Origin of the sequence: Azospirillum sp. B21 (assembly GCF_008364825.1) — a bacterium.
Lineage (GTDB): Bacteria > Pseudomonadota > Alphaproteobacteria > Azospirillales > Azospirillaceae > Azospirillum.
Window position 1 is genome coordinate 1 of sequence record NZ_VTTO01000009.1, and the last position, 56,606, is coordinate 56,606.

A 56,606-nucleotide genomic window follows, 5' to 3' on the forward strand; every position below is an offset into this window, starting at 1 on the left:
CCTCTCCCCCGCCCACGCGATGGATATCAAGCGCGTGGTCAGCCCCGGTGGTATCGAGGCGTGGCTGGTCGAGGACCACAAGGTTCCGGTGCTGGCGATCGAATGGGCCTTCGAAGGGGCCGGCGGCACCGACCCCAAGGGCAAGGAGGGCTTGGCGAATCTCGCCTCCACCATGCTCGACGAAGGGGCCGGTCCTTACGATTCGCAGGCATTCCAGGCGCGGCTGCAGGACAAGGCCATCGCGCTGGGCTTCGATGCCGGGCGCGACGGGTTCAGCGGCTCGCTGCGCACCCTGACCGAACACCGCGACGAGGCGCTGGACCTGACCCGGCTTGCCCTGACCGAGCCGCACTTCGCGCCCGAGGCGCTGGACCGCATGCGGGCCTCGATCATGGCCAGCCTGAAGCGGGACCTCGCCGACCCCAACTACGTCGCGCGCCGCCAGTTCTACGCCACCGCCTTCCCCGATCATCCCTATGGCGGCGAGGTGCGCGGCACGTTGGAGACTCTGCCCACCGTCACGCCCGACGACCTGCGCGCCTTCGTGAAGGGCCAGTTCGGCCGCGACCGGCTGGTGGTGGCCGCCGCCGGCGACATCTCGCCGGAAGACCTCGGCAAGGCGCTGGACCGGGTGTTCGGCACCCTGCCGGCCAAGACCGAGGCGCCGGCGATCGCCGACGTGACGATGTCCGGGCTGGGCCAGACCATCCTGCTGCCGCGCCCGACCGCGCAGACCGTCATGCTGATGGGCCAGCCGGGGGTGAAGCGCGACGATCCCGACTGGTACGCCGCCACGGTGATGAACTATGTGCTGGGCGGCGGCGGCTTCGGCTCCCGCCTGATGGAGGAGGTCCGGGAAAAGCGCGGACTGAGCTATGGCGTCTACAGCTACCTGATCCCGATGGACCATGCCGCCGTGGTGATGGCCGGCGGCTCCACCGTCAATGCCAAGGCCGGACAGGCGCTGGACATCATCCGCCAGGAATGGGCGCGGATGGCGAAGGATGGCCTGACCGACCAGGAAATGGCCGACGCCAAGACCTATCTGACCGGCTCCTTCCCACTGCAGCTGGGCTCGACCCAGGCCATCGCCCGCGTCCTGCTGCAGGTGAAGCGCGACAAGCTGGGCATCGATTACCTGAACCAGCGCGACCGCTACATCAACGGCGTGACCCAGGCCGACATCAAGCGCGTCGCCCAGCGCCTGCTCGACCCGGCCAAGCTGCTGACCGTGCTGGTCGGCAAGCCGGAAGGCGTGACGCCGACGCGGACGGTCGACGGGGGGAGTTGAGGGGGCTTCGACTTCGGATGCCCCCTCCCCATCCCTCCCCCGCCTTCGGCGGTGGAGGGGGTAGGGCGTTTGCCGGGCTTCCACAACGGAGCGGCGGCAGTTCCCTCTCCCGCGTTAGCGGGCGAGGGTTAGGGAGGGGGCAAACCCGCTCCGAAGCCCCTCCCCTCACGCCAAATCCGGCTGACTCCCCGGAAAGCGCGGATCGCTTGGATCGACCGGGCTCCCCGGCACCTTCCCCGGAATGATCCCGACCTGATCCGGCCGCGCGGCATCGTCGCGGTCGCGTTGCTCTTCGCGCTCCTCAATCGGCGGGGTAACGGGCTTATCCGACATGGCGTCCTCCTGTTGCAAAGCCTCTGATCCACAACACCCCGCTCCCCCACCCGGTTGCACCACTGGCCGCCCCGCATAGGCCGTTAAGCCGCGCCGACTGCCGCGTTTTGGCCCGTGGCCGTTGCCGGTTGTCGGTGTTAGGCTCCCCACGCCCCGCAGATGGGCCGCGTCAAAGGACCGCTGACGTCAAGGAGTCCAAAGCATCATGACCGCGCTGACCCGTTCCCCCGCCTGGGCCGCTCTCGCCCAACACCGCCAGGACATGGCCAACACGCACATGCGTGACCTGTTCGCCGCCGATCCCGGCCGGTTCAAGGCCTTCTCGATGGAGGCCGCGGGGCTGTTCCTCGATTATTCGAAGAACCGCATCACGCGGGATACGGTCGGCCTGCTGCTCGACCTCGCCCGCCAGCAGGATGTCGAGGGTGTGCGCGCCCGCATGTTCGGCGGCGAACCGATCAACCTGACGGAAAAGCGCGCCGTGCTGCACACCGCGCTGCGCAATCGCTCCGACCGCCCGGTGACGGTGGACGGCCGCGACGTGATGCCGGCCGTCCGCGCCGTGCTGGAGCGGATGGACGCCTTCGCAAATTCGGTGCGCGACGGCGAATGGCGCGGCTACAGCGGCCAGCCGATCACCGACGTGGTGAACATCGGCATCGGCGGCTCCGACCTCGGGCCTGTCATGGCGACGGAGGCGCTGAAGCCCTTCGCCCATGCCCATGTCGCCCTGCATTTCGTCTCCAACGTCGACGGCACCCATCTGGCCGAACAGCTGAAGTGGCTGGACCCGGAGACGACGCTGTTCGTCATCGCATCCAAGACCTTCACGACGCAGGAGACGCTGACCAACGCCCATTCTGCCCGCCGCTGGTTCCTGGAGACCGCGCAGGACGAGGCGCATGTCGCCAAGCATTTCGTCGCCGTCTCCACCAACGAGGCGGAGGTGCGGAAGTTCGGCATCGACCCGGCCAACATGTTCGGTTTCTGGGATTGGGTCGGCGGCCGCTATTCGCTGTGGTCGGCCATCGGCCTGCCGATCATGATCGCCATCGGGCCGGAGCGCTTCGCCGAACTGCTGGCCGGCGCCCATGCGATGGACGAGCATTTCCGCACCGCGCCGCTGGAGCGCAATATGCCGGTGCTGATGGGCCTGCTGGGCGTCTGGTACCGCAATTTCTGGGACGCGTCGTCCTACGCGGTGCTGCCCTACGACCAGTATCTGCACCGCTTCCCCGCTTATCTCCAACAGCTGGACATGGAGAGCAACGGTAAGTCGGTAACCCGCGGTGGCGAGCCGGTGGACTATCAGACCGGCCCGGTGCTGTTCGGCGAACCCGGCACCAACGGCCAGCATGCCTTCTACCAGCTGATCCACCAGGGCACCTCGCTGATCCCCTGCGACTTCGTGGCGGCAGCGACCACCCACAACCCGATCGGGGCGGAGGCCGGCGCCCATCACCGCATCCTGCTGTCCAACGTCTTCGCCCAGGCCGAAGCACTGATGCGCGGCAAGACCGCCGACGAGGTGCGGGCGGAGATGACCAAGGCCGGCAAGCCGGCGGATGAGGTGGAGGCGCTGGTCCCCCACCGCGTCTTCCCCGGCAACCGCCCATCCAACACCATCATGATCCAGAGCCTGACCCCGGCGACGCTGGGCGCCCTGATCGCGCTGTACGAGCACAAGGTCTTCGTCCAGGGCATCGTCTGGGACATCAACAGCTTCGACCAGTGGGGCGTGGAGTTGGGCAAGCAGTTGGCCAACACCATCCTGCCGGAGATGGAAACCGGTCCGGCCGAGGGGGCGCATGACAGCTCCACCACCGGACTGATGGCGTGGTGGCGGGCGCACCGGTAAGCAACGGCCCGGCTTACGCCAAGTAATTGTATGTATACGAACGCTATCGGGCGGATTGGTCCCCTCCCGATGGCGTTCGGAACATTGCGGGAGCGTGGGGGTTGAAGAGGGAAGCGGTCTTTGCACCAATCCACTTCAGCGGAGCAGCACCATGTCCACCCGTTTACGCCTCGCCATCCTGATCTACGGCATGATCCAGGGTGTGGTCTTCGGCATCGGCACCGTCCTTGTCCTTGCGGTCCCCAGCTTTTCCGAGCAGGCGATGACGCTGATGCCGACCGTGGTGATCCTCAGCATCGTGCTGGCGGCTCCCATCGCCTGGTTCGTGGCGCCGCGGATGCGTCTGCGCTTCTGGCAGCGGCGTGAAGAGCGGCAACAGGCGCCGCGCCGCGTCACCCTGTCCTGACCGCTCGGTCCGTGCCGTCTTCCGCGACCATGGCGAACAGCCAGTCGCGGAAGGCGCGCATGGTCGGCGTCTCCGGCCGCGACTTCAGCGATGTCAGCCAGTAGGCGCCCTTGCACACGGTGACAGCGAAGGGCTGCTCGATCAGGCCGAGCGCCAGCGGCCGGCGGAACATTGCCACCGGGGCCAGCGCCACCCCGGCGCCCTGGATCGCCGCCTCCACCATCAGGGTGGAGGAGTCGAAGACCGGTCCCTTGACTGGCGGCATGGCCGAGGGCTCCACCCCGGCGGCGGCGAACCAGCCCGGCCATTCGTCGGCCCGGTAGGAGCGCAACAGGGTTTCGCGGCCGACATCGGCGGGGTCGCGCAGGCGGCGGGCGATCTCCGGCGCGCAGAGCACCGACAGCGGCGCGTCGAACAGGCGGACGGCATCGGTGCCGTGCCAGGCGCCGTCGCCGAAGCGGATGGCGTAGTCCAGCCCCTCCGCCGCGATGTCGACGCGGTTGTTGTTGGTGGACAGGCGCAAATCGACGAAGGGGTGCGCCTCACGGAAGCGGGACAGCCGCGGCAGCAGCCAGCCGACGGCGAAGGTGCCGACGGCGCCGACCGTCAGCACCTCGCGGAACCGCCCGCCCTCGAACTGGTCGAGTAGGCCGCCGATGCGGTCGAACGCTTCCTCCAGAGTCGGCAGCAGCGCCCGCCCCTCGTCGGTCAGGGCGAGGCCGCGCGGCAGGCGGTGGAACAGGTTGGCGCCCAACCGCTCCTCCAGCAGCTTGACCTGATGGCTGACGGCGGCCTGGGTCACGCACAGCTCGATGGCGGCGCGGGTGAAGCTGAGATGCCGCGCCGACGCCTCGAAGGCACGCAGGGCGTTCAGCGGCAGATAGGGGCGGACCACGGGTTCCCCGGACGATGCTGGATGTCGGGGGGTGCTAGCACCGAATGGGGGGTGGGCTCCAGGGGGATGTGGGGGTGGCTACGTTAGACCCCCACCTAACCTCCCCCGCTGGGCGGGGGAGGGACTGCCGCCGAACGTCGACAAGCATCCTGCCCCCTCCCCCGCCCAGCGGGGGAGGGTTGGGGTGGGGGCATCGTCAGCCGACACCTCCCCACAAACCCCTCACCGTCCCGTCAGCACCTTGCGCGTGTGAAGCGCGATCATCCGCTCCTCATCGGTCGGGATGACGTAGACCGGCAGGCGGCTTCCCGGAGTGGAAATCTTCGCCGCATTGGCCTCGTTGGCCGCCGCGTCGATCTCCACGCCCAACCACGCCAGCTTGTCGCCGACCCGCGCCCGCACCGGGGCGGAGCGTTCGCCGATGCCGGCGGTGAACACCACGGCGTCCACTCCGCCCATCGACGCGGCCAGCGCGCCGGTCTCCTTGGCGATACGGAAGCAGAACAACTCCACCGCCTCCTGGGCATGCGGGTCGCTGCTCTCCAGCAGGGCGCGCATGTCGTTGGAGATGCCCGACACGCCGAGCAGGCCGGACTTGTTGTACAGCATCTTCTCGATGGCACCGGCGTCCATGCCCTTGCGCATCAGGTAGATCAGCACGCCGGGGTCGATGGTGCCGCAGCGGGTGCCCATCGGCAGGCCGTCGAGTGCGGTGAAGCCCATGGTGCTGTCGACGCTGCGCCCGCCATGGATGGCGCACATGCTGGCACCGCTGCCGAGATGGGCGACCACAACCCGCGAGTCGCCCAGCTCCGGCGCGATTTCCGGCAGGCGGCGGGCGATGTACTCGTAGGACAGGCCGTGGAAGCCGTAACGGCGGACGCCCTCCTCCGTCAGCTCCCGCGGGATGGCGAAGGTCTGCGCCTGCCAGGGCTGGTTGCGGTGGAAGGCGGTGTCGAAACAGGCGACCTGCGGCAGCTCTGGATGCGCCTCGGCCAGCGCGCGGATGGCGGCCATGTTGTGCGGCTGGTGCAGCGGGGCGAGCGGCACCAGACCGTCCAACTCGTCCATCAGGGCGGAGGTCAGCAGCACCGGGGCCGCGTGGCGGACGCCGCCATGCACCACCCGGTGGCCGGCGGCGATCAGCGTCGCCCCTTCCAGCCGTTCCTCGATCCAGTCGAGCAGGTAGGACAGCAGCGCCGTGCGGTCGCTGGCCTCCCCCGCTCCCCAGCTCTTGTCGGCGAGCGGCCGGCGCTGGGCGTCCTTGGCCTCGAACACCGGCTGGGTGCCGATGCCCGAGATCTGGCCGTTGATGGTGACCACCGGATCCCCGCCGCCATGATCCCGGAACACCGAGAATTTCAGGCTGGAGGAGCCGGCATTGATGACGAGGATCGCGTTGGACATGGAACCTGCCCTCCTCACTCGGCCGCGGCGGCGGCACCGCGGCGGCGGGCGGCGGCCGACAGGACGGCCACGGCACAGGACGCCAGACGGGTGCGGACATTGTCGGCGCGGCTGGTCAGGATGATCGGCACGCGGGCGCCCAGAACGATGCCGGCGGCATCGGCATGGGCCAGGAAGGACAGCTGCTTGGCCAGCATGTTGCCGGCCTCCAGGTCGGGGACCAGCAGGATGTCGGCCTGACCGGCCACCTCGGACTTGATGCCCTTGGTGATGGCGGCCTCGCGGCTGATGGCGTTGTCGAAGGCCAGCGGACCGTCCAGGATGCCGCCGGTGATCTGCCCGCGGTCGGCCATCTTGCACAGCGCGGCGGCTTCCAGCGTCGAGGCGATCTTGGTGTTGATGGTCTCGACCGCCGACAGGATGGCGACGCGCGGAACCTCGGTGCCCAGAACCTTGGCGAGGTCGATCGCGTTCTGGACGATGCTGACCTTGTCCTCCAGCGTCGGGTAGATGTTGATCGCCGCATCGGTGATCAGCAGCGGACGCGGGTAGGTCGGGACGTTCATCACGAAGACGTGGCTCAGGCGCCGGCCGGTGCGCAGTCCGGTCTCCTTCCTCACCACCTCGCCCATCAACTCGTCGGTGTGCAGGCTGCCCTTCATCACCGCCTCGCACTCGCCGGTGCGGGCCAGCCGCACGCCGGTCTCAGCGGAGGCATGGCTGTGGGCGACGTCGACGATCCGGTAGCGGGAGATGTCCAGCCCGTACGTGTCGGCGACCGAGCGGATCTTGGCTTCCGGCCCGACCAGCACCGGGTCGATCAGGTTGGCCTCGGCCGCCTCGACGGCGCCGCGCAGCGAGCTTTCGTCGCAGGGATGGACGACGGCGGTCGGCACCGGCGGCAGCGACTCGCACTTCTTCAGCATCAACTCGTGGCCGTCATGGCGGATCACCTGCACCTGCGGCAGTTCCGCTGCGGCGCGGCAGAACTTTTCCGTCGGGGCGATCACCTCGGCGACGCCGGTGGCGACGGTCTTGCCGTCCTGGTTCGCGGCGAGGCAGTCGAAAACGACCGTCTTGCGTTGCGGATCCTTGGACTTGGCGGTGACCGTCACGGTGACGATGTCGCCCAGCAGGACCGGGCGTTCGAAACGCAAATCCTGGCCGACATAGACGGTGCCGGGGCCGGGCAGCAGCGTGCCGAGAACCGCGGAGATCAGCGAGCCGGACCACATGCCGTGCCCGACCACCTTGTGGTCGGCGGTGTAGTTCTCGTCCACATGGGACGGGTTGAGGTCACCGGACACCGTGGCGAACAGCTCGATGTCGGACATGGTCAGCCGGCGCGACAGGCTGGCCTGCTGGCCGATGCGGATTTCCTCGAACGTGACGTTTTCGATCATGGGGCTGCCGTTCTTGCCGGTCGGAACGATGCCGCTGCGGCCCGCCGGAGCGGCGGAGAGGGCGGCGGTGACGGTGTCCATCTCAAAGCTCCTCAAAAGGATCGCGGCGCCCGACCAACGGACCGCCGGACGGACGGAAGCCCGTCCGCAGGCCAACCCGTATGCCGGAGACCGGGACGGATGCCCCCTGGAATGGGGCACCCGTCGCCGCGGCAGGCCGTATCCTCCCGATCCCGGTTCCCGTGCCGCGGCGCCCGCTGTGGCAAGCCGATGGCATCGGGCCGGAACCCGTCTTGTTGGGTCCCGCCGAAGCGGAACCTTCACTCTCCAAGGATTTTCCAAGGAGTGTGCTTGTGCGAAAGAAATAGCCCCCATGGCCAGGGGACCCAATGACCTACATCAATAAAGTTGCCAAGCTATTGTTGCAGCTGGGTTACTGAGTTCGTTTCGGAGCGGTGAGCGGCCGCAGCATAACCGAAACTTGCGCGTCCACGGACGAGAAAAGCGGACCGGCGGGAAAAACTGCCACCATTGCGCGCTGCGGCATGGCCTGGGTGGCGGCAGGGACCGGTCTGCAGGCGCCTGTCCGTCCGTTCACTCCGCGGCAGCCGCGCAGGAGCAATGCTGCACGAGACGCGGTACGCTGACGGTGAAAACGGTGCCGTGCCCCACCCGCGACCGCACGGTGACGGGATGGTCCAGCATCTGGGCCATGCGGCGGACGATCGACAGCCCCAGACCCAGGCCGCGCCCGCTGTCGCGCTGGTCGGTGCCGCAGCGGTAGAAATCCTCGAAGATCGCCGTCATCTCGGCTTCGGCGATGCCGGGACCGGTGTCCCATACTTCGATGGACAGGCGGTCGCCGCCCTCGCTATCGCAGCGGCGGCGGCAGCCCAGCAGGATCCGCCCTTCGGTGGTGTAGCGCAGGGCATTGACCAGCAGGTTGCGCACCATCCGCTCCAACAGGATCGGGTCGCTGCGCACGCGGGCCGAACAGGGCACCATCCGCAACTCCAGCCCGCGGTCGGCAGCCTGATCGCCGATCTCGATGGACAGGCGTCCAAGGATGTCCTGCACGTCGAAATCGACGACCCGCGGCTTCACGTTGCCGACCTCCAGCGCAGAGGTGTCGAGCAGGGTGGACAGCAGCGTATTGCCGGCGCTCAGCGCCTCGCCCAGCTTGTTCGCCACCTCCACCTGCTGGGGATCGTCCAGCTTGCTCAACAGGATGTGATGGAACAGGCTCATCGCCTGGAAGGGCTGGCGCAGGTCGTGGCTGGCGGCGGCCAGGAAACGGCTCTTGGCCTGGTTGGCGCGCTCCGCCTCGGCATGGGCGCGGGCAATAGCCTCGCGGATTTCGACCGACTCCGTCATGTCGACCGCGGCACAGATGATGCCGCAGACCGCCCCGGTGTCGTCGCGCATCGGCTCCACCGACAGGTCCAGCGCGCGGCGGATGCCGTTATGGGACATCTCCACTTCGCAGCGGGCGCCGATCCCGCGCTCCATCACCGACCGCTTGATGGGAATCAGCCGGTCGGCGTCCTGCGGGAACAGTTCGGCATCGGTACGGCCGATCATGCGTTCCGGACGGAAGTCCGGCTGCGGACAATAGACCCACAGATGCCGCAGGTCGAGGTCCTGGGTGAACAGCGTCACCTTGGAATGGCGCAAGGCCATCCGGAACCGCTCCTCGCTTTCACGTAAAGCGCGAGCCATGGCGGCGCGGGCACGCGCCTCGGTGCGCAGCAGGCGCTTCGTCCGCGCCTCGCGCAGCACATAGGCGGCGGCACCGGCGGTCAGAAGGAACCCGCCGATCAGCATGGTCCAGGCCAGCCGGTCGTCGGCACTGAACAGCCGCACCGGCCCCGGCACCACGTACAGCCGCCACACCCGCCCGCCATAGGCGATATCGCGGACGATGGCGCGCGACGCCGCCTCCCCGGTCAGCTGCTCCAGCGTCAGCGGCCGGATCGGAGAATGCGGAAGCTCGCCGGGACGGCTGAGCGCCCCTTCGGCGGCAAGCAGCCGCGGCGCTCCCGCCTTCGGGTCCAGCAGATAGGCGTCACCAACGGTCAGCCCCACCCGCAGAACCGCATCACGCAGCAACTGACCGACATCGAAGCTGGTCCACAGGAAGCCGGTCAGGACATCACAGACCGTACGGGCGGCTAACCACCCCTCCCCGACATCGACGTCGCGCGAGTAGACCGGCAGGTAGATCAGGGCGGAATCCGGACCGAACTCCGCCCGCAGCGGCTCGCCCTCGGCCGCAACCACGCGATTGGCGGCACAGGATCGGACCAGCACATCGCGCTGACCGGGCAGGCTGGCCATATCCAGGCCGATCAGGCCGACCGCCGATTTGGGCTCGGCAAGCACATTCACGAACCGGTCGGCGCCGGGTTCCAGGGCTGCGTCCTCGACGGCATAGCGGACGGCGAAGGAGGTATGGCCGGCCGACCGCATCGCCCGCTCCAGCAGCGGCAGGTCGCGTTCGGCCATCCGCCGTGCCCAGACGACGGCGCGGAGGTTGGGATAGAGCGGAAGCAGGGGTTCGGCCGCCGAGGAAAAGCTCGCCTCCGTCACCGGCTCCGGTCCGGCCATGGGACCGCTCAGCGCGCGCAGAAGGACGCTCTGATGGTCGAAGCCGCTCTTGAGTTCATCGTGGAGTTGGATGGCCTGACGATCGGCCAGGGCATGTTCGGCATCGCCGGTCGCGGCACGGATCAGAAGGAAGGCGCTGAGGGATAGGAACAGGCCGGCAAAGACGATGGCTGGAACTGCCGTGCCCGCCCGTCCGTCTCCCCGATATCGCCGGTTCATCCGATTGCCCTCCGTCGCGCCCATACCAGATCATAGCGACGGAAAGACATAAATGGGTATGTGAAAGATCCACATTAAACGAAAGAGGGAGGTATCTCTAACCATCGGTGGATAAGAAAACGTTACCAGAAGGGATCATCGCAAGAACTCTGTCGCATTTTGTCGCACTCTTGCGACCTCTGTTTCAGAAAAGTCATTGCGCTGCAGCAACGATTAACACGCCCCCTCCATTACCCTTTTCCGCACTGCCGACTCCGCCACCTATTTAGAGTCAATATTATCAGAGCGGATCGTGCCCAAGCAGGTGGATGACCGCCGTACGCAAGGCGAGCGGTGCTACCGGCTTGTGGAGCAACGGATAACCGGACAGGCGCGCCTCGCGCAGACGCTTCGGATCGGTATCGCCGGTCAGGATCATGCCGGGCACCGGACGGTCGAACAGCTTGGCGATCTGCCGGATGGCGACGATGCCATTCGCCGCTCCCTTCAGCCGCAGGTCGGAAATGATGAGGTCGAATCGGTCAGGCGTCGGGCCGATCCGTTCGACGGCGGCATCATAGGATTCCGTACCCACCACGCTGCACCCCCATTGGCTCAGCAGCGCCTCCAGTGCCGCCAGCACCATCGGATCGTCCTCGATCACCAGGATGCGGGTCCGGCTGATGTCGGCCCCACCGCCCTCCGGCGCAGCCGAGGCAAGCGGTTCCTCTTTGCCGGCGCCTTCTGCCGCCTCGACGGAGCGCGAAACGATCACCGCGAAGACGGTGCCCCGCCCCTCCGCCGAACACACCTCCAGCCCGAAGCCGAGTTTGCGTGCCAAGCCGCGGACCAGCGTCAGGTCCAGCCCCAGCGTGCCGGAGCCCTCCCCGGCCGGACGCGCCAGTTCCGTCCTCAGCGCCTCCAACCGCTGCGGGGACAGACCGCGGCCACTGTCCCACACCTCGATCCGCAGGCGGTCGCCGCGGGTGCGGCAGCCGACCAGAACCCGGCCATGCGCCGTGACGCGCAGGGCATTGGCGACCAGCCCGTGCAGCAGGCGCTCCAGCAGCGCGGAGTCGGTCCGCACCACCGCCGAACAGGGCATCACGCTGAAGCGCACCCCGCGGTCGGCGAAGCGCGGCGCCACGTCCAGCGCCAGCCGCATCAGGACCCCGTTGACGGCGTGGGTGCGGATGTCCGGCTCGACCAGACCGCTTTCCAGGCGGACCAGATCGAAATGACCATCCACCATGCTGCGCATGGACTCCACCGCCTGGGCCATCGAGTGCAGCAGGTCGCGCCCCGACCGCTCCGCCGCGCCGGTGCGGCCCTCCTTCAACCGGCCGTCCAGCGTGCCGATCAGCAGGGACAGTGCCGCCAGAGGCTGGCGAAGGTCATGACTCGCCGCCGCGAACAGGCGTCCCGCCGGGTCGTGCATCGGCTGTACGGCCGGAACCGTGGCGGGACTGTCCGCGGATGCGGAAGTCGGGACGGGGTGGGTGGTGGAGGATGTGAGGTTGGCGAGCCGCCACACCGCCCCGCCACTGGCCAGCGGGACAACCATGGCGCCCGGCCCGGCCTGCTCCTCCAGGTCGGCGGACGACATCCCGGCCGCAAGGCGGCCGGCCAGACCCGGCAAGGCTTCGGCCGCCGGAGACCAGTCTGCCAGCCGTCCGTCTACGCCGAACACCAGAATCGGAGGCGCCGGGCAGTCGGCATCGTCTTGGCTGCCGTTCATGGCCACACCTGCATCCAAACCATAACGCCCCGGCAACGATCACGCTGTGGAGCTACCAGAGTATGGAAGCCATCGCGCGCTGCAAAGCCCGCCATTGGGCAGAGCGTACGCGAAGATCGTAACATCCGGCGCAATCAAACCTTTTGTTGCATTTTCGGTAAATCCGATAGAAGCCATCCGCAAAGGAGGCTTTCTGTTACAATTCGACAAATAATCGTGGCCATTCCGGGCTTGGCCTTCAGCGTTTTTTAGGAATGGGCCGCAATGATGGATGGATGGAATGCGACGCGCAGACTTGTGACGATGGGGAAAGCGGCCGGGCAACCGCTGGGAAAGTCCTACCCGATGATCTTTTCCTGTCGGCAACGATGCGGCTGCCGGTTGCGGTCGCCATTCTCAAGGCCCACCGCGACTGCACCGGGGCACTGACGGACCTGGAATGGCAGTCGGCCAACGCGGCGGCGGAACGGCTGCTGGGCGCCGCCCCTCTGGCCGGCCGCCGGCTGCGCGGCGGTGCGACCGACGCCGCCTGCCCGGGACTGTTCGCGGTGCTGGCAGACGCCCTGCATGAACCGGTGGAGCGGACGGTCGCGGCGCGGCGCGGCAGCATTCCCGTGCGCTGGCGGGTGGTGGCGGCCCCGGCGCCCGGCGGCCTCAGCGCGATCCTGACCGACCTGGGCCCGGAGGCGCCCTCCGTGGCCGAAGCGCTGGCCGAAAGCCTGACCGCGGCGCTGGAGCACAGCGCCGAGAGCTTCGCCCTGTTCGACCATGACGACCGCCTTGTCCACGCCAACAGCCGGTTGAAAAGCGACCTGCCCGCGCTGGCCGACCGGCTGGTGCCCGGCGTGCCCTTCGAGGAGCTGGCCCGCAGCTTCGCACTGTCCGACCCCCGCCTGACCACGGAGGAGGAGCGTGCGAGCTGGATGAGGGTGCGGCTGGAGCGGCATCGCCGGCTGGAGCCGCCGGTGGTCGTGCCGCTGCCCGACGGGCGTTGGCTGCTCAGCCGCGAACATGCGGTGCCCGGCGGCGTGCTGGTCCACTACACCGACGTCACCACGCTGAAGCTGAACGAGGAACGGATGCGCGTCCGCGAAGCGGAGGCGCGCGCCGCCCGCAGCGAGGCGGAAAGCGCCAGCCGCGCCAAGAGCGCCTTCCTGGCGCAGATGAGCCATGAGTTGCGGACGCCACTGAACGCCGTTCTGGGCTTTTCCGAGATGCTGCTGTCAGAGCCGTTCGGGCCGCTGGGCAACCCGCGCTACCGCAGCTATGCCGGCGACATCCGCGATGCCGGGAGCCATCTGCTGGCCCTGATCGACGACATCCTGGAGTTGTCGCGCCTGGACGGCACCATGCCGATGGCCGAAGAGGGGGTGGATCTGGACGCCCTGTCGCTCAAGGTCGCCGCAGCCCTGCAGGAGGTCGCGGCCGAGGGCGAGGTCCGCCTGCGCCGCGACGTGCCGGCCGACCTGCCGCTTCTGCAGGGCGACGCCCAGGCGCTGACCCAGATGCTGACCAATCTGCTGTCAAACGCCGTCACCCACACCCGGCCGGGCGGCGAAGTGGTGCTGACGGCGCAGCTGATGCCGGACGGCGGGATCGGGCTGATGGTGGCCGACACCGGCGTCGGCATCCCGACCGCCGAGCTTCCCCACATCCTCCACCCCTTCGAGCTGCAGGATTCCACCATCGCCCGCAATTCCCGCGGGACCGGGCTGGGTCTGCCGATCGTCAAGCGGCTGGCTGAAATGCATGGCGGCCGGCTGGAGCTGACCAGCGAGCCGGGAGTCGGCACCGCCGCCGTTCTGGTGTTCCCCGCCGACCGCAGCCTGCCGCGCGACCGTTGCAGGCCGGCTCCCCTGCCCCCGGTCATCATTCCGGGCTGAGTCCGGTTCCGGACCGGCCGCAACCCGCCATACTCTTTTTGCCCCTTGGCGCCGCGGGGCCGACGCGGCATTGTGTCCACATCGTTCCCGAACCGTTCTATTTTCCAGTGGTGGCACAGCGCCAATGAGCGACGACCTTGCCGTTCCGGCTTCCGATGGTGAAACCTCCCTGTCCGCCGGCGGAGCGGTGCCGATCTTCCGCGGCGTGCGGCGGGCGCTGGCGACGCGCGGCTATGCCACCCTGACCGAGTTCCGGCTGGCGAGCGGACGGCGGGCCGACGTGCTGGCCATCGACGAGTCCGGCTGCATCCTGATCGTCGAGGTGAAGAGCGGCGTTCCCGATTTCCGGTCCGACCAGAAATGGCAGGAGTATCGCGAATGGTGCGATGCCTTCTATTTCGCCGTCGATGACGGTTTCCCGACAGAGCTGATTCCGGAAGATTGCGGGCTGATGGTCGCCGATGCCTATGGCGCCGAGATCCTGCGCGAGGCGCCGGTCAGCAAGCTGGCTGCCGCCCGCCGCAAGACCCTGCTGCTGCGCGCGGCGATGACCGGCGCCGGGCGCCTGCACCGGATCGAGGATCCGATGTTCACCCAGGCCTCTCCCACCGTGTGACGTCGCCCCCATCCGACACTGTCTCATGGTGTGGATGCGCGCCGGCCAGGAACCGTCTAGACTGCGGTCCTCTGATCAACCGGGAAGAGCGGACCGGCATGCCCCCCTTGCACATCCTGCTGGCGGAAGACGAGACGGTCACCCGCCTTGCCGCCCGTGCCCTGCTGGAGCGTGCCGGCCATCGGGTGGTGGCGGTGGAGGATGGCCCGGCCGCCGTCGCGGCCGCCGCGCAGATCGCCTTCGACCTGATCCTGATGGATCTGGGACTGCCGGGCCTACCCGGCGACGAGGCCGTCCGCGCCATCCGCGGCCGACCGGGCGGCGGCACCCCGCGGATCCTGATGCTGACGGCCAGCATCACCGCGGATGGCCGTAACCGCTGCGCCGGCTGCGGTGCCGACGGTATCCTGGCGAAACCTCTGAAACTGGACGCGCTGGCCGCCGCGCTGGCCGGCTCGCCGCAAGCCTCACCGCCGGTGGTCGAGCCTGATTTCGACGAAGGCGCCATCGCGACGATGTGGGACATGCTGCCACCCGACCGCACCGCCGAGTTGATCGGCAAGACGGCGGCCGTGCTGCGCCAGCACGATCGGACGCTCGGCGAAGCCTTGCGGAACGGGGACCGGATGACTGCCGGGGCGATGGCGCACAAGATCGCCGGCGTGTCCGGCCAGTATGGCTGCCTCGCCCTGCGCCGCGCCGCCCGCGCACTGGAGGCGGCGTTGGAGGACGGCAGCAGTGCCGACCTGCCGCGGCGGATCGCCGATCTGACCGGCGCAATGGCGCCGGCGCTGGCGTTTCTGGATCGTTGCGCCGCGGCGACGCGGGGGTGATCCCCCGCCCCGTTCCGCGATGGGCGCCTGTCAGCCGCGCTCGCCGGGCGATACGGCGACGCAATGGTGCCCGTGCTTCGTCAGCACCGCACAGGCCTTGCGCGCGTCCTTCTCGTCAAGACCGGTCAGACGGGCGCGATAGACGGTGTCCTTGCCGGCCTTCGCCTCCACCACGCTGGCCTTGGCCGCGCGCAGGATGAAGGGAGCCTGCTTGACCGCCTGGCTGACCGCCTTGTTGCCGGCCGCGCGGCTGGAGAAGGCGCCGACCTGGACACCCCAATGCGAACCGGCATCGCGCGCGGCCTTGCTCTCCCGCGCCGGAGCGGCGGGAACCGCGGCCATCTGCACGGCGGCGCGCACCGGCTTGGCCTTCACCACCGGTTCGTCGTCGTCATCCCCCTCGGCATCGACAGCGTCGGAGCGGGTGGTGTCGAGGCTGGCCATCACCGGCCCGTCGTCGCGGCCATGGCTGGCCCGGCCGAAGGCCTGGTCGAGCAGCGCCTCCATCTTGTTGTCGCGCGACCCGGCGGACTTGCCGCCCATAACTACGCCGACCAGACGGCGCCCGTCCCGCACCGCCGATGCGGCGAGGTTGAAGCCCGACGCGACGGTGTAGCCGGTCTTGATGCCGTCCATGCCCTCGTAGCGGGACATCAGACGGTTGTGGTTGGCCAGCGTGCGGCCGCCATAGACGAAATTGCGGCGGCTGAAATAGGGATAGTATTTGGCATGGTCGCGCATCAGGGCGCGGGACAGCGCGGCATAGTCGCGGGCGGTCGTCACCTGCTCCATGTTCGGCAGGCCCGACGCGTTGCGGTAGACGGTGCGGCGCATTCCCAGCTCGCGCGCTTTGCGCGTCATCATCTCGGCAAAGCGGGACTCGGTGCCGCCCAGCGCCTCCGCCAGGACGACGGCGGCGTCGTTGGCCGATTTGGTGACGAGACCGAGGATCGCGGTTTCGACCTTCAGCGTCTGGCCGGCGCGCAGGCCGAGCTTGGTCGGCGACATGCTCTCCGCAAAGGAGGAAACCGGCAACTGCTGGTCGAGGGACAGGCGACCGTCCTCCAGCGCGTCGAAGGCGAGGTACAGCGTCATCATCTTGGTCAGCGACGCCGGATGGACGATGGCGTCGGCATCCTGGTCGATCAGCACCTGCCCGGTACGGGCATCGACCACGATGGCCGCGGCCTTCGCCGCCAGCGCTTCGGCCGCCGAGAGGCCGGACCCTACGGCCACCATGCCCAGCAGCGCGGCCGCCGCGAGGAAATGGCGTCCCACACCCGCCGAACTCCGCCCGCCGGCCGTATCCGTTCCGCGAAAGGCGAACGGAAACAATCCGTTACGAACGGTGTTGCGCGTTACACTCATGATGGCCCCGCCAACCGCTAGATTTTGGTGCTTGGTTCAATGGTAAATTCGTGCGAAATCAGTGTCTAGCAGGAATTCGTTAATTTCTTGCTTTGGCTTTTGGCAGTGTCTGTGACCAAAATGGCAGGTCCTGGCTGACGGAGGATGACGGGGAAGACCGCGGAGGACGGCACGCAAGCGGAGGGGTTACGGCATGGGGGCAGACGGATTACCGGCACCCTCCGATCGGCCGGGGCCCGGCGATCGGGCTTGCCGCCGCGACCTGCGCCCTCCACCTACCAGGGGCCGCTGACGCGAGGCAAGCGACAATGAGCCGTGGTCATCAAAGAAGCGTCCCGGACACAAGCGCACCGGGAACAACCGTTCCGGCCGACGCCTTTTCCCCCGGGGGGCTTCGCCGCGGCATCTCCCGCCGTGCAACCGCGGCCCGTGTGGCGGCATCCGTGGCGGCATCCCTGCTGGCGCTCGCCGGCTGCAGTTCCACCGGGCCGACCGACAATCCGGTGGCGCGCAAGCTGACCTGGTTCAGCTATCTCAACGGCGACGACCTGAGGTCACGCTGCGGCAAGGACGGGACCGACCGCTTCCGCCTGGTTTTCAACGCCGATTACAATCGTCATGTGCGGACATACGACGTTGTCGGCGACCCCGAGCGCGGCGGTGCCGCGGTGGAGGCGCATGTGATCGAGGCGACCGACCTCGCCCGCATCACGCCGGCCGATCCCTTCTCCGCCGCCCGCGGCCGCAAGGCGTCGCTGCAACTGAGCGCCGCACAGTACGACAGCTTCATCGGCCGCCTGCGCGAGGACGGGGCGTTCGACCCGCCGCCGCACGGGCTGCGGCTTCCGTCCAACGGCTTCTATTGGCTGATCAACGGCTGCCGCGCCGGGCAGTGGTTCTTCACCGCCTTTCCCTACCCGTCCAGCCGCTTCACCGATGCCCGGTTCCCGGAGCTTCTGCGCAGCATCGACCCGACCGGCGTCGCCTTCCCCGGCCTGCCGGAGCCGGAGGACGCGCCGCGCACCCTGCCCTCCTCCGGCCAGTTGGCGGACGGCGGCGTGTTCTTCGAGGTCCAAGTCGGACGCTATGGTCTGGTCGGCCCGACCGCACCCTTCGGGGCGCTGATGCTCGGCGCCCTTCCGGAGGATTGAACCGCTCAGGCCGGCTCTTCGGCCGGCTCTTCGGCCGGCTCTTCGGCGATCAGGCGCGGGCGCAGGCTGTCGGGCACCAGCGTCTCGACCCACGGGCCGTCCGGCATGCGGCGGGCCAGTTCCGTCAGATTGCGGTTCCACCACTGGCGCTGTTCGCTGAGGTCGTCGTAGTCGTAGTTCGACTGGCGCCAGCTGCGCGAGTCTGCATGGTAGGACACCATGTCGATGGGAAAGCCGACGTCGTTGCTGGAAAAGCGGGTGCTGTCGAAGGACAGATAGGCCAGCTTCAGCGCCGTCTGCATGTCGGTGCCGTAGGTCAGGGCCCGGTCAAGGATCGGCTTGCCGTAGGCGGTGGCGCCGATCGACAGGTAGGGCGTGCGCTCGTCCACCTCGATCCAGTTGCCTTCCGGATAGACCAGGAACATGTAGGGTTCCCGGTCCTCGGCCAGCTGGCCGCCGATGATGGCGTGCAGGTTGAAGTGCAGCTTCGACGCCTCCAGCGACTCCTTGTCCTCCGCGGCGACTTGCCGCAGGCAGGCGGTGAAGGCCGATATTGCGTCCAGCATGGTCGGGTAGGCTTCGCCCCGGCGCTTCTGCATGTCGCGGCGCAGATAGGCGAGCGTCTTGTCGCGCACGCTGCGCAGGCCGGAATTCATGATGAAGAAGCGGTCGCCGCCGCTGCCCATCATCGTCACCTTGCGGGCCGAGGAAAGCTGCGAGCCGCTGGTGATGCGGCCGTCCGACAGACCGATCAGGCCGTCGCGTGTCTTGATGCCAAGGCAATAGGTCATGATCGAAGGGGTCCCAAAGATGCGGCCTGGAGAGCGGACGGCCGGGAGCGCCGCGTCCAAGCGCCGCACCTGACCATTGGCCGAGGCGATTCACGCCCACGGCCACGCTACACTTGTCCCACCGCCGGTAAATCCTTCGTTAAGGAGTTGCTTCCTTAAGGAGTTGCCACCGGCTTCGCGACCACCGCACCCGTCGGCAACGTCCGCAACGCCGTGCTCATCGGAATTTCGCGCAATCGGGGTATGGTGCAGTGCAAAAGTACAGGCCGGGTACTTGCCGAACGGACTGTTGACAGCGCCCCAAGCTTAGCCCATAAAATCCTCATATTGCAGTGCAGCATTCCTGAGGCCGAATTGCGGTTTCGGGGACCGGCCGGACCGGATGCACAACGTATAAACGCAACGCAAACCGCTGCCGGCAGGCATCGCGCCCCGCTCCGCGGCGGCCGGGCCCATCTTCCAAACGTCGGCATCAGCCAGGAAGGAACGCGCGTCATGAACCAGTTCACGCCGAAGTCGCTCGAGAACGTCGCCGCCCAGGCCAAGGAGCAGTATGAGGGTCTGGTGAAGGCCGGTCAGGAGCAGACGGTCAAGCAGTTCGAGCAGACCGCGACCGCCGCCAAGGAGCAGTTCGAGAAGACCGCCGCCCAGCTGCTGAAGAGCTATGAGGACCTGCAGGCCACCGGCAAGGCGAATGTCGAGGCACTGATCGCCAGCAGCACCATCGCCGCCAAGGGCGCCGAGGATCTGGGCCGCGAGGTCGTCGCCTACGGCCAGTCGGCGCTGGACAAGTCGATCACCACCGGCAAGGCCCTGCTGTCCGCCAAGACCCTGCAGGAAGTCGTCGAGCTGCAGAACGACTTCCTGAAGTCGAGCTTCGACGCGATGCTGGCCGAGACCAGCCGCCTGCAGGAGCTGACCACCAAGGTCACCAACGAGGCGCTGGCCCCGCTGAACGCCCGCGTCACCGCGACGGTGGAGACCTTCTCCAAGCCGATCGCCGCCTGACCGGCCCGATCCGATGGAGTGTGACGGCCGGGGTTCAGCGATGGGCCCCGGCCGTCACAAACGGCCCGGCAACCACCACGCGGTTGCCGGGCCGTTTGCGTTTGAATAAGACACGGCTTGCACTTCTGGATTTTTGTGCAGTGCACAATTCCGCCATTGACTCAGGCCCCCGCTTTCCTTAAATTCTGCTTATGTTGCAGTGCAGCATATCTCGGGCGCCCGCCCTGCCGGGGTCCGAGGGTTTCAACCCACTCCGCACCCGGTCGCCGCATCGGCGGGGCCGCGCGGTTGACCCCTGAGAGAGCGCGAGGAGCATAGCCATGTCCGACCAGATCACCGCCGTCACCAAATCCGTCGAAGACGCCATCGCCACCGCCAAGCAGAACCTGGAAGGCCTCGTGAAGGCCCAGCAGGAGCAGATCGAAAAGGCCTCCGCCCAGGTGCTGAAGGGCTATGACGAGCTGACCGTGCTGACCAAGCAGAATGTCGACGCCTTCGTGAAGTCCGGCACCGTCGTCGCCAAGGGCGCCGAAGAGGCCGGCAAGCAGGTCGCCGCCTTCACCCAGTCCTCGCTGGAGAAGAGCGTGTCGAACGCCAAGGCCCTGCTGGCGGTGAAGACGATCCAGGAACTGATCGAGCTGCAGAACGCCTACACCAAGGCCAGCATCGACGCGCTGGTGTCGGAAAGCACCAAGATGCAGGAACTGACCGTCAAGATCGCCAACGAGGCGCTGGCTCCGCTGAGCGCCCGCGTCAACGCCACGGTCGAGGTCCTGTCGAAGAAGGCCGCTTGATCGGCGGAACCGGCCGGGGCCTGACCGGCCTGCCGACCGTTCCCAGGTGATGGCCCGCATTGCGGTGGCCCGGCATCCCTGACAGGGGTGCCGGGCCGCTTTGTGTTTACATTCGACTGAATCCCCGCGATGCCACGGAAAGGGGCTAGGGTTTTCCGCCGATTGCGGCCCGACCGAAAGCGATGTCTCCTATTACGGGGTAGCGGGAGGGCCGGCGGACCAAAGGAGGGTCTGCCAAATGGAGGGTGACTGAAAACGGCCCCTTCCCACCGCGACCGAAATGCCCATATCATTCACATAGACAGTGCATCGCGATGACATTCGACTGGGACCATGGCCGACTCTGACAAGCAGGGCAACGACGGCACAAACAGCGGCGTGGTCGTCAAGGCCAAGCCGAAGACCAAAAAGCCGTCGATGTACAAAGTGTTGATGCTGAACGACGATTACACTCCGATGGAGTTCGTCGTTCTCGTTCTCGAACGCTTCTTCAGCAAATCGCGGGAGGAAGCGACACAGATCATGCTGCATGTGCACCGGCGGGGTGTGGGGTTGTGCGGCGTGTTCACCTACGAGGTGGCGGAGACGAAAGTCACGCAGGTGATGGACTTTGCGCGCCAGAACCAGCACCCGCTGCAATGCACGTTAGAAAAGGATTAGACCCACACATGCTGTCGCGTAACCTGGAACAGACGCTGCACCGAGCCCTGGCCCACGCGAACGAGCGCAGGCATGAATACGCGACGCTCGAACATCTGCTTCTCGCGTTGACCGAAGACTCCGATGCTACCGCCGTCTTGCGCGCTTGCGGGATCGACCTCGACCGACTGCGCGCGGAACTGTCGGATTACCTCGACAACGAACTTGCGAACCTTATCACGAACAGGCCCGATGACGCCAAGCCGACGGCTGGTTTCCAACGGGTTCTGCAGCGTGCGGCCATCCACGTCCAGTCGTCGGGACGTGAGGAGGTGACGGGAGCAAATGTGCTCGTCGCCTTGTTCTCTGAACGCGAGAGCCACGCGGTTTATTTCCTGCAGGAGCAGGAGATGACCCGGTTCGACGCGGTCAACTACATCTCTCACGGAATCGCGAAGGCTCCGGGCCGCTCGGAAACAAAGCGTGTCTCGGGCGCTGACGACGAGGCGGCGGCGGAGAAGGTCGTGAAAAAAGGCAGCGAAGCGCTCGAGGCTTACTGTGTCAACCTGAACAAGAAGGCGTCCGGCGGGAAGATCGATCCGCTGATCGGCCGGGAGCAGGAGGTCGAACGGACCATCCAGATCCTGTGCCGGCGGTCGAAGAACAATCCGCTGTATGTCGGCGACCCCGGTGTCGGCAAGACCGCCATCGCCGAGGGCCTGGCCCGTCGCATCGTCCAGCAGGAAGTGCCGGAGGTGCTGCGCAACGCCACCATCTTCGCGCTCGACATGGGCTCGCTGCTGGCCGGCACGCGCTACCGCGGCGATTTCGAGGAGCGGCTGAAGGCCGTCGTGTCGGAACTCGAGGCGACGGAGGGGGCCATCCTCTTCATCGACGAGATCCACACGGTGATCGGCGCCGGTGCCACCTCGGGCGGTGCGATGGATGCTTCGAACCTGCTGAAGCCGGCGCTGGCCTCCGGTTCGCTGCGCTGCATCGGGTCGACCACCTACAAGGAATACCGCAGCTACTTCGAGAAGGACCGGGCGCTGGTCCGCCGCTTCCAGAAGATCGACGTCAACGAGCCGTCGGTCGAGGATGCGATCAAGATCCTGCAGGGCTTGAAGCCGTACTACGAGAAGCACCACAAGGTCACCTACACCAACGACGCCATCCGCGTCGCGGTGGAACTGTCGGCGAAGTACATCGGCGACCGCAAGCTGCCCGACAAAGCCATCGACATCATCGACGAGGTCGGTGCGGCGCAGATGCTGCTGCCGGAGAACAAGCGCCGCAAGAAGATCGGCGTGAAGGACGTCGAGGCGGTGGTCGCCAAGATCGCCCGCATCCCGCCGAAGTCGGTCAGCCGCGACGACAAGGAAACGCTGCTGAACCTTGAGCGTGACCTGAAGACCATGGTCTTCGGCCAGAACAAGGCGATCGACGCGCTGGTCTCCGCGATCAAGCTGGCCCGCGCCGGCCTGCGCGAGCCGGAGAAGCCCATCGGCAACTACCTGTTCACCGGCCCGACCGGTGTCGGCAAGACCGAGGTGGCCCGCCAGCTCGCCATGACTCTCGGCATCGAGCTGACCCGCTTCGACATGTCGGAGTATATGGAGCGGCATACGGTGTCGCGCCTGATCGGCGCCCCGCCGGGATATGTCGGCTTCGACCAGGGCGGCATGCTGACCGACGCCATCGACCAGCACCCGCACTGCGTCCTGCTGCTGGACGAGATCGAGAAGGCCCACCCGGATCTGTTCAACATCCTGTTGCAGATCATGGACCACGGCAAGCTGACCGACCACAACGGCAAGATCGTCGATTTCCGCAACGTCATCCTGATCATGACCTCGAACGCCGGGGCCGCCGACATGGCCAAGCCCGCCATCGGCTTCGAGCGTGACCGCCGGGTCGGCGAGGACATCGAAGCGGTCGAGAAGATGTTCACGCCGGAGTTCCGCAACCGTCTCGACGCGATCATCCCGTTCGCGCCGCTGACGCAGGAGGTCATCAACCGCGTCGTCGACAAGTTCATCATGCAGATGGAAGCGCAGTTGGAAGACCGCGGCGTGTCCATCGAGTTGAACGAGGAGGCGCGCGAGTGGCTGGGCAAGAAGGGCTACGACCCGCTCTACGGCGCCCGTCCGCTTGGCCGCGTGATCCAGGAGTACATCAAGAAGCCGCTGGCGGAAGAGCTGCTGTTCGGCAAGCTCAGCAAGGGCGGCCTCGTCAAGGTCACCGTCAAGGACGACAAGCCGGCCTTCGACTATGCCGAGGGCAACCGGCCGAAGCGCACCTCCGGCGACGACGACGAGGAAATGGTGTCGGAGATGGTCGAGTAACCCGGCTACTCCGTTTCATATCGTGAAAAATGGGGGCCGTCCGCGGCCCCCTTTTTGTTGTCCCGCCGGCGAATGCGCTCTTTTGCATCGTCTCGTCACCGCGCGATACTTTTGCGCGAAGGCCGGACTGCGCTATGGTCGGCACCATGACCGATCCCGCCGCCATGCAGCCCGCAGCTCAGCAGTCCACAGATGCGCAGGCCCCCTTGCTGCCCGCGCCCGACGCGCTGCGCATCGCCTTCGCCTGCGCCGACACGGACGAGGCGCGCGCAGCCCGCACCCGGCTGGTCCACCGCTACGGCAACGCCATGCCGGACGAGGCCGACGTGATCGTGGCGCTGGGTGGCGATGGCTTCTTGCTGGAAACGCTGCATCGGGCGCTCACCCGTGATCGCGAACGGCCGACACCGGTCTATGGCATGAACCGCGGGTCGGTCGGCTTCCTGCTGAACGCCTACCGCGAGGAGGATTTGGCGGAGCGCATCGTGGCATCGCAGCATGTCCGCCTGCACCCGCTGCGCATGATCGCCACCAGGGTGAATGGCGAGCGCGTGGAAGCGCTGGGCATCAACGAAGTGTCGCTCCTGCGCGAAACCCGCCAAGCTGCCAAGCTGCGCATCACCATCGACGGGGTGGTCCGGTTGCCGGAGCTGATCTGCGACGGCGCCCTGGTCGCGACGCCGGCCGGCAGCACCGCCTACAACCTGTCGGCCCATGGCCCCATCGTGCCGCTGAACGCCGGGGTTCTGGCCCTGACGCCGATCAGCGCGTTCCGTCCGCGGCGCTGGCGTGGCGCCCTGCTGCCCCACGCCGCCCGGATCACCTTCGACGTTCTGGAGGAGGTGAAGCGCCCGGTCAGCGCCGTCGCCGACTTCACCGAGGTGCGCGAGGTTCTGCAGGTGGAGGTTCAGGAATGCCGCGAGGTCGGCCTGACCCTGCTGTTCGACCCGGAACTGAATTTCGAGGAACGCATCCTCAAGGAGCAGTTCGCGCCTTGACTCCTCACGCTCTTCTGGCGACCCACACCGCGGTCAGGTCGTCGCGCAGGGGCAGGCGGGTGCGGGCGTAGAAGCTGTCCATCATCGGGCCGAGCGGGTGGACGCGGTCCTTGGCCAGCGCGTCGCGGACGAAGTCCGGCACGGCATCCTGCCCCAACGGGCCGAGTTCATCGCCGCCGCATTCGATCAGCGCATCGCTGTAGAGGAACAGGAAGCCGCCGCGCGGCAGGCGGAAGCTGCGGTCGACATACTGCGCCCGCCGCGAGGCGCCCAGCACCAGCCCGGCCGAATCGAGCAGCCGGATGTCCGGCCCATCGCCCTTCACGCCGGCCGGCGTGCCCAGCACAGGATTGGGCGACCCCGCTGCGGCGAAGGTCAGCGTGTCGATGGCAAGGTCGAGGATGCCGAAGAAGGCAGTGGCGAACTGTCCCGTCGGCAGCACGTCCTTCAACGCGGCATTCAGCTGCGCCAGCCATTGCGACGGCGCCACATGGTGCATGGGAAAGCGGTCGATCAGCGTGTGCAGACGGAAGGTGTTGATCGCCGCGGTGATGCCGTGCCCGGCGAAATCGACCATCAGCAGCCCCAGCCGCCGGTCGCCCAGCGGGTAGAGTCCCCAGAAATCGCCACCCAACTCCGACGATGTCTCAAAATGGGCGTCCAGCGTCAGGCCGTAGCGGTCGGCCACCTCCGCCAACCGCCGCTTTTCCGGCAGAAGCGAGGTCTGCATGGCGCGGGCGTGCGACAGCTCCCGCTGCACCCTCTCCCGAAAGGCGGCGAGATCGCTGAACAGCTTGCGCTTTTCCAATTGATGGCGGACGCGGGCGACGCATTCGCCGGGCTTGATCGGCTTGGAAATGAAATCGCTGCCGCCGGCCTCGAAACAGCGCACCTGCTCCTCGTCGCTGTCCAGCGCGGTCTGGAACAGGACCGGCAGTTCCTCATGCGTCGCGTTGCGGCGCAACGCCTCGCACATCTCCCAGCCGTTCATCACCGGCATGTCGACGTCGAGAAGGACGAGATCGGGACGGAAGCGGTCGACCGCCGCCAGCCCTTCCCGGCCGTTCTCGGCGAAGGCGATGTCGGTGATGCCGGCGCGGCGGATCACCAGGGCCAGCGATTTGCGGTTGAACTCGTTGTCGTCGACGATCAGGACGCGGCAGTCCGACAGCGACAAGGCAGGCACGGGCATGCTGGCTCCGTCAGCGGTCGAACTGCAGGACGGTGCAGCGCCCGCCGTCGGTCACGGTCACACGGGAGGCCAGCGTGCGCATGAAGACGAAGCCGCGGCCCGACCGCGCCTTGTTGCCGGTGATCGCCGGCGCCAGCTCTGTGTCGAAGCCGCCGCCCTGGTCGACCACGGCGATGGCGATGCTGTGATCGGTCCAGCGGCAGAAGATGTCCAGCCGCCGCCGCACCACGGCAGGGTCGCCCAGCCGGTCGCGCATCATCTCGCCGAAGCGGCGATAGCCGCCGGGCTCGCCCTTGACCGCGCTCGACAGGCCGAGGTTGCCGTGGACGATGGCGTTGGCGACCGCCTCGTGCAGGCAAAGCTCCACGTTGGACCGGCGCTGCGGGTCCAGTGCCCCGCGCCGCACCAGTTCGTCGCAGACCAGGACCGGACATTGCAGGCCATAGGCGCTGCCGGTGGTCAGCGACAGGTAGAATCCGGGCAGTCGCGGATGCTCCGCCGCCGGCGCGCCCGACCAGTCGTCCAGGAGCGCCGCGCATTCATCGGTTCCCTCCCCCAACTCGACCGTCAGGAAAGGGCTGCGGTCGAAGGCGGCGCGCAGCCGGTCGCGGTCCGCCCGCTCCAGCAGCTGGGCCTCCACCGCCGGACAGACGCCCTCCGCAGCGTCCGGCAGGCAGGCCGTCCCGACCCCGGTGCCGTCGAAGCGGGAGAAGATCCGGGCGGCCATGTCCGCCGGGACACGGTCGCGCAGCACGCTGAAGGCACGGAGCGCCGGTTCGGCCGGGCTGTCGGGAAGGGCGGCGTCCATGGCGGCAATCTCCCCAGCGAAAGGGACCGGCGCTGCCGGCGGCAGAAGGCCGGCTACCGGATGTTCAATGTTCGGCCGGATGTCAATGTTCGGCCGGATGTCAATGTTCGAAGGTGATGATCTCGGACAGACGGGCAAGCTCGATCGATCGCCTCACGTCGCCGGCCGCCCCGCGGACGATCAGCTTCGTGTTCCGGGTCTCCGCCTCTTCCTGCAGGATCAGCAGCATGCCGAGGCCGGCGGAGTCGATGAACTCAAGCCCCGCCAGGTCGAGCACGACCCGGCTGCCCGGCATTTCATGCAGCTCGGTCACGATTTCGACCAGACGGTCGTGGTCGGTGAACTCCATCCGTCCGGACAGCCGGATCTCGGGAACCGCATCGGTTCTGATCGTCTTGAATTCCATACTTCCCTCACCCGTCCATCGCCGGCCGGCCATGCGCGTGCAGTCCGGACGGCTCTCATGCAAATGCGGGTAAAACACCTAGCATCCGCTTATGCACAGTAGTGCAAGCCCGGCCTTGTCCTCAAGCCCGGATGCCATGCAGGCCTTGCCTATCACCCTGGCGCGACACTTTTCCCATGTGCGGCACCCCGGGTTCACCCCCATGGACGCGCCATCGGCAACGGGGTAGAACGTCTTGACGGGTGCACGCGCGCTGCGTGCCGCACCAACGAACGTCCGGAACGGCAGTGCATGACCAGGATCGCTGAGGCGTGGCGGCGCGTGCCGGCGGTATCGGCAAAATTCCTGCTGATCCTGGTCCCAAGCCTGGTGGTCACCGTCTCGCTGTCTTCCGCCCTGTTCTTCTACGACCGCTACCAGGATCTGCAGGCGGCCCTGCGGGACAAGGTGGCGACCATCGCCGACATCAATGCGGCGGCGCTGTCCAACAACCTGTGGACCTTCGACGTCCAGGCGATCCGCAACGTGATCCAGGCCATCGGCGCCAACCGCGAATTGGTCTGCGTCGAGGTGACGGACGATCTGGCCGACGGGCTGTTCGCCTGGCCGGGGCCGAGCTGCCCCTTGAGCGGCGACGCCAACATCGAACGGCGCCCCATCCGGGTGCAGAACCTCCAGGTCGGCACCATCACCCTGCACTACGACCACAAGGTCGTGCGCGAACAGTTGCGGCAGGAGGTGGTGAATACCGCCGTCCTCCTTCTGCTGATGCTGGCCGGCACCATCGCGGCGGCTCTGGCGGCGCTTCGGCTGACGGTGGGACGGCCGCTGCGGCGGCTGATCGCCTCCATCCTGGAATCGGAACGCGGCGGCGGGCTTCAGCCGGTGGATTGGCGCGCCTCCGACGAGCTCGGCCGGGTGATCCAGGCCCACAACGCCATGCTCGCGCGGCTGGGGCAGGAGGAAGCCGCCCTGCGCAAGAGCGAGCAGCGGCTGGCGCTGGCCATCACCGCCACCCGCTCCTCCGTTTGGGATTACGACCTGCGGACCGGGCAGTATTGGTGGTCGAAGGAGTTCCCCGCGCTGCTCGGCTACGGACCGAACGATCTGACCATGACGACGGAAACCTGGGCCTCGCTGCTGCATCCGGACGAAGCGGAACGGGTGATGGCCGAGTCGCGGCGGCGGCTGCGCGACCGGGCCATGGCCTACACCGCGGTCTACCGCATGCGCAGGCGCGATGGCCGCTGGGCCTGGATCGAGGATCGCGCCACCGCGCAACGCGATCCCGACGGCCGCGCCCGGCGGCTGACCGGCACGATGTCCGACGTCACCGAACGGGTGCGGGCGGAACTTGATTTGGCGCACGAGCGCAACGTGCTGCAGGTCACGCTGGACAACACCGACCAGGGTATCATCAAGGTAGACGGCGGCGGCCGTGTGGTCATGGCCAACAGCCGCGCGGCGGAACTGTTGAACATCCCGCCGGACATGCTGACCGGCAGCCCGCGCTTCGCCGACGTGGTCGCCCTTCAGCGCCGCCAGGGCGAGTTCGGCGAGATGGGCGACGATCCCGACCTGTATCTGAGTTATGGGATCGGCGGGCTGGGCGGGGGGCTGGACGGGTTGGCCGGCACCATCGACCAGCCCTTCACCTTCAAGCGCCGCCGCCCCGATGGCCGCATCGTGGAGGTGCGCACCAACCCGCTGCCGGAGGGCGGCTTCGTCCGCACCCTGACCGACGTGACGGTGGAGGCGCGGTCGGCCGAGGAAATCTTCAACGCGATGCAGGAGCTGGAGCGGGCCTATGCCGACCTGAAGGAGACCCAGGCCAATCTGGTCCAGGCGGAGAAGATGGCCTCGCTCGCCCTGCTGGTCGCCGGCGTGGCGCACGAGATCAACACGCCCATCGGCATCGCCTTCGGCTGCGCCACCCATCTGTCGGGACGAACCGGCACGCTGGCCGAGGCGTTCGAGCGCGGGACGATGAAGAAGTCCGACCTTGCCGCCTATGTCGCCACAGCCGGCGAGTCCTCCCGCCTGATCGAACAGAACCTGACCCGCGCCGCCGAGCTGATCCAGAGCTTCAAGCGGGTCGCCGTCGACCAGACCAGCGAGGAGCGGCGCCGCTTCGACCTGCTGGCCTATCTGGAAGAGGTGGTGACCTCGCTCGGCCCCACCCTGCGCAAGAGCCGCCACCGCGTCGCCATCGCCTGTTCGCCCGGCATCCTGATGGACAGCTTCCCCGGCGCCTTGAGCCAGGTGGTGACCAATCTGGTGATGAACGCGCTGACCCACGCCTTCCCGTCCGACTGCAAGGGGCACATGGTGATCGACGTGGACGAGATGCCGGATGACGAGGTGGAGATCCGCTTCGCCGACGACGGCGTCGGCATCCCGGCGGAAAATCTGCCCAAGGTGTTCGAACCTTTCTTCACAACCCGGCGCGGGTCGGGCGGCAGCGGGCTGGGGCTGCACATCGTCTTCAACCTGGTCACCCAGTCGCTGGGCGGGCGGATCTCGGTTGACAGCGTTCCCGGCGATGGAACTACCTTCACTCTGCGAATCCCGCGGACCGCCGCCAACCCGCAGGCGGCCCCGCAACCCCAGTCGCAGCCGCCCCACCTTCCGACGCCCGTCCCGCTGGAGACCGACCCCGCATGAGCACCGGCGCCGCCTTTGACGACGACGAGATTCTGTTCGCCGACGAGGAGGCGGAGGGCCTTGCGGATCGCTCCGGCGCCACGGCGGTCCAGCGCGCGCCCGCGCACGACCCGGCCGCCCCTCCCTGGACCATCCTGGTGGTGGACGACGAATCGGACGTCCACTCCATGACCGGCCTGCTGCTGGCCGACGTCGCCTTCCAGCGGCGGCGGCTGGAACTCGTCAGCTGCTTCACCGCGGCGGACGCCCGTTCGGTTCTGGAACACCGCCGCGACATCGCCGTGATCCTGCTGGACGTGGTGATGGAGGAGGATGATTCGGGCCTGAAGCTGGTCCGCTGGATCAGGGATGATCTGGGCAACCGCGACGTCCGCATCATCCTGCGCACCGGCCAGCCGGGACAGGCGCCGCAGCGCGACGTGATCGTCGATTACGACATCAACGACTACAAGCCGAAGGCCGACCTGTCGGCGGAAAGCCTGTTCACCGCCGTGATCGCGGCGTTGCGCGCCTTCGACCAGATCCAATCGATCGAAACCCGCGTGGCGGAACGCACGCGCGAGCTGCGCGAAAGCCGCGAGCAGGCGGAGGAGGCGACCAAGGCCAAGTCCGCCTTCCTCGCCACCATGAGCCACGAGATCCGCACGCCGATGAACGGGGTGCTGGGCATGCTTGGCCTGCTGGAACGGACCGATCTGGACGAGCACCAGCGCGACACCGTCGCCACCATGCGCGAATCGGCCAGTGCGCTGTTGCGGATCATCGACGACATCTTGGATTTCTCCAAGATCGAAGCCGGGAAAATGGATCTGGAGCGGGTGCCGCTGTCGGTCCCGGCATTGGTCGAGGGGGTGGCGGAAACGCTGGCGCCCGCCGCCGGGGCGAAGGGGCTGGCGCTGCTGACCTATGTGGACCCTGCAATTCCGCCGGCCCTGCTGGGCGATCCGGTGCGGCTGCGCCAGATCCTGTTCAACCTTGCCGGCAACGCCATCAAGTTCACCGAGGCCGGCCGCGTCGTCATGCGCGCCGAACTTGAGCCCGCAGCCGCGGATGACGATGACGACGGCGGCACGGAGCCGCTGCTGCGCATCGCCGTCTGCGACACCGGGATCGGCATCGCCGAATCCACCTGCCAGCGCCTGTTCCAGCCCTTCACCCAGGCGGAAAGTTCAACCACCCGGCGATTCGGCGGCACCGGGCTGGGGTTGTCGATCAGCCGGCGGCTGGCCGCGCTGATGGGCGGCGAGATCGCGGTGGAGAGCGAACCCGGCGCCGGCTCCACCTTCTGGCTGCGCCTGCCGATGGCCCGGGCGGCGGCACCCGCCCCGGCGGAGGACGGCAGCGACGCCATCGGACTGGATGGCCTGACGGTGCTGCTGGGCGTGCCCGACGATACCGAGCGCGGGTTCCTCGCCCGCTATCTGGAACAGGCCGGCGCCCGCGTGCTGCCCGCCGCCTCTCCGCCCGAACTGGCGACCCAGGCCCGCGTCGCGCGGGAGGCCGGATGCGCCGTCGGCGTCGTCACCATCGACGAGGCGCTGCATGTTCCCGCCGCGGCCTGCGCACCCGACGAGTTCGGCCGCCGCAGCGGCGAGCCCCGGCCGCCGGTGGTCCTGCTCTGCCACGAGACGGGGGGAGAGGCGTCCACCACCTCCCGTCCCGGCACGCGGGGCGCGGAGCCCGGCACCGTGGTGCTGAGCCGCCCGATACGCCGGCTGGTGCTGCTGCGCGCAGTGGCGGTCGCCGCCGGGCGGCTGGTTCCCTCGCCGCCTGCCGCCCCGCCCGCCACCCATGCATGCCCCCATGACGCCGCCCCGCACAGCGCCTCCCCCACGCCCGCCGCCGGCCGTACCGCCGCCGCCCCCAGCGTGGAAGAGGCGATGACCCAGGGGCGGCTGATCCTGGTGGCGGAAGACAATCCGGTGAACCGCAAGGTTCTGCTGATGCAGCTACAGGCCCTGGGCTATGCCGCGGAGATGGCACCGGGCGGGGCGGAGGCGCTGGCCGCCCTGGACGCGATGCGCCAGGGCCGGCGCCGCTACGCCCTGCTGTTGACCGATGTCCAGATGCCGGAGATCGACGGCTTCGAGCTGACCCGCCGCATCCGCGCCGCCGAAGCAGGTGTCGGTAAATCGGGTATTGGCAACCGCCTGCCGGTCGTCGCGATCACCGCCAACGCCGCCCCCGCCGACATCGAGAACTACCGCACCGCTGGCATGGACGATGTGCTGAGCAAGCCGCTGGAGCTGTCGCAACTGGCCGTCGCCCTCGCCCGCTGGATGCCGCCGGCGCCGGTTTCGCCCGATGCGGCGGAAAGCGCTCCGCCGCCGCCTGCACCGCCGCCGGCCGACGGTGACGCGCTGATCGAGCTCGGCAGCCTGCGGGCGCTGTGCGGCGGCGATGCGGCGATGCTGGCGGAGCTGCTCGACGACTTCGTTACCATCGGCCGCGGGATCGTCGCCGATCTGGATACCGCGCTGGGCAACGGCGACCGCGACTGGATGCGGGCCTGCGCCCACAATCTGAAAGGCTCCTCACGCAATGCCGGCGCCAAGCCGCTGGCGGAAGCCGCCCGCGTCCTGGAGCAGGCCGCCGCCGAGGGCGCGCCGCTTTCCCAGCTTGCGGAGGCGGCCGACCGGCTGCGCGGCATCTTCGCGGCGACTTGCGGGGCCATCGGCAAGGAGTTGGCCGAAGCGGAGAGTCCGGCACGATGAACGATCCGACGACCCGCCACCCCAGCCGCCGCGAGGCGCTGGGCCTTCTGCTGGGCGCTGCCGCGGCGACCGCCACCTCGCCACTGCAGGCCCAGAATGCACCGGCCCAGGATGCACCGACGGATGTCGGCGTGCCGCGGCTGGGCGAGGAGTTGACACCCTTCGGGGCGGTGCGCGCCGGCAACCGCACCCGTGCGATTCCCGCCTGGACCGGCGGGTTAACCCAGGCGCCGCGCGGCTATGTGCCCGGCCGCCCCTCCCCCGATCCCTTTATCGAGGATGTCCGCTGGTTCACCGTCGGCGCCGCCGATGTGGAGCGCTACAAGGTCCGGCTGACCGCCGGGCAACAGGCCTTGCTGGAGAAATATCCGGAAAGCTTCGAGCTGGCGCTGTTCCCCTGCCGGCGCAGCGCCGCCGCCCCGCAACGAGTCTATGACGCGTCGATGGCGAATGCCGACCGGGGCGCGCTGGGGGCGAACGGCCTGGTCCTGCGGGATGCCGCCGTCGGCGTGCCCTTCCCGATCCCCGCCAACGGGCTGCAGGCGATGTGGAACCACAAGTTGCGCTGGCGCGGCGAGCGGGTGACGCGCACCAGCCTGACCATGGTCCTGTCCGGCGACGGGGCACGCACGCAAACCAGGCTGCGCGAGGATTTCCTCTCTCCCTACGCGGCGGGGGACGCCACGGCACCGCCGCTGCTCTACCGTCGCACGATTCTGGATCCGAAGGAGCAGGCAGGCAGCAGTCTGATCGTCCAAGCGACGCTCGACCCCATTGCCGCGCGGACCCGCGCCTGGGCGCGAGAGGGCGAACGCGGCCGGGTGGTGCCGGCGCCCGACTTTTCCTACGACACGCCGGACCCGGTGACGGGCGGCATCTGCACCGCCGACATGCTGGACATGTTCAGCGGCGCGCTCGACCGCTTCGATTTCACGCTGGTGACGCGGCGAGAGATGTACATGCCCTACAACGCCCACCGGCTGACCAATCCCGGCCTGACGGCGCGGGACATCCTGTGGCCGGGCCATCCCAACCCGCAGTTCCTGCGCTATGAGATGCACCGGGTCTGGGTGGTGGACGCCCGGCTGAAGCCGAACTTCCAGCATGCCCTGCCCGACCGCACCTATTACCTAGATGAGGACAGCTGGCAGATCCTGGCGTCGGAGCATTACAACGGCAAGGGCGAGCTTCTGCGCTACGCCGAGGCGCATCCGATCCCGCACTGGCAGGTCCCGGCCCTGGTTCCGACGGTGGAGTTCGCCTTCGACCTGACCGCCGACCGCTATGTCGCCCGCGGCATCGACAACGGCCTGCCGCCGCCGCAGTTCGACGCGCCGCTCAAGCCGGAAGATTTCACCCCCGAGGCCCTGGTCCGCCGCGGCCGGCGGGGGTGAGAACTCCAATGCTTACGTCGACCCGGTCTGCCGCACGTCGTGGACTTCGGCCGGCTGGGTGGCGTGGCGGTTCAGAACCTCGAGCGCGATGCGTTCGCGGGCGGCGTCGCCGACATTGACCCACAGCAGGATGCCGCCCTTGTCGAGATGCTGCAGCATCGGCTCGTTGCGCTTGTCGGTGATCCATTGCGACAGGAAGGAGCCGGCGGCTCCGCTGCCAACCCCGGCGGCAGCCGCGGCGGCAGCGGCGGCGAGCGCCGTCCCGCCGGTGGCCAGGATGGCGCCGGTGGCGATGATGGCGCCGACATAGGCGGGGAAGCCGACGGCGGCACCCTGGCCGCTGCCGATATCCTCCGGCGAGATGTAGGCCTGCCGCGGGGCGTTGGGATCGTGGGCGAGGCTGCCGACATCGCCGGGCACGCTTCCCAGCCGCTCGCGGATCGTCTCGTCATTGGCCAGCAGGCTCAGTTCATGGCGCTGGAAACCGGCCAGCGACAGATCGTCGATGGCGTTCTGCAGGGATTCGCGGCTGTCGAAGATCGCCACCGCTTCGCGCACCGTGGCGTCTGCGGATCCTCCGCTGTCTCCGGTCCAGGCGCTGGAATCGATTGTGGTCGGGTTCTGGTCGCGGCTTTCGATCATGCCTCCACCCCTTCGCTTCGCAGGATGTCCGTACAATCCGGATCCAACCGCAAAGGGGGGCCAAGGTTCCGCCCGTGCTTCCGATGAGCCTTCCGGCCGGAACCCCGATCAGGAGCGGGCCGCCGCGGCGGGCGGAGGCACGACCCCGCGCGGCTCCGGCATGGCGCCCAGGAACCACCAGAGGCCGAGCCCGATCAGCACGGCCTTCACCAGCAGGAACAGCGCGATGTGGCGGGCAAGCGGGTTGCGGAGCATGACGGTCCTCATGTCGATGCGGCGCCCGCACGGAACAGGCAAGGCCGATCTGGCAATGGCGCCCGTCTTTTGGCTAGTATCCGGCACCCCTGCTGTCAAGGAAGGACACCCGCCATGAAGCGGCTCCTGCTCGCCACCCTCCTCGCCGCCGGCCTGTCCGCCGGCTCCGCCGCCCCGGCGCTCGCCCAGATCAGCCTGTTCCAGGACACCGGGCTGATGCAGGCGGTCAACGATGGCGATGTCGCCAAGGTGAAGGGCGCCCTGTTGCGGGGCGAGAACCCCAACCAGGCCGACATCCACGGCAAGACCGCCCTGTTGGCGGCGGTGGACCGGTCCAGCCCGGCGATGGCCGGCCTGCTGCTGGACGGCGGCGCCAACGTCAACCGCGGCGACAAGGCCGGCAACACCCCGCTGCTGGCCGCTGCCGAGAACGGCAACCCGGAACTGATTGACCTGCTGCTGAAGAAGGGCGCCAAGGTCGATCAGGAGAACCGCGAGGGCATGACCCCGCTGATGGTCGCCGCCCGCGCCGGCCGCGCCGATGTGGTGGACCGGCTGCTGAAGGCCGGGGCCAAGGTCGACCGCTCCGACTTCACCGGCCGCACCGCCCTGAACTGGGCGCAGGAAAGCCGCAATGCCCGCGTCGGCACCCTGTTGCGGCAAGCCGGCGCCCGCTGATGCACATCCTCTAATCGCGGAGTCGCCATGTTCGGTTCGGCCTTCGGCGGTCCCGGCCCGCTGCTGCTTCTGCTGTTGGCGCTGGGGATCGACGCGCTGTTCGGCGACTGGCTGGACCGTATCCTGCCCGACCCGGCGGGGCTGGCGCGGCGCTTCTGCAACGCCGCCGACGCCCGGCTGAACCGGGCGGAACGCGGCGCCTCGGCACAGCTGCTCCGCGGAGCGCTGGTGGTGTTGGCGCTGCTGGTGATCGCCGTGGCGGCCGGGCTGGCGGTCGAATGGGTCGGCTCCATCGGCCGAGGCTGGATGCTGGAACTGCTGGCCCTGCTCTGCGGCCTGCGCGGGCGGGCGGCCTGGACCCGCGTGCGGGCGGTCCGCCGCGCGCTGGAGAACGGCGGCGTGGTGCCCGGCCAGGAGGCGATCCAGTCGCTGACCCGCCGCCACGTCTATGGGCTGGACGAGCACGGCATCGCCCGCGCAGCGGTGGAGGCCGCGGCCCGCGCCTTCGACCGCAAGCTGGTGGCGCCGGTCTTCGGCTATGCCCTGCTCGGTGTGCCGGGCCTGTTCGTCTGGACTGCGATGGACGGCGCCGATGCCGCGTTGGGCAGCCCCGGCGTCCGCCATGGCCGCTTTGGATCGACCGCGGCGACGCTGGACGACGCGCTGAACGCCCTGCCCGCCCGGCTGGCCGGCCTGCTGCTGGCGCTCGCCGCCCCCTTCATCGGCACCGCCAAGGCCGCCAGCGCCTTCCGCGCGCTGCGCAGCGACGCGCGCAAGCACCCGTCGCTGAACATGGGCTGGCCCATTGCCGCGATGGCGGGCGCGCTGGGGTTGGCGCTGGGCGGGCCGCACCGCGACGGCGGCGTGGTCATCACCGAAAGCTGGATCGGCGACGGCCGCGCCCGCGTCACACCCGCCGACATCGGGCGAGCGCTCGCTCTATCCGCCGTCGCCGCGCTACTGCTGGTCGGGCTGGTGGCGCTGCTGCTGTGGGGAATGACTCTATCTGATTAGCAAATCAAGACAGGTTCAAGCAATAAGCATCTATTGGTTTCTAGTGTCAAAATTTTTCTTTTATTTCCTCATATATCTTCTTGTCTTTTTCCGACATTTTGTCCAAGTGGCTACTAGATTTCTCGATCAAATTTTTAATGTCACTTGAGATTTTCTCAAGCCGCTCTGGTTCTTTCAAATCCAATGCATGCACCGCAACTTCGTTGATGAATTTAACGCAAAAGAAGAGAGACGTCATTCCAAGTATTATATTGAAATAATCCGGTATGCTGTAAGAAAAAAATGCTGTTATGGCAGCGAAAAGAATAGCTGTCGCTGTTAGGCGAATTAGATTCGCAGTTGCCGCGACTGGCTTTTTCTCTGCCAGTTCTGTAAAGTTTCTTCTCTTTGCATAGAGATCTGTAATTTTTTTGAGAGATTTCAGAGATTTCTTCAGAGATCTCCGTCGCAATCCGTTGATAATATCTGGTTTTAAGCCGACCAAAAGCCCAGCACAACCAAGCAAAATTCCTATCCATTCGAATACCGAACCGCCCATCCCGGCATACTCCAAAAGTGTTATCTCAATCCCGAAATCCATAAATGGTAGAGTTATATCAGTCAACGCAATCTGGTGGGTTAAAACACTTTCTCTTCTCGCGCTTCAGCCCGCCTGCGGGCCGACATCCTCAACCATGTAGAACGGCCCCTGCCAGTCGCGCTCGACCCGCAGGATGAAGCGGCTGATCCCGCCGGCCTTGATGGTCCAGAGGTCGCCGCCCTCATCCAGCGGGCGCAGATCCAGCTCGTCCGGCACCGGGGACTCGCCCAGCCGCTTCAGGATGCGGTCGGCGCGGGTGCGGTCGATGGCAGGCAGACTTTCGGCTGCGCGGGCATCGAAACGGTCGCTCTTCACATAGCGGGTGCCGGAACCCTGGATCGGGCTGGACGGCCGGCCCGGCTGCAGCCGCGCGCGCGCCGCCATCAGCCGCCAGCGCGCCGCGCCACAGGCTTGCACCGCCGCGGCATGGACGGCGGCGACCCGCTCGATCAACTCCGGGAACAGCGGCATCAGCTCCCGCCGCTTGTAGGCGACGCGGCTCATCAGGTCGTGGATCGAGCGTTCGGCCGTCGCGGCGGCTTCCGGCAACTCGTCGGTCTCGGCCGCTAACAGCGCCGGGATGGCGTCGAGCGCCGCCCCCGCCACCAGCGCGTCGATGCGGGCCAGCGCCGCCGCCCCCGCCGCATCGGTGCGGGCGATGGCGTCGGCCACCACCGGGCGGGCGCGGTCGAGCGCCTCGGCCCGCGGCACCTCGTCGGACAGGGCGGACAGCCATCCGGCGTCGAACAGGGTGCCGTCGGGGAAGGGAAGAAAGGCGCTCAATAGCTCTGGACCCGGTCGGTGAGGTGTCAGCCGTCCGCACGCATGCGGGCGACGATGGCCTCCAATACCTCTTCGGCCCGATCGTTGTCGACCTGGCAGGTGCCGGCCGCCTGATGGCCGCCGCCGCCATATTGCAGCATCAGCGGGCCGATGTCGGTCTTGGAGCTGCGGTTCAGGATCGACTTGCCGCAGGCCAGCACCGTGTTCTGCTGCTTCAGGCCCCACAGCACATGGATCGACACGTTGGTGTCGGGGAACAGCGCGTAGATCATGAAGCGGTTGCCGGCATAGATCGTCTCCTCCCGGCGGAGGTCGAGCACGACGACGTTGCCGCGCACGGTAGAGCAGCGCTTCAACTGGTCGACGAACAGCTCGGCATGCTGGGTGTAGAGCTCCACCCGCTCCTTCACATCGGGCAGTTCCAGGATCTGCTCGATGGAATGGCTGCGGCAGTAGTCGATCAGGTCCATCATCAGCTGGTAGTTCGACACCCGGAACTCGCGGAAGCGGCCGAGGCCGGTGCGCGCGTCCATGATGAAGTTCAGCAGGGTCCAGCCGGTGGGGTTGAGGATGTCCTCGCGCAGGTACTGCGCCGAGTCGGCCTGATCGACCGCCGCCATCATCTCGTCGGAGATGGTGGCGAAGCGCTCCTTCCCGCCATAGTAATCATAGACGACGCGGGCGGCGGACGGCGCCTTGGGGTCGATGATGTGGTTCGCCTTCTCGCCGACGCGCATGGTCTCCGACAGGTGATGGTCGAACACCAGATGGGCGCCCTCGACGTAAGGCAGGTTCGTGGTGATGTCGCGGCCGGTGATCTCGATCTTGCCGTCCTGCATGTCCTTGGGATGGACGAACTTGATCTCGTCGAGGATGCCCAGATCCTTCAGCAGGACGGCGCAGACCAGCCCATCGAAATCGGACCGGGTGACGAGGCGGTATTTCGCGACTTCGGACATGCAAGCTTCCCCTGGCGGCCGTCTTGGTTGAGCGCTGGCCGGAAGGGTAGTCGTCCACCCGTCCGGCGCGCAATCCTTTACCAGCGGCCGCGTCGGAGATCAGCCCCAGGGACCGCGGCGGTTCTGCGGCATGAAGCCGCCCTGGCTGCCCTGCGGCGGTGCGCCCCAGGGCGAGCGGCCGTCGCGCGGCGGGGTGTGGCCACCACCGAAGCCACCGCTGAAACCGCCACTCCCGAAGCCGCCGCCGAAGCTGCCGGTCTGGGCCGCCATCGCGCGCAGCCGCGCCACCCGCTCGCCCATGTCGGGGTGGGTGGAGAACAGGCTGGCCATGCTGGCGCCGCTGAGGGGGTTGGCGATGAACAGGTGGGCGGTCGCCGGGTGCGCCTCCGCCTGATAGTTGGGGATGTGGTTGGCGCTGTTGTGGATGTTGGTCAGCGCGTCGGCCAGCCAGTTGGGACGGCCGCAGATTTCCGCGCCGATGCGGTCGGCCTCGAACTCGCGGGTCCGGCTGATCGCCATCTGCACCAGCGTCGCGGCGATGGGGGCGAGGATGGCAGCCAGCACCGCGCCCACCATGCCCAGCGGGTTGCCGCCGCGCTCGTCGCTGCTGGAGGCGCCGAAGAACAGGCCGAAGTTGCCGAGCATCGACACCGCACCGGCGATGGTCGCGGTGATCGTCATGATCAGGGTGTCGCGGTTCTTCACATGGGCCAGTTCATGCGCCATCACGCCGGCGATCTCCTCCGGCGTCAGGCGCTGAAGCAGGCCGGTGGTGGCGGCGACCGCCGCATGCTCCGGATCGCGGCCGGTGGCGAAGGCGTTGGGCTGGTCGTTCTGGATGATGTAGACGCGCGGCATCGGCAGGCCGGCGCGCTCCGCCAACCGGGCGACGATGCCGTGGAACTCCGGCGCCGAATAGGCGTCGACCTCGCGGGCACCGTACATCGACAGCACCATGTCGCCGGAATTCCAGTAGCTGAACAGGTTCATGCCCAGCGCGACGACGAAGGCGATGATCAGGCCGGTCTTGCCGCCCAGCAGGAAGCCGACCGCCATGAAGATCGCCGTCAGGCCGGCAAGGAGAATGGTGGTCTTCAGATAGCTGGTCATGATCGCCATATCGGTTCAGGATGGGTCGAAGCGGGGTAACCCGCCCCGCTCCAAGCTATGTCCGAGATATGGACCCGACCCGGGCCCGCGTTCAAGATGCCCGCCAGAATGCCCGCAGTATCGCGATGGATATGATGACCGAACCGACCAAACCCAAGCAGACCACCGCCGACCCGGCGACCGACCGGACCGCTCCTGACGCCACCGAGACGAAGGGTCCCGAGCAGAAGCCCGGCGAGATCGGCGGCCCGAAGGGACCGGAGCCGACCCGCTATGGCGACTGGGAGTTCAAGGGACGCTGTTCGGACTTCTGATCGGGCAACTACTCCATCCGGCGCCCGGACACCGCGTCGAACAGGTGCAGGGCGTCGGCCTGCGGGGCGACGGTCATCCGGTCGCGCTCACGCACGGTGGGAATGCCGGCCATGCGGACCAGCAGCGTCTCGCCGTCCGGCAGGCGCCCATAGACCACCGTGTCGGCCCCCAGCGCCTCGACCAGTTCGATTTCGATGGAAAAGCCTTCCGCGGCGACCGCCATATGCTCCGGCCGGATGCCCAGCTTCACCGGACGGCCGGCGTCGGTCGGGCGCGGCTGCGGCAGGGGCAGGCGCTGCCCACCCGGCACCAGCACCGCCTCGCCGCGGTCGTCGATCCGGCCGTCCAGAACGTTCATCGGCGGGGAGCCGATGAAGCCGGCGACGAACAGGCTGGCCGGGCGCTGGTAGACCTCCAGCGGTGTGCCGATCTGCTCGGCGACGCCATGGTTCATCACCAGGATGCGGTCGGCCAGCGTCATCGCCTCCACCTGATCGTGGGTGACGTAGAGGCTGGTGATGCGCAGCCGGTCCTGCAGACGCTTGATCTCCACCCGCATCTGGGTGCGCAGCTTGGCGTCCAGGTTGGACAGCGGCTCGTCGAACAGGAAGGCCGCGGGTTCGCGCACGATGGCGCGACCCATGGCGACGCGCTGGCGCTGGCCGCCCGACAGCTGGCTCGGCCGGCGGTCGAGGAAGCGGCCCAGCTCCAGGATCTCCGCCGCCTTGTCGACGCGGGCGCGGATCTCCGCCTTGGGAATGCCTCGGATCTTCAGGCCATAGGCCATATTGTCGAAGACCGTCATGTGCGGATAGAGCGCGTAGTTCTGGAACACCATCGCGATGTCGCGGTCCTTGGGCTCCAGAGTGTTGACCACGCGTCCGCCGATGGCGATCTCGCCGCCGGTGATGCCCTCCAGCCCGGCGACCATGCGCAGCAGGGTGGACTTGCCGCAGCCGGACGGCCCCAGCAGGACGAGGAACTCGCCATCGCGGATCGCGATGTCGATGCCCTTGATCGCGTCGACCGGCCCGTAGGATTTGCGGACGTCGCGGATTTCAACGGTTGCCATTGTTCTTCTTTCCTTCGTCCGCGTCTTACTTTTCGCTGTCCACAAGACCCTTGACGAACCAGCGCTGCATGAACACCACCACCGCCACCGGCGGCAGCATCGCCAGCACCGTGGTCGCCATGATGAGGTTCCAGTCGTTGGCCGATTCGCCGGTGCCGATCATCTTGGTGATGCCGGTCACGATGGTTTCCATGTCGCCGCTGCTGGTGACCAGAAGCGGCCAGAGATACTGGTTCCAGCCATAGATGAAGAGGATGACGAACAGGGCTGCGATGTTGGTGCGCGACAGCGGCAGCACCACGTCGATGAAGAAGCGCACCGGCCCGGCGCCGTCGATCTTCGCCGCCTCCAGCAGCTCGTCCGGGATGGTCAGGAAGAACTGGCGGAACAGCAGCGTCGCGGTGGCCGACGCGATCAGCGGAATCGCCAGCCCGGCATAGGTGTTGATCAGGCCGAGATCGGCGACGACCTTGTAGGTCGGGATGATCCGCACCTCCACCGGCAGCATCAGCGTGATGAAGATCAGCCAGAAGAAGGCCATGCGCAGCGGGAAGCGGAAGAAGGCCACCGCATAGGCCGACAGGATCGAGATGGCGATCTTCCCCAGCGCGATGGCCAGCGCCATGATCAGGCTGTTCAGCATCATGGTGCGCACGGGCGTGTATTTGGCCCGCGCGCCCGCCTCGCCCGCCCAGGCCTGGGCGTAATTGTCCAGCCCCTGCCCGCCCGGCCACAGCGGCAGCCCGCCGCGGCCGATGGTGCCGGAATCCCAGGTGGAGCCGATCAGCGTCACATAGATCGGATAGGCGAAGATGAGGACGCCGACGATCAGGACGATGTGCGGCACGAGGTCGATGAATCGGGTCGGCTTCATGCGTAATGGACCTTGCGCTCGATGAAGCGGAACTGCACCGCGGTCAGAGCGATGACGATCACCATCAGGATCACCGATTGGGCCGACGATCCGCCGAGGTCGTTGTTGACCACGCCGTCATGGTAGACGCGGAAGATCAGCGTCTCCGTCGCCTTGCCCGGCCCGCCCTGGGTCAGGGCATGGATGGTGCCGAAGGTCTCGAAGAAGGCGTAGACCATGTCGACCACCAGCAGGAAGAAGGTGGTCGGCGACAGCAGCGGGAAGGTGATGGTGAGGAAGCGCCGCACCGGCCCGGCCCCGTCGATGCTGGCCGCCTCCATCACAGAACGCGGGATCGCCTGCAGGCCGGCCAGGAAGAAGATGAAGTTGTAGGCCACCTGCTTCCAGCTGGCGGCCATGATCACCATCCACAGCGCCTGCCCGCCGTTCAGCCGATAGTCCCAGTCATAGCCGAGCGCCCTCAACGCCCGGCCAAAGGACCCGATGTCGGGATTGAAGATAAACATCCACAGCACCGCCGCGACCGCCGGCGCCAGGGCGTAGGGCCAGATCAGCAGCGTCTTGTAGGCGCGCGCACCCTTGATCTTGGAATCGGCCAGCACCGCCAGCAGCAGCGCCGTGCCCATCGACAGCACGGTGACCGCGACGCTGAAGACAACGGTGACCTTCAGCGTGTCGAGATAGTTCGGGTCGGTCAGCACATGTTCGAAATTCTCGAACCAGACAAACTCGCTGCGGATGCCGAAGGCGTCCTGCAGATGCACCGACTGCCAGACGGCCTGGGCCGCCGGCCAGATGAAGAACACCAGAGTCACCGCCACCTGCGGCGCGAGCAGCAGATAGGGCAGCAGCCGGCTGTCGAATGTCACGCGACGCTGCAAAGGATGGTCTTTCGTGGGTTGGGCGTAGCGCTTGGGGGATTTCCCCCTCTCCCCGGGGGGAGAGGGGATCCTGGAGTCCCTCAGCCAATCAGCCCTTGTTGGCGCGCTCGAAGTTGCGCAGCACGGCGTTGCCGCGCTTCACCGCGGAGTCCAGCGCCTGTTTGGCGTCCTGCTGGCCCTGGAAGGCCTTCTCAAGCTCTTCCTGGATGATGTTGCGGATTTCCGGCAGGTTGCCCAGCCGCAGGCCCATGCTGTTCTCGGTGGTCGGCGTGCGGGTCAGCTGGGCGGCCGGCACGTCGGCGCCGGGATTCTTCTCGTAATAGCCCTGGGCCTTGGCCAGTTCGAAGCCCTTCATCGTCACCGGGACATAGCCGGTGTCCATGTGCCACTTCGCATCGACCTCCGGCCGGGCGAGATAGCTGAAGAACTGCGACACCGCCTTGTATTCGGCCGGCGTGCGCTTGGGCGAGGTCATGACCCAGAAGGCGGCGCCGCCGATGATGCTGTTCTTCGGGCCGTCCTTGGCGAATTCCGGCCAGTAGGGCAGCGGCGCGGCGCCCCAGGCGAAGGTCGCCTCCTTGGTGGTGCGGCTGCGCAGGCCGGACGAGCCGTGGATCATCGCGCATTCGCCCGACGGGAACAGGGCGTCCGGCTTGTTGTCGCGGCCGCCATACTTGAACAGCCCCTCCTTCTGCATGTCGATCAGCGTCTGCACATGCTTGACGAAGAGCGGCGCGTCGACCTTCAGCTCGGCGTTCAGACCGTCGAAGCCGTTGGCCTGGCTGGCGAAGGGGGTGTTGTGGATGGCGCCCAGCTGTTCGAACTGCGCCCACACCGGCCAGGAGGTGGTGAAGGGGCAGGTCGAGCCCGACGCTTTCAGCTTCTTCGTCGCCTCGATCATCTCCGGCCAGGTCGCCGGCGGCTTGTTCGGGTCGAGGCCGGCCTTCTGGAAGGCGTCCTTGTTGTAGAACATGATGGTGCTGGAGCTGTTGAACGGCAGCGCCATCATCTTCCCGTCCTTGGACGAGTAATAGCCCTTCACCGCCGGGATGTAGGCGTCGGCATCGAAGGCCGCACCCGTCTCCTGCATCAGCTGGTAGACCGGCTTCACCGCCGGGCCGGCCGCCATCATGGTGGCGGTCCCGACCTCGAACATCTGGACGACGTGCGGGGCGTTGCCGGCCCGGAAGGCGGCGATGGCCGCCTGCATCGTCTCGGGATAGGCCCCCTTGTAGGAGGCGTTGACCTGGACCGCCTGCTGGCTGTCGTTGAAGTCCTTGACGACCTGCTCCAGCTGGCCGCCCAGCGGCTGCGGCAGGCCGTGCCAGAAATCGATCACCGTTTTGGATTGCGCCAGCGCGGACCCCGGAAGGGCGGCGAACAGCAGCGCGGTGGTGGTGGCGGCGCCCGTCAGGAGGGCAAGCTTGCGGCGGGTCAACATGCGGTGGGTCTCCCTGTCCCGGTATGGTGCGCGGTTGTCATGAGGGCAATGGGTTGCCGTCCCGCGACGCTTTCGTGAAGTTTTGGTGGCAGACGCATGCGGCCATATGTTTGGCCATTTGTTTGCGCTTGCGAAAAGCACTGATAACCCGATGATCGCTTTCGAAATTGTTTGGTTGCTCTAATCGTCACACTGCCCATGCACGACCGGGTCTGTCAAGACGCCGCATTGCGGTTTTGTGACGTGAAAATCCGGCCAAATGGAATGTTGCGGAGCGAAAATGCGCAGGCGCGGAAAGGCTAACGCGAACAGATGACGTCCGGTCGCCATGCACCCACCCCCGCCTGCAGACTGCGGCTGAGCAGGCGGCGCAGTGCCGCGGGGTCGCAGGGCTTGTGGACCAGCGGAAGACCGCTGCGGTCGACGCTGCGCAGGCGGTCGGGGTCGGTGTCGCCGGTCACGATCACGCCCGGCACGCGCCGGCCGCAACGGGCGCGCACCGCCTGGATGGCGTCGATGCCGGTCTCCGGCCCCGACAGGCGCAGGTCGGACAGCACGAGGTCCGGGGAGGCGGCGGCGCTGTCCAACTCGGCGCAGGCCTCGACGATGCCGCGGGCGGGGATGACGGCATAGCCCCAGCCGCGCAGCAGCATGCCGATCCCCTCCAACTGCATGGCATCATCCTCGATCACCAGCACCGTACCGGCCTTTGCCGGGGCGGCGGACGCCGAGGTTCCGACTGCCGGTTCCGGTTCGCTGTCGGCGGAATCGTCGCCCGACCGGTCGCCGTCGGAACCGGACAGCGGCACCTCCACCGCGAAGACCGAGCCCTTGCCGAGCTTGGAGCGCACCGTCACCGGGTGCCCCAGCACCTGGGCCAGCCGCCGCACGATGGCGAGCCCCAGCCCCAGCCCCTGCTTGCGGTCGCGGCCGGGGTTGCCGAGCTGGTGGAAGTCCTCGAAGATCACGGCATGGTTGGCCGGGTCGATGCCGACGCCGGTGTCCCACACCTCGATGCGCAGGGTGTCGCCGCGCCGCCGCGCCGCCAGCAGGATGCCGCCCTTCAGGGTGTAGCGCAGGGCGTTCGCCAGGATCGGCCGCAGCAGCCGTTCCATCAGCGCGGGATCGCTGGAGACCTGGGCATCGAGCGGACGGACGTTGAAACGCAGCCCCTTGGCCTCCGCCTCCGGCCCGAACTCCTCAAGCATCTTGGCGAGCAGTTCGTCGACCGGGAAGGTCTGCGGCTTGGCGGTGACCAGCCCGGCTTCCAGCGCCGACACCTCCAGCAGGGCGCGCAGCAGCGTCTCGCCGCCGACGATCGCCTGTTCCAGCTTGTTCGCCAGTTCGATGGAGGCCGGATCGGTCAGCCGGCCGATCAGCAGATGGTGGAACAGGTGCATCGCCTGGAAGGGCTGGCGCAGATCGTGGCTGGCCGCCGACAGGAACTTGCCCTTGGCGGTGCGGGCGCGCTCCGCGTCGGCACGCGCCTGCACAGCCTCCGCACGCGCCTCTGCCAAGGCGGCCGCACCGGCATCGGCGATCAGCGCCACCGCGCGGATGGCGCCGCCGGCATCCCGCACCGGGTTCAGCGCCACGGGCCGCCCAAGGCCGGGAAACGGTCCGGCACTGCTCGCCGCTGTGCCCGTCGCCAGCACCTGGCGCCGCAGCACGTCGATCGCGTCCGCCGCCCCCGTCGGTAGCCCGCCCTCTGCCAGGGTTCGCCCTTCCACCGCGTCCTGGGCGAGGCCGAGGGCCTCGGCGAAGGCGCGGTTCGCCACCAGCACGCGCCCGTCCTCGCCAAGCAACGCATGGGGGCCGTCGTTGGCCGACAGCAGCGCGTCGAACCAGTCCGCGCGGGTCGGCGTCTGTCCTTGGATGAGTGGCATCGGCATTTACTCGGCAAAACTGCGGGGAAGACCGAAGATAGAGGAAAAGGCGTTCCGAACTGTGGGAAAACGGGGATCGCGGGACCACCGCGTTACCTCTGCTTTATCTTGTGCTCCGATCGATCGTGTCAAATGTGACCTCAGTCCATCCCATAGCCTATGGTTCGTTCGAAGGCCCTAATGCTTTAAGCCGAGGCTGTGCCGTAACTCCTTTACCGCCAAGGTGGGAGGATGCTTTCGCATGCGGCCGAAGCCGCGCTATAAGACGGCATGGTGCAGCGCCGCCCTTCTCTCCCCGCCCTCTTGCGCAAACGCAAGCGATCCGCCGTCCGGCCGCCCCAGCCGCCGCGGGCGCTGGAGATTTCCGGCCTGCCGATTCCTCTGGAGCTGCGGGAGAGTGCGCGCGCCACCCGCATGACCTTGCGCGTCGATGCCGGGCGCGGGCTGGTGCAGGTTGTCGTTCCGGTCGGCGTGTCGGAGACCGACGCCCGCCAGTTCGTCGGCCGGCATGACGGCTGGCTGCGGGCGCGTCTGGCGGCGATGCCGCCCTCCCTCCCCTTCGCCGACGGCGCCTGTGTGCCTTATTTGGGCGTCGAGCATGTCATCCGCCACGACCCTGCCCTGCGCGGCCCGACCCGGATCGAGGAGGGCGCCCTGCTGGTCGGCGGCCAGCCGGAGCATGTGGCACGCCGCGTCCGCGATTTCCTGGCGGTCGAGGCGAAGCGCGAGCTGTCGACCCGCGCCCGCGTCAAGGCCGAGTCCATCGGCGCCCGCGTCGCTGCCGTCACCATCCGCGACACCAAGAGCCGCTGGGGCAGTTGCTCGTCCACCGGCCGGCTGTCCTTCTCCTGGCGCCTGATCATGACGCCGGAGCCGGTGCTGGACTATGTCGTCGGCCACGAGGTGGCGCACCTGCGCGAGATGAACCACTCCCCGCGCTTCTGGGCGCTGTGCGCCAGCCTGACCGCCGGGCGGAATGTCGAGCTTCCGCGGGCCTGGCTGAAGGTCAACGGCACGCGGCTGCTGCGATACGGGTGACGCGGAAGCGGCCGGGGCATAGTTCAGCCTCTACTCCACCGCCTCCGCCAACGGCGCCTGTGCCGTGTCGGCGTCGCGCCGGACGAAGGCCAGGAAGTCCTCGTAGGGCATCGGGCGGCCCAGCAAATAGCCCTGGCACTGGTCGCAGCCCATGGCGGCGAGACAGTGATACTGCTCCTCCGTCTCCACCCCCTCGGCCAGCGTCTGCATGCGCAAGCTGCGCGCCATTCCGATGATCGCCTCGGCGATGGCGCCGCTGTCCGGATTGCCGGCGCGCAGGCCGCTGACGAAGCTGCGGTCGATCTTCAGCTTGTCGACCCGGAAGCGCTTCAGATAGGCCAGCGAGGAATAGCCGGTGCCGAAGTCGTCGATGGCGAGCGGCACCCCCATCTCGCGCAGTTGCGAGAAGGTTTCCGACACCACGTCGGAATCGTCCATCAGGACGCTTTCCGTCACCTCCAGTTCCAGCGCCGAGGGCGGGATGCCGTAGGCCGACAGCCAGCCGGCCACCCGCTCCGCCAGTCCGGGGCGGCGCACCTGCACGGCCGACAGGTTGATGGCGATCAGCAGGTCCTGGTGCCGCAGCAGTTCCGCCGTGCGGCGGCAGGCCTCCCCCAGCACCCAATCGCCCAGCGGCAGGATCAGGCCGGTATCCTCGGCAACGGGGATGAACTGGCCGGGCATGATCAGCGTGCCGTCGGGCTGGCGCCAGCGCACCAGCGCCTCCGCCCCGATCAGCCGGCGGCCGTCCAGCGAGAACTGCGGCTGGAAATGCAGCTCCAGCTCGTTGTTGGCCAGGGCGCGGCGCAGGTTGTTCTCCGTCCACATCCGGTCCGAGGCGCGGCGGTTCAGTTCCGGCGTGAAGAACTGGTAGGTGGCGCGCCCGGCCTCCTTGGCGGCGTACATCGCCATGTCGGCGCTCTTCAGCAGCGCGTCGATGCCGGTGCCGTCGTCCGGGTAGATTGCGATGCCGATGGAGGGCGTGACCTGCAACTCGTGCCCGTCGATCAGATAGGGCTCCGACAGGGCGTGCAGCACCTTGCGTGCCACGATGCCGGCCGCGTCGGGGCTGTCCATGTCGCTGATGAGGATGATGAACTCGTCGCCGCCCTGGCGGCTGACCGTGTCGCTGGCGCGCACGGTGCCGAGCAGCCGCTCCGCCACCTCGCGCAGCAGCCCGTCTCCGACCTGATGGCCAAGGCTGTCGTTGATGGTCTTGAAGCGGTCGAGGTCGACGAACAGCAGCCCCACCTTGGTGCCGTGGCGTCCGGCGGCCAGCATGGCGCGCTCCAGCCGGTCGCGCAGCAGGAAACGGTTGGGCAGGTCGGTCAGGAAATCGAACTGCGCCAGATGGCGGATGCGTTCCTCCTGCGCGCGGGTCTCGGTGATGTCGGTGAAGGCGGCGATGTAGTTGGCGACCGCGCCATCCTCGTTCCGCACCATCTTGATGCTCAGCCACTCCGGGAACACCTCGCCGTTCTTGCGGGTGCTCCAGATCTCGCCGGCCCAATGGCCGTTTTCCCGCAGCTGCGCCCACAGGTCCTCATAGAAGCCCGGCGGATTGCGGTCGGAGCGCAGGAATTCCGGACCGCGGCCCAGCACCTCCTCGCGGTCATAGCCGGTGATGCGGGCGAAGGCGTCGTTGGCGGCGACGATCTTCTGGTTCTCATTGGCGACGAACATGCCCTCGGCCGCGTTGTCGAACACCTTGGCCGACAGCCGCAGTTGCCATTCCGCCCGCTTGCGCTCGCTGATGTCGCGGGCGATGGCGGAGTAGTAGACCTCACCTTCGTAGGTGATGCGGCTGGCCGTGACCTCCAGGTCCAGCGTGCGGCCGTCCGGGGTGTGGTAGACGGTCTCGTAATGGCTGGCCGCGTCCTCGCCTTCCGCCGCGAAGCGTTTCAGCAGGTCGGCCTGCCCCATCACCATATCTTCCAGCGTCCCGCCCAGCGCCTTGCAGCCGAAGGGGTTGATGTAGGCGATGTGCAGGTTCGCATCGGCCAGGACGACGATCTCCGACACATGGTCGACGAAGAAGTTGGCGAGGTAGAGCTGCCGCGCCCGTTCGCGCAGCATGCTGTCGCTGTGCCGGACCCGCAGCTGGTAACCGCCGACGATACGCCGGATCCAGCCGGTGACCAGCCAGGACACGCCAACCGACGCGGCCAGCGCCACGCCCAGCACCGCGACCGTGGTCCAGACGCGCAGGTTGACGCCTCGGCTGATCTCCGCCCGGCGGGCCTCCATCTCCTTGCCGACATCGTCGATGTAGAAGCCGGCAACGAGGATCCAGCCCCACACGGTGGGGGCGGAGACATAGGCCATCTTCGGCGTCGGCCGCGCGGTGACCGGGTGGATCCAGTCGTAGCGCACCTCCCCGCCGCCCTGGCGACCCTGCTCCAGCAGGCGGGTGACGAGATCGCGTTCGGTCTTCCACGGCAGGTCGCGCGCGTTCATCCCCTCCGACGCGGGCGCGGTGGGCGACAGCAGGACCTGCCCGTCCTGCCGCAGAACGCCGATATAGCCGGTCTCTCCGAAGCGGAAGGCGCGCAGCCGTTCCAGCGATTCGCGCTGAAGCTGCGCCTCCGCCGCGCCCAAGGAATCGCCGGCGCCGATCAGCCAGTCGAACGGTTCGAACCGGCGGACGAAGGCCAGCTTGTCCACCATCTGCGCCGGGTCGTCGGGCATGCGCCAGCGGTAGCGGGCGAAGCCGCGCAGGCTGGGGTCCTGGACCGCCCGCATCAGTTCGCGCACCGCCGCGGCACCCTGCGGATCGGGGGCCGCGAAGGGCGATGCCCCTTCCCGCGACGGATCGACCGGCATCAGCACCGCCTCGCCGTTCAGGTCGTGGATGAAATAGTAGCCGCGCCCGCCCGAGAAGCGGAGCGGCCGCAGCGTTTCCTTGATGGATTCCTTCACCGCCGCTTCGGGCAGGATGTCCTTTTCCCGGTCATGGACGCTGCGGGCGATGGCATAGGCCTCGTCCACCTGGGCGCGCAGATGCTCCTTCAGAAGCGGTTCGACGCGTGACCGCATGTAGGCCAGGTAGGACTGCGCGTTCTCGACCTCCTGCACCAGGGCCTGATGCTGCTCCTGGACATAGCGCGCCTCGCTCTGCTTCAGGTCGTGCTCCAGGTCGGCCCAATGCTGCCAGACAAAATAGAAACCGAGGCCGAGGACGAGCGCCGACACCAGCGCCATCGACGCCAGGAACTGCAGGCGGTAGAGCCGGGCCTCGTCTGACGAGCGCGACGGCGCACGGACCAGCTCGGCGACGGGGTCGGACAAGAAGGGCTCCCTTCGGATGGCCTGATCTGATGAGAATCGCGGAAACCGGACGGGAGCCGGCCCCGATGCGCTGTGCAAGTGTTGCTTAATGCTCGCAAGGATTCAACTGCAAGCGAATCAAATCCACCGAGGCGCGACTCTTTGACTGTTTTCCTCGCCCAATGATGGGAGACAGGCGGCGTGACCGCAAGTGCACAGGGAAACCGAGGAAACCCCGCCCGTCGAACATTAGGCGCGGATTCCCTTCGGCGGGCAACGGTTCGACCGCGAAGATTAATGCGGCCGCGGACAGCCCGGTCCGGACGGGCGAACCGGAGCATCGCGAGGCTTTAAAACGCAAGCCCACGCCGCTATGGTCGCGCGCGCGTGCAATGAGACCCGCAAGCCACCCTCAATCCAGCGCCCGCATCCTCCGGAGAGTGCCGATGATCCCCCGCTATACCCGCCCCGAAATGGCCCGCATCTGGGAGCCGGAAAACCGCTTCCGCATCTGGTTCGAGATCGAGGCGCATGCCTGCGACGCGCAGGCCGAGCTGGGCGTGATCCCGAAGGAGGCCGCCAAGGCGGTGTGGGAGCGCGGCAAGTGGGAGATCGACCGCATCGACGAGATCGAGCGCGAGACCCGTCACGACGTCATCGCCTTCCTGACCAACCTCGCCGAATATGTCGGCCCCGAGGCCCGCTTCGTCCACCAGGGCATGACCTCGTCGGATGTGCTGGACACCTGCCTCGCCGTGCAGCTGACCCAGGCCGCCGACCTGCTGCTGGCCGACATGGACGCCCTGCTGGCCGCGCTGAAGCGCCGGGCGTACGAGCACAAGGACACCGTCACCATCGGCCGCAGCCACGGCATCCATGCCGAGCCGACGACCTTCGGCCTGAAGCTGGCCGGCCATTACGCCGCCTTCGCCCGCGGGCGCGAGCGTCTGGTCCAGGCGCGCCAGGACATCGCCACCTGCGCCATCTCCGGCGCCGTCGGCACCTTCGCCAACATCGACCCGCGGGTCGAAGAGCATGTCGCCGCCAAGCTGGGCCTGTCGGTGGAGCCGGTGTCGACCCAGGTCATCCCGCGCGACCGCCACGCCTTCTACTTCTCGGTCCTGGGCGTGATCGCGTCGAGCATCGAGAATCTGGCCACGGAAATCCGCCACCTGCAGCGTACCGAGGTGCGCGAGGCGGAGGAATACTTCCACCCCGGCCAGAAGGGCTCGTCGGCGATGCCGCACAAGCGCAACCCGGTCCTGTCGGAGAACCTGACCGGTCTGGCCCGCATCGTGCGTTCCGCCGTGGTCCCGGCGCTGGAGAACGTGGCGCTGTGGCACGAGCGCGACATCTCGCACAGCTCGGTCGAGCGGATGATCGGCCCCGACGCCACCGTCACGCTCGACTTCGCCCTGGTGCGCCTGACCAGCATGATGGAAAAGCTGGTGGTCTATCCGGAGCGCATGCAGAAGAACCTGGACGATCTGGGCGGTCTGGTCTTCTCGCAGCGCGTGCTGCTGGCGCTGACCCAGGCCGGGATGAGCCGCGAGGACAGCTACAAGGCGGTGCAGCGCAACGCCATGCAGGTGTGGGAAAAGGGCGGCAACTATCTGGATCTGCTGTCGGCCGACCCCGACATCGCCAAGCATATCGGACGCGACAAGCTGGAGCCGATGTTCGACATGACCTACCACACCAAGCATGTCGACACCGTGTTCAAGCGCGTGTTCGGCGAGTGACCTTCTGATGGCGCGGGCCGTCATGGCGTCTTCCGCAGGGCGGCAAATACTTGCCGGTGGATGACAAACGGCCCGGCCGCACCTACTCTATCCTGAGAAGCATGTGCCCGGGCGGGGCAATCCTGAACAGAGCCCTGAACAGAACGAGGATTGGACCCATGGCGATGGAAGCCGCCACGATCGAAAAGCTCATCAAGGAGGGCATCCCGGACGCGGTCGTCGAGATCGCGGATCTGCGGGGCGACGGCGACCACTATGCCGCGCTCGTCACCTCCGCCGCCTTCAAGGGCAAGAGCCGGGTGCAGCAGCACCAGATGGTCTACGCGTCCCTGCAGGGCAAGATGGGCGGCGAACTGCACGCCCTGGCGCTGACCACCGCGGTGCCGGAAGGCGCCTGAGTACGGATGCCCGAGGGCGCCTGAGGACGGATGCCGGAAGGCGCCTGAATACAAGTCGCAACGGACATGGTCCCGGCACAGCCGGACCAAATCGGAAGGGTTATCGAGTCATGGTCGATCAGAACGTCGTCGAGCGCATCAAGCAGGACATCGAGGGCAACGATGTCGTGCTGTACATGAAGGGAACCCCGGTGTTCCCGCAGTGCGGCTTCTCCGCCGCCGTCGTCCAAGTGCTGAGCCACACCGGCGTCAAGTTCAAGGGCGTCAACATCCTGGAGGATCCGGGCCTGCGCCAGGGTCTGAAGGAATACTCGAACTGGCCGACCTTCCCGCAGCTCTACGTCAAGGGCGAGCTGGTCGGCGGCTGCGACATCGTCCGCGAGATGTACGAATCGGGCGAGCTGCAGACCCTGCTGGCCGACAAGGGCGTCGCCACCGGCGCCACCGCCTGACGCGGCCCGGATCTTAGGGACCAGAGCGAGAAACCCCGCTTCGGCGGGGTTTTTTGTCGAGTGAACATTTTGTTGAGTGAACAGGGCGCGGGGCGGGAGTGATGCCGGTTGCGCAGCCCGGCCATGTTCGTCCGCCCGCTGCCGGATTGCACAAACAATGTGCTAAACGAGCAGTATGGTTCAGACCCCGCCCCCCACCAAGGCCCCGACCTCCACAACCGCGGCATTCGTCGCGGCGCTGTCCTCCTACCTTATCTGGGGGTTGGTCAATCCGGTCTTCTTCAAATCGCTGGGCGACGTCGGCGCGGTGGAGATCGTGGCGCACCGCGTGGTCTGGACGGTGGTGCTGGTCGGCATCGGCGTGCTGGCCACCCGCGGGCCGGCGGCGGTTCTGGCAGCGGTGGGAAGCTGGCGCCAACTGGGCGTGTTCCTGGTCACCACGCTGCTGGTCACCACCAACTGGACCGTCTTCATCTGGGCGGTGGTCAACAGCCGGCTGGTCGAGGCCAGCCTTGGATACTTCATCAACCCGCTGGTCAATGTGCTGCTGGGCGTGCTGTTCCTGAACGAACGGCTCAGCCGCGGGCGGATGCTGGCGGTCGCCATCGCCGCGGCCGGCGTCGGCAGTCTCGTCGTCAGCTATGGCGCCGTGCCCTGGGTCGCCCTGTCGCTGGCGCTCTCCTTCGGCTTTTATGCGCTGGTGCGCAAGAAGGCGGCGGTCGATCCGGTGGTCGGCCTGCTGGTGGAAACCGCGCTGCTGCTGCCGGCCGCCCTCGGCTATCTGCTGTGGCTGGGCGGAAGCGGGGCCTTCGGCCATGAATGGGGCGAGAGCACCCTGCTGGTTCTGGCCGGGCCGATGACCGCGGTGCCGCTGGTGCTGTTCATGATCGGTGCGACCCGGTTGACCATGACCACGCTGGGTCTGCTGCAATATGTCGGGCCGACCGGGCAGCTTCTGCTGGGCGTGCTGGTCTATGGCGAGGCCTTCACCCGCAGCCATGCCATCACCTTCGCCTGCATCTGGGTGGCGCTGGCCGTCTTCACCGCCGACGCGGTGCACAGCCACCGCGCCTCAGCCCGTGCCGCAACTGCCGCGGAGTAACCGTTACCGCGGCGTCAGGCCGTGGGCGATGGTGTGGGACAGCGTGCCGACCATGGCGCAGATGCCGGCATCGTCGCGGCCGAAGACCACCTGATCGAGGAAGCCCAGCCCGAAACTGAGCGTCGCGATGCCGGCCGCCACATTGGCGAGGTCGGCGTCGGCGGCGATGGCGCCACGGTCGCGGAACCCCTCCAGCCGCTTGAGCAGGCAGGGAATGCGGCTCTGCGACAGGGTGCGGGCCATCTCGTCCGCCACCGCCTGATCGACCAGGGCGCGGGCCAGCACCACGCGGGTGAAGTCGCGGCATTCCCAGCTGTGCTTCAACTGCGCGTGCAGGAAACGGGCGAGATCGGTCTCCAGATCCTCGTCCGGCGGCGGCAGGTGGCAGCCGCCCGATTCCTCCCGCCAATAACGCTCCACCACCGCCAGCAGAAGCCCGCTCTTCCCTGAGAAATAGCGCTGGATCAGCTGTTCGTTGACCCCGGCCCGCCCGGCGATCTCGCGCGTCGTCGCCGCGTCGAAACCGCGCTCGGCGAACACCAGCTTGGCGGCGTCGAGCAGCGCGCCTTCCGTCGCGGCACGGTCGCGCTTGCGCGCCCCACCCTCACAGGCGCCGTCAGTGGCGCCGCTGCCCGGGCAGCAACCGTCCGCGTCCTTGCTTGTGTCCAAAACCCGTTCCTCTCCGGTGCGTCCCGTCAGCTTCATAATAAGTATGCAGATACATACTTGACAAGCGGCAGGCTCCGGTTCAAGTATGTATTCACATACATACAAGCCGACCATCCTATAAGTCTATTGCCCAACAGGGGGTATTCCCGCCATGCCGCAGAGCATCGACACGCACAGCACCGCCGCTCCCGATCTGTTCACGCCGCTGCGCCTCGGCGCGATCGAGCTGCCGAACCGCGTCGTCATGGCGCCGATGACCCGCAGCCGCGCCGGCGAGGGCAACTGCCCGACCGGGCTCACGGCCGAGTATTATGCGCAGCGCGCCTCGGCCGGCCTGATCATCACCGAGGCGACGCAGGTCTGCGACACCGCCCAGGGCTATCCCAACACGCCGGGTATCCACACCGACGCGCAGACGCTGGCTTGGCGCAAAGTGGCGGACGCCGTGCATGATGCAGGCGGGCGGATCGTCACCCAGCTCTGGCATGTCGGCCGCATTTCCCACCCGCGCTTCCAGCCGAACGGTGCCGCCCCGGTCGCCCCCTCGGCCATCGCGGCGAAGGGTCAGCTCTACACCGGTGCCGGCATGGAGCCCTTCCCGGTGCCGCGCGCTCTGGACACTTCCGAGATTCCCGGTCTGGTCCGCCATTTCGCCGATGCCGCCAAGCGCGCGGTGTTCGATGCCGGCCTGGACGGCGTCGAGATCCACGCGGCCAACGGCTATCTGATCGACCAGTTCCTGCGCGACAGCACCAACACCCGCACCGACCAGTATGGCGGGACGGTGGAGAACCGCTGCCGCTTCCTGCTGGAGATCCTGGAGGCCACGGCCCATGCCGTCGGCGCCGACCGCATCGGCGTCCGCCTGTCGCCGACCGGTGTGTTCAACGACATGAAGGACAGCGACCCGCTGCCGCATTTCCTGGCGATCACCAAGGCGCTGAATCCCTTCAACCTCGCCTATCTGCATGTGATCGAGGGACGGCCCGGCCACCACATGGCCCCGCCGGAGGGGGCGCCGCATGTGGCGTCCGCCCTGCGCACCGCCTTCAAGGGTCCGTTCATCCTGAATGGCGGCTACAGCCGCGGCGATGCCGACGCAGCACTCGCCAAGGGTGAGGCCGATGCGGTCAGCTTCGGCGAGGCCTTCATTTCCAACCCGGACCTGCCCGTGCGCTTCCGTGCTGATGCGCCGCTGGCCGAGCCGGACCGCACCACCTATTACGGCGGCGACGCCAAGGGCTACACCGACTATCCGGCCCTGGAATCCGTCGCAGCCTGACCGGATTGCGGCCCCCCTGCCCCGGCGGGGCCGCAATTGCTCTCGACGTGAGAGCGCGTCGTGAGAGCGTCGTGAGACGCAAATCCCCGCTGCCCCCGGCCCGGTTCCCCCCTGGGCCGGGGGGCTTTTTTATGTGGAGCCGGCCTCTACGCCGTCCCACCCTCTCCGTCCAGCCCGCGGGCCAAGGCGGCGATGGTGCCGTAACCGACCTGATCGGCCGGGTCGATCTCCGCCATCTTGGCAAGGATCGCCAGCGCCCTGTCGCGGTTGTGGCGGCGCAGCTCGATGAAAGCGAGGGCCTTCATGGTGAACAGGAAGAAGCGCGGCGGCCCGGCCGCCGTCCAGTCGGTGGAGTCCGCGGTCAGTTGCGACCAGTCCGCCTGAAAGCCGCCCTGGAGTGCGGCGGCATCCAGCCCGATGCGGGCC

General features: G+C 67.6%; 49 protein-coding genes (1 of these 49 running past the window's edge). 24 read left to right on the forward strand and 25 right to left on the reverse strand.

Features of this window, described 5'->3' with window-relative positions:
• Positions 1–1,291, forward strand: a 1,291-nt coding sequence (locus tag FZ983_RS20610) for a pitrilysin family protein (protein WP_149225402.1), incomplete at its 5' end; no start/stop codon positions are given.
• A gap of 165 nt (positions 1,292–1,456) precedes the next feature.
• Here FZ983_RS20610 and FZ983_RS34225 read toward each other — a convergent pair.
• Positions 1,457–1,624 carry a hypothetical protein gene (locus tag FZ983_RS34225; RefSeq protein WP_014247017.1) on the reverse strand — a complete coding sequence of 56 codons (168 nt, stop codon included), beginning with the start codon at positions 1,622–1,624 and terminating at the stop codon, positions 1,457–1,459.
• A gap of 205 nt (positions 1,625–1,829) precedes the next feature.
• On the opposite strand from FZ983_RS34225, the gene pgi reads away from it, so the two are divergent.
• Positions 1,830–3,482: a glucose-6-phosphate isomerase gene (gene pgi / locus FZ983_RS20615; protein WP_149225403.1), complete on the forward strand. Its 1,653-nt coding sequence runs from the start codon at positions 1,830–1,832 to the stop codon at positions 3,480–3,482.
• Between the two features lie 151 nt (positions 3,483–3,633).
• Positions 3,634–3,888: a hypothetical protein gene (locus tag FZ983_RS20620; protein ID WP_085088340.1), complete on the forward strand. Its 255-nt coding sequence runs from the start codon at positions 3,634–3,636 to the stop codon at positions 3,886–3,888.
• Here the strand turns inward: FZ983_RS20620 and FZ983_RS20625 are convergent.
• From FZ983_RS20625 to FZ983_RS20645, 5 genes are all read right to left on the reverse strand, one after another.
• Positions 3,875–4,783, reverse strand: coding sequence for a LysR family transcriptional regulator (locus tag FZ983_RS20625; RefSeq protein ID WP_149225404.1), 909 nt, complete (start codon positions 4,781–4,783; stop codon positions 3,875–3,877). The two genes, FZ983_RS20620 and FZ983_RS20625, sit on opposite strands and share 14 nt — an antisense overlap.
• 222 nt (positions 4,784–5,005) lie before the next feature.
• Positions 5,006–6,190: an acetate/propionate family kinase gene (locus FZ983_RS20630; protein WP_149225405.1), complete on the reverse strand. Its 1,185-nt coding sequence runs from the start codon at positions 6,188–6,190 to the stop codon at positions 5,006–5,008.
• Positions 6,191–6,204: 14 nt separating this feature from the next.
• A complete protein-coding gene (locus FZ983_RS20635; protein WP_149225584.1) occupies positions 6,205–7,593 on the reverse strand; it encodes a bifunctional enoyl-CoA hydratase/phosphate acetyltransferase in 1,389 nt (462 codons plus the stop codon).
• A gap of 594 nt (positions 7,594–8,187) precedes the next feature.
• Entirely contained in the window at positions 8,188–10,419 is a 2,232-nt protein-coding gene (locus FZ983_RS20640) for an ATP-binding protein (RefSeq protein ID WP_149225406.1), read from the reverse strand.
• 280 nt (positions 10,420–10,699) lie between these two features.
• A complete protein-coding gene (locus FZ983_RS20645) occupies positions 10,700–12,136 on the reverse strand; it encodes a hybrid sensor histidine kinase/response regulator (protein ID WP_149225407.1) in 1,437 nt (478 codons plus the stop codon).
• A 368-nt stretch (positions 12,137–12,504) separates the two neighbouring features.
• Between FZ983_RS20645 and FZ983_RS20650 the strand changes: the two genes are divergently transcribed.
• From FZ983_RS20650 to FZ983_RS20660, 3 genes are all read left to right on the forward strand, one after another.
• Positions 12,505–14,019 (forward strand): PAS domain-containing sensor histidine kinase, encoded by a 1,515-nt coding sequence (locus tag FZ983_RS20650; RefSeq protein WP_247883889.1) that lies wholly within the window; start codon positions 12,505–12,507, stop codon positions 14,017–14,019.
• Between the two features lie 124 nt (positions 14,020–14,143).
• Entirely contained in the window at positions 14,144–14,635 is a 492-nt protein-coding gene (locus tag FZ983_RS20655) for an MmcB family DNA repair protein (RefSeq protein WP_149225408.1), read from the forward strand.
• Positions 14,636–14,733: 98 nt separating this feature from the next.
• Positions 14,734–15,468 carry a response regulator gene (locus FZ983_RS20660; protein ID WP_247883890.1) on the forward strand — a complete coding sequence of 245 codons (735 nt, stop codon included), beginning with the start codon at positions 14,734–14,736 and terminating at the stop codon, positions 15,466–15,468.
• A gap of 30 nt (positions 15,469–15,498) precedes the next feature.
• On the opposite strand, the gene FZ983_RS20665 is transcribed toward FZ983_RS20660, so the two are convergent.
• A complete protein-coding gene (locus FZ983_RS20665; RefSeq protein WP_149225409.1) occupies positions 15,499–16,746 on the reverse strand; it encodes a D-alanyl-D-alanine carboxypeptidase family protein in 1,248 nt (415 codons plus the stop codon).
• Between the two features lie 533 nt (positions 16,747–17,279).
• Here FZ983_RS20665 and FZ983_RS20670 point away from each other — a divergent pair.
• On the forward strand, positions 17,280–17,987 hold the full coding sequence (locus FZ983_RS20670) for a hypothetical protein (RefSeq protein WP_149225410.1): 708 nt from the start codon (positions 17,280–17,282) through the stop codon (positions 17,985–17,987).
• A 5-nt stretch (positions 17,988–17,992) separates the two neighbouring features.
• On the opposite strand, the gene FZ983_RS20675 is transcribed toward FZ983_RS20670, so the two are convergent.
• Positions 17,993–18,778 (reverse strand): peptidase, encoded by a 786-nt coding sequence (locus tag FZ983_RS20675; RefSeq protein ID WP_149225411.1) that lies wholly within the window; start codon positions 18,776–18,778, stop codon positions 17,993–17,995.
• 495 nt (positions 18,779–19,273) lie between these two features.
• Here FZ983_RS20675 and phaP point away from each other — a divergent pair, with 495 nt between their 5' ends.
• The 5 genes from phaP to FZ983_RS20700 all read left to right on the forward strand — a co-directional run bounded on the left by phaP (position 19,274) and on the right by FZ983_RS20700 (position 24,562).
• Entirely contained in the window at positions 19,274–19,786 is a 513-nt protein-coding gene (gene phaP, locus FZ983_RS20680; protein ID WP_149225412.1) for a TIGR01841 family phasin, read from the forward strand.
• Between the two features lie 320 nt (positions 19,787–20,106).
• Entirely contained in the window at positions 20,107–20,580 is a 474-nt protein-coding gene (locus FZ983_RS20685) for a phasin family protein (protein ID WP_149225413.1), read from the forward strand.
• Between the two features lie 333 nt (positions 20,581–20,913).
• On the forward strand, positions 20,914–21,240 hold the full coding sequence (gene clpS / locus FZ983_RS20690) for an ATP-dependent Clp protease adapter ClpS (RefSeq protein ID WP_014246998.1): 327 nt from the start codon (positions 20,914–20,916) through the stop codon (positions 21,238–21,240).
• A gap of 8 nt (positions 21,241–21,248) precedes the next feature.
• Positions 21,249–23,564 carry an ATP-dependent Clp protease ATP-binding subunit ClpA gene (gene clpA, locus FZ983_RS20695; protein WP_109075459.1) on the forward strand — a complete coding sequence of 772 codons (2,316 nt, stop codon included), beginning with the start codon at positions 21,249–21,251 and terminating at the stop codon, positions 23,562–23,564.
• A gap of 146 nt (positions 23,565–23,710) precedes the next feature.
• On the forward strand, positions 23,711–24,562 hold the full coding sequence (locus FZ983_RS20700; protein WP_247883891.1) for an NAD kinase: 852 nt from the start codon (positions 23,711–23,713) through the stop codon (positions 24,560–24,562).
• Positions 24,563–24,566: 4 nt separating this feature from the next.
• On the opposite strand, the gene FZ983_RS20705 is transcribed toward FZ983_RS20700, so the two are convergent.
• The 3 genes from FZ983_RS20705 to FZ983_RS20715 form a co-directional block, all read right to left on the reverse strand.
• Positions 24,567–25,754 carry a fused response regulator/phosphatase gene (locus FZ983_RS20705; protein WP_149225414.1) on the reverse strand — a complete coding sequence of 396 codons (1,188 nt, stop codon included), beginning with the start codon at positions 25,752–25,754 and terminating at the stop codon, positions 24,567–24,569.
• A 10-nt stretch (positions 25,755–25,764) separates the two neighbouring features.
• Positions 25,765–26,562, reverse strand: coding sequence for an ATP-binding protein (locus FZ983_RS20710; RefSeq protein WP_149225415.1), 798 nt, complete (start codon positions 26,560–26,562; stop codon positions 25,765–25,767).
• A gap of 100 nt (positions 26,563–26,662) precedes the next feature.
• Positions 26,663–26,968, reverse strand: coding sequence for an STAS domain-containing protein (locus tag FZ983_RS20715; protein WP_149225416.1), 306 nt, complete (start codon positions 26,966–26,968; stop codon positions 26,663–26,665).
• Between the two features lie 291 nt (positions 26,969–27,259).
• Between FZ983_RS20715 and FZ983_RS20720 the strand changes: the two genes are divergently transcribed.
• The 3 genes from FZ983_RS20720 to FZ983_RS20730 are packed head-to-tail and all read left to right on the forward strand — an operon-like array spanning position 27,260 to position 33,740.
• A complete protein-coding gene (locus tag FZ983_RS20720) occupies positions 27,260–29,632 on the forward strand; it encodes an ATP-binding protein (RefSeq protein ID WP_149225417.1) in 2,373 nt (790 codons plus the stop codon).
• On the forward strand, positions 29,629–32,346 hold the full coding sequence (locus FZ983_RS20725; protein WP_149225418.1) for a hybrid sensor histidine kinase/response regulator: 2,718 nt from the start codon (positions 29,629–29,631) through the stop codon (positions 32,344–32,346). Before FZ983_RS20720 ends, FZ983_RS20725 begins: the two co-directional genes overlap by 4 nt.
• Entirely contained in the window at positions 32,343–33,740 is a 1,398-nt protein-coding gene (locus FZ983_RS20730) for a DUF1329 domain-containing protein (protein ID WP_149225419.1), read from the forward strand. The genes FZ983_RS20725 and FZ983_RS20730 overlap by 4 nt, the downstream gene beginning before the upstream one ends.
• A 12-nt stretch (positions 33,741–33,752) precedes the next feature.
• Here the strand turns inward: FZ983_RS20730 and FZ983_RS20735 are convergent, their stop codons facing one another.
• Together FZ983_RS20735 and FZ983_RS34230 are read right to left on the reverse strand one after the other, a co-directional pair.
• Positions 33,753–34,382, reverse strand: a complete 630-nt coding sequence (locus FZ983_RS20735; RefSeq protein ID WP_149225420.1) for a hypothetical protein — start codon at positions 34,380–34,382, stop codon at positions 33,753–33,755.
• Positions 34,383–34,490: 108 nt separating this feature from the next.
• Positions 34,491–34,637 (reverse strand): hypothetical protein, encoded by a 147-nt coding sequence (locus tag FZ983_RS34230; RefSeq protein WP_188092438.1) that lies wholly within the window; start codon positions 34,635–34,637, stop codon positions 34,491–34,493.
• Between the two features lie 114 nt (positions 34,638–34,751).
• On the opposite strand from FZ983_RS34230, the gene FZ983_RS20740 reads away from it, so the two are divergent.
• Entirely contained in the window at positions 34,752–35,315 is a 564-nt protein-coding gene (locus FZ983_RS20740) for an ankyrin repeat domain-containing protein (RefSeq protein ID WP_149225421.1), read from the forward strand.
• A gap of 27 nt (positions 35,316–35,342) precedes the next feature.
• The gene (locus FZ983_RS20745; protein ID WP_149225422.1) at positions 35,343–36,329 is read left to right on the forward strand and encodes a cobalamin biosynthesis protein; all 987 of its coding nucleotides are present in this window, start codon (positions 35,343–35,345) and stop codon (positions 36,327–36,329) included.
• Positions 36,330–36,375: 46 nt separating this feature from the next.
• On the opposite strand, the gene FZ983_RS20750 is transcribed toward FZ983_RS20745, so the two are convergent.
• The 4 genes from FZ983_RS20750 to htpX form a co-directional block, all read right to left on the reverse strand.
• Positions 36,376–36,867 (reverse strand): hypothetical protein, encoded by a 492-nt coding sequence (locus FZ983_RS20750; RefSeq protein WP_149225423.1) that lies wholly within the window; start codon positions 36,865–36,867, stop codon positions 36,376–36,378.
• Positions 36,868–36,972: 105 nt separating this feature from the next.
• Positions 36,973–37,692: a hypothetical protein gene (locus tag FZ983_RS20755; protein WP_149225424.1), complete on the reverse strand. Its 720-nt coding sequence runs from the start codon at positions 37,690–37,692 to the stop codon at positions 36,973–36,975.
• 26 nt (positions 37,693–37,718) lie between these two features.
• Positions 37,719–38,651 (reverse strand): exopolyphosphatase, encoded by a 933-nt coding sequence (locus FZ983_RS20760; protein ID WP_149225425.1) that lies wholly within the window; start codon positions 38,649–38,651, stop codon positions 37,719–37,721.
• A gap of 99 nt (positions 38,652–38,750) precedes the next feature.
• The gene (gene htpX, locus FZ983_RS20765; protein ID WP_149225426.1) at positions 38,751–39,770 is read right to left on the reverse strand and encodes a zinc metalloprotease HtpX; all 1,020 of its coding nucleotides are present in this window, start codon (positions 39,768–39,770) and stop codon (positions 38,751–38,753) included.
• 116 nt (positions 39,771–39,886) lie between these two features.
• Between htpX and FZ983_RS20770 the strand changes: the two genes are divergently transcribed.
• Positions 39,887–40,075: a succinate dehydrogenase assembly factor 4 gene (locus FZ983_RS20770; RefSeq protein WP_149225427.1), complete on the forward strand. Its 189-nt coding sequence runs from the start codon at positions 39,887–39,889 to the stop codon at positions 40,073–40,075.
• A gap of 8 nt (positions 40,076–40,083) precedes the next feature.
• Here FZ983_RS20770 and FZ983_RS20775 read toward each other — a convergent pair whose 3' ends face one another.
• The 5 genes from FZ983_RS20775 to FZ983_RS20795 all read right to left on the reverse strand — a co-directional run bounded on the left by FZ983_RS20775 (position 40,084) and on the right by FZ983_RS20795 (position 46,230).
• Positions 40,084–41,148, reverse strand: a complete 1,065-nt coding sequence (locus FZ983_RS20775) for a sn-glycerol-3-phosphate import ATP-binding protein UgpC (RefSeq protein ID WP_149225428.1) — start codon at positions 41,146–41,148, stop codon at positions 40,084–40,086.
• Positions 41,149–41,173: 25 nt separating this feature from the next.
• Complete coding sequence (gene ugpE, locus FZ983_RS20780; protein WP_149225429.1) at positions 41,174–42,022, reverse strand: sn-glycerol-3-phosphate ABC transporter permease UgpE; 849 nt, start codon at positions 42,020–42,022, stop codon at positions 41,174–41,176.
• Entirely contained in the window at positions 42,019–42,903 is an 885-nt protein-coding gene (ugpA, locus tag FZ983_RS20785; protein WP_149225430.1) for a sn-glycerol-3-phosphate ABC transporter permease UgpA, read from the reverse strand. The genes ugpE and ugpA overlap by 4 nt, the downstream gene beginning before the upstream one ends.
• A gap of 88 nt (positions 42,904–42,991) precedes the next feature.
• On the reverse strand, positions 42,992–44,344 hold the full coding sequence (gene ugpB, locus FZ983_RS20790) for a sn-glycerol-3-phosphate ABC transporter substrate-binding protein UgpB (protein WP_149225431.1): 1,353 nt from the start codon (positions 44,342–44,344) through the stop codon (positions 42,992–42,994).
• Positions 44,345–44,643: 299 nt separating this feature from the next.
• Positions 44,644–46,230: a PAS domain-containing sensor histidine kinase gene (locus FZ983_RS20795; protein WP_149225432.1), complete on the reverse strand. Its 1,587-nt coding sequence runs from the start codon at positions 46,228–46,230 to the stop codon at positions 44,644–44,646.
• Positions 46,231–46,500: 270 nt separating this feature from the next.
• On the opposite strand from FZ983_RS20795, the gene FZ983_RS20800 reads away from it, so the two are divergent.
• A complete protein-coding gene (locus FZ983_RS20800; protein WP_149225433.1) occupies positions 46,501–47,268 on the forward strand; it encodes a SprT family zinc-dependent metalloprotease in 768 nt (255 codons plus the stop codon).
• A 30-nt stretch (positions 47,269–47,298) separates the two neighbouring features.
• Here the strand turns inward: FZ983_RS20800 and FZ983_RS35115 are convergent, their stop codons facing one another.
• On the reverse strand, positions 47,299–50,556 hold the full coding sequence (locus FZ983_RS35115; protein WP_149225434.1) for an EAL domain-containing protein: 3,258 nt from the start codon (positions 50,554–50,556) through the stop codon (positions 47,299–47,301).
• 425 nt (positions 50,557–50,981) lie between these two features.
• On the opposite strand from FZ983_RS35115, the gene purB reads away from it, so the two are divergent.
• From purB to rarD, 4 genes are all read left to right on the forward strand, one after another.
• The gene (gene purB / locus FZ983_RS20810) at positions 50,982–52,277 is read left to right on the forward strand and encodes an adenylosuccinate lyase (RefSeq protein WP_149225435.1); all 1,296 of its coding nucleotides are present in this window, start codon (positions 50,982–50,984) and stop codon (positions 52,275–52,277) included.
• Positions 52,278–52,435: 158 nt separating this feature from the next.
• Positions 52,436–52,675, forward strand: coding sequence for a BolA family transcriptional regulator (locus tag FZ983_RS20815; RefSeq protein ID WP_012973287.1), 240 nt, complete (start codon positions 52,436–52,438; stop codon positions 52,673–52,675).
• Positions 52,676–52,785: 110 nt separating this feature from the next.
• Positions 52,786–53,127: a Grx4 family monothiol glutaredoxin gene (grxD, locus tag FZ983_RS20820; protein WP_149225436.1), complete on the forward strand. Its 342-nt coding sequence runs from the start codon at positions 52,786–52,788 to the stop codon at positions 53,125–53,127.
• 175 nt (positions 53,128–53,302) lie between these two features.
• Positions 53,303–54,229: an EamA family transporter RarD gene (gene rarD / locus FZ983_RS20825; RefSeq protein ID WP_149225437.1), complete on the forward strand. Its 927-nt coding sequence runs from the start codon at positions 53,303–53,305 to the stop codon at positions 54,227–54,229.
• Between the two features lie 3 nt (positions 54,230–54,232).
• Here rarD and FZ983_RS20830 read toward each other — a convergent pair whose 3' ends face one another.
• Complete coding sequence (locus FZ983_RS20830) at positions 54,233–54,898, reverse strand: TetR/AcrR family transcriptional regulator (RefSeq protein ID WP_149225438.1); 666 nt, start codon at positions 54,896–54,898, stop codon at positions 54,233–54,235.
• Between the two features lie 151 nt (positions 54,899–55,049).
• Here FZ983_RS20830 and FZ983_RS20835 point away from each other — a divergent pair, with 151 nt between their 5' ends.
• Complete coding sequence (locus FZ983_RS20835) at positions 55,050–56,180, forward strand: alkene reductase (RefSeq protein WP_149225439.1); 1,131 nt, start codon at positions 55,050–55,052, stop codon at positions 56,178–56,180.
• A 146-nt stretch (positions 56,181–56,326) separates the two neighbouring features.
• Here FZ983_RS20835 and FZ983_RS20840 read toward each other — a convergent pair whose 3' ends face one another.
• A protein-coding gene (locus FZ983_RS20840; RefSeq protein ID WP_149225440.1) for a hypothetical protein crosses the window boundary here: on the reverse strand, positions 56,327–56,606 show its 3' portion. The gene runs 233 nt beyond the window's last position; only the last 280 of its 513 coding nucleotides appear in the window; the start codon falls outside the window, past its right edge — the gene reads right to left on this strand; it ends in the stop codon at positions 56,327–56,329.

Bases quoted from the DNA above. Each gene is read 5' to 3' on its own strand.
- FZ983_RS20685 (WP_149225413.1), top strand. From the start codon at position 20,107: ATGTCCGACCAGATCACCGCCGTCACCAAATCCGTCGAAGACGCCATC.
- ugpE (WP_149225429.1), bottom strand. From the start codon at position 42,022: ATGAAGCCGACCCGATTCATCGACCTCGTGCCGCACATCGTCCTGATC.
- FZ983_RS20700 (WP_247883891.1), top strand. From the start codon at position 23,711: ATGACCGATCCCGCCGCCATGCAGCCCGCAGCTCAGCAGTCCACAGAT.
- purB (WP_149225435.1), top strand. From the start codon at position 50,982: ATGATCCCCCGCTATACCCGCCCCGAAATGGCCCGCATCTGGGAGCCG.
- FZ983_RS20645 (WP_149225407.1), bottom strand. From the start codon at position 12,136: ATGAACGGCAGCCAAGACGATGCCGACTGCCCGGCGCCTCCGATTCTG.
- FZ983_RS34230 (WP_188092438.1), bottom strand. From the start codon at position 34,637: ATGCTCCGCAACCCGCTTGCCCGCCACATCGCGCTGTTCCTGCTGGTG.
- pgi (WP_149225403.1), top strand. From the start codon at position 1,830: ATGACCGCGCTGACCCGTTCCCCCGCCTGGGCCGCTCTCGCCCAACAC.
- FZ983_RS20710 (WP_149225415.1), bottom strand. From the start codon at position 26,562: ATGGACGCCGCCCTTCCCGACAGCCCGGCCGAACCGGCGCTCCGTGCC.
- FZ983_RS20655 (WP_149225408.1), top strand. From the start codon at position 14,144: ATGAGCGACGACCTTGCCGTTCCGGCTTCCGATGGTGAAACCTCCCTG.
- phaP (WP_149225412.1), top strand. From the start codon at position 19,274: ATGAACCAGTTCACGCCGAAGTCGCTCGAGAACGTCGCCGCCCAGGCC.
- FZ983_RS20650 (WP_247883889.1), top strand. From the start codon at position 12,505: ATGCGGCTGCCGGTTGCGGTCGCCATTCTCAAGGCCCACCGCGACTGC.
- FZ983_RS20735 (WP_149225420.1), bottom strand. From the start codon at position 34,382: ATGATCGAAAGCCGCGACCAGAACCCGACCACAATCGATTCCAGCGCC.
- clpA (WP_109075459.1), top strand. From the start codon at position 21,249: ATGCTGTCGCGTAACCTGGAACAGACGCTGCACCGAGCCCTGGCCCAC.
- FZ983_RS34225 (WP_014247017.1), bottom strand. From the start codon at position 1,624: ATGTCGGATAAGCCCGTTACCCCGCCGATTGAGGAGCGCGAAGAGCAA.
- htpX (WP_149225426.1), bottom strand. From the start codon at position 39,770: ATGGCGATCATGACCAGCTATCTGAAGACCACCATTCTCCTTGCCGGC.
- FZ983_RS20775 (WP_149225428.1), bottom strand. From the start codon at position 41,148: ATGGCAACCGTTGAAATCCGCGACGTCCGCAAATCCTACGGGCCGGTC.
- FZ983_RS20730 (WP_149225419.1), top strand. From the start codon at position 32,343: ATGAACGATCCGACGACCCGCCACCCCAGCCGCCGCGAGGCGCTGGGC.
- FZ983_RS20635 (WP_149225584.1), bottom strand. From the start codon at position 7,593: ATGATCGAAAACGTCACGTTCGAGGAAATCCGCATCGGCCAGCAGGCC.
- FZ983_RS20705 (WP_149225414.1), bottom strand. From the start codon at position 25,754: ATGCCCGTGCCTGCCTTGTCGCTGTCGGACTGCCGCGTCCTGATCGTC.
- grxD (WP_149225436.1), top strand. From the start codon at position 52,786: ATGGTCGATCAGAACGTCGTCGAGCGCATCAAGCAGGACATCGAGGGC.
- FZ983_RS20620 (WP_085088340.1), top strand. From the start codon at position 3,634: ATGTCCACCCGTTTACGCCTCGCCATCCTGATCTACGGCATGATCCAG.
- FZ983_RS20760 (WP_149225425.1), bottom strand. From the start codon at position 38,651: ATGTCCGAAGTCGCGAAATACCGCCTCGTCACCCGGTCCGATTTCGAT.
- FZ983_RS20715 (WP_149225416.1), bottom strand. From the start codon at position 26,968: ATGGAATTCAAGACGATCAGAACCGATGCGGTTCCCGAGATCCGGCTG.
- FZ983_RS20795 (WP_149225432.1), bottom strand. From the start codon at position 46,230: ATGCCACTCATCCAAGGACAGACGCCGACCCGCGCGGACTGGTTCGAC.
- FZ983_RS20750 (WP_149225423.1), bottom strand. From the start codon at position 36,867: ATGGGCGGTTCGGTATTCGAATGGATAGGAATTTTGCTTGGTTGTGCT.
- FZ983_RS20815 (WP_012973287.1), top strand. From the start codon at position 52,436: ATGGCGATGGAAGCCGCCACGATCGAAAAGCTCATCAAGGAGGGCATC.
- ugpB (WP_149225431.1), bottom strand. From the start codon at position 44,344: ATGTTGACCCGCCGCAAGCTTGCCCTCCTGACGGGCGCCGCCACCACC.
- FZ983_RS20745 (WP_149225422.1), top strand. From the start codon at position 35,343: ATGTTCGGTTCGGCCTTCGGCGGTCCCGGCCCGCTGCTGCTTCTGCTG.
- FZ983_RS20740 (WP_149225421.1), top strand. From the start codon at position 34,752: ATGAAGCGGCTCCTGCTCGCCACCCTCCTCGCCGCCGGCCTGTCCGCC.
- FZ983_RS20720 (WP_149225417.1), top strand. From the start codon at position 27,260: ATGACCAGGATCGCTGAGGCGTGGCGGCGCGTGCCGGCGGTATCGGCA.
- FZ983_RS20630 (WP_149225405.1), bottom strand. From the start codon at position 6,190: ATGTCCAACGCGATCCTCGTCATCAATGCCGGCTCCTCCAGCCTGAAA.
- FZ983_RS20675 (WP_149225411.1), bottom strand. From the start codon at position 18,778: ATGACCTATTGCCTTGGCATCAAGACACGCGACGGCCTGATCGGTCTG.
- FZ983_RS20800 (WP_149225433.1), top strand. From the start codon at position 46,501: ATGGTGCAGCGCCGCCCTTCTCTCCCCGCCCTCTTGCGCAAACGCAAG.
- rarD (WP_149225437.1), top strand. From the start codon at position 53,303: ATGGTTCAGACCCCGCCCCCCACCAAGGCCCCGACCTCCACAACCGCG.
- clpS (WP_014246998.1), top strand. From the start codon at position 20,914: ATGGCCGACTCTGACAAGCAGGGCAACGACGGCACAAACAGCGGCGTG.
- FZ983_RS20640 (WP_149225406.1), bottom strand. From the start codon at position 10,419: ATGAACCGGCGATATCGGGGAGACGGACGGGCGGGCACGGCAGTTCCA.
- FZ983_RS20770 (WP_149225427.1), top strand. From the start codon at position 39,887: ATGGATATGATGACCGAACCGACCAAACCCAAGCAGACCACCGCCGAC.
- FZ983_RS20660 (WP_247883890.1), top strand. From the start codon at position 14,734: ATGCCCCCCTTGCACATCCTGCTGGCGGAAGACGAGACGGTCACCCGC.
- FZ983_RS20725 (WP_149225418.1), top strand. From the start codon at position 29,629: ATGAGCACCGGCGCCGCCTTTGACGACGACGAGATTCTGTTCGCCGAC.
- FZ983_RS20835 (WP_149225439.1), top strand. From the start codon at position 55,050: ATGCCGCAGAGCATCGACACGCACAGCACCGCCGCTCCCGATCTGTTC.